Genomic DNA, 57,671 nt, shown 5'->3' with positions numbered 1-57,671 from the left:
TGCTCGCGTTAGCAAGCGAGGTATAAATTGATAAATAAAAACCGATGCTTTATTTACTAACGTTAAATCCGCTTTACAGTCTTCCAAAAAACACCAGTTCACATCGTTTATCTCGTGCAAGAGATGATCCAAATTACCTTTGTTCAAAAATTTTCTTGAGGTAATAATCGTTTTAATTTGTGCAGACTTAACCGCGCAATTTAATCCCTTTTCACCAGCAGTATAGTTAAGCATCGCAGGCGTGCGATTTTTGAGAGATAGCGCCAAAATCACCGATACACTCACAACCGCATTTGGCAATAAAACCCCTACACGCTCGTTTTTTTGGGTCAATTTGTCAAAAATATATCCAAGACCCAATATTTGTTGTAGGAGCTTACGATAACTCAAATTTGTAGTCGTTGGATCTTGAATAATCGGTAGATTAGCGCCATAACGTACTTGTGATTCTAATAGCGCCTCGAAGAGAGTTAATTTAGGACGGCTTTCTATGCGCGCTTGCATCATAATTTGCTGGAGTTTTTCACCGGCAATATACCGCCTTTCGCTCGCTTTTTTAGCGATAGGCATCGCAATATGTTTGGGCTCGAGCACATGCATGGTAATACACGGAAATAATCGGCGGCGAAAGATCCCTTTCAAACGGCTGGTAAATGTCAATTCAGCGCCTTCAATCCAAACCGGTACGATTGTCGCGCCAGACTTTGCAGCCACAAATGCCGCTCCATCATAAATTTTTATTAATGAGCCAGTCAATGCAGCTTTCCCTTCTGGGAAAATAACCACTGCCCGATTTTTATCGATTTGTCGCACTAACTGTTTAATCGCCATCGGATTGGTTGGATTTATCGCGATAAAATCAACATAACGTTTTGCTAATTTAACAAACCAATGATCAATATAACCAGAATAAATAACAAACACCGGCCGAACAGGTAAAAACACGCCTAATAAAATACCATGCAAAAAGGAAACATGATTGGCCGTTATCATCAACTTTTGGTGATTAAAGTGATTAAGGTTACCTTTAACACTAACATGGAAGAGAACTTTTAGAATAATTTTTATAATCGTTAAGACCATGAGGTTATCTCAAAAATATGCGACATTGCATTGTGAAAATAATAGAGAGAAAAAAGATGTACGCAAGACATGAAATCAATCGATTGCTTAATAATTAAACAAAACGCAGTGATTAAATAGTGACTAAAAAACAATAACCATTTAATTTATAAAACTATTTTCTCATTATAGCAATTCAATATTGCGATCGCTTTGAAAGGTGATAATAAATACAATCAATGTGTATTTAATATGCAAAATAAAATGATCGAGATAAAAAAAGGGGTAATAATTACCCCTTTCTAAAAAGCTGACAGAATTAACGACGTAGACCTAATTTTTTGATTAATTGATTATAACGCTCAACATCAGTACGTTTTAAATAATCAAGTAATTTACGACGGCTAGAAACCATACGTAATAAACCACGACGGCTATGGTGATCTTTTTTATGTTCAGAAAAATGACCTTGTAAATCATTAATACGCGCAGTTAAAAGCGCAACTTGCACCTCTGTAGAACCCGTATCATTTGCACCACGACCATGTTCTGCAACGATTTGTGCAACGCTTTCTGTACTTAGAGACATAGTAACTCCTAAAAAATATTAAATTATCAACACCAAGAAAGGCCGATCTCTAATCCAGCGCTTTCCGTAAGAGGTTAAAGATTATAGCTGAATTTAACCAAATTGCAATAAATTGCCTTGATATTTATCAGCACACGATAGACTCGGTAGTAGAATTAGGTATCGTATTGTTCGCACTTAATGTTGAATAGAATTGATTAACTCATTACCTTAACTTCCCATCACCAAAAGAATACAAATTAAGCAATAATCATTATCGCCATAATAAGTTAACACTGTTAGAATATAACTTCATTTCACCTTACAATTGACCTTGAGGGTTTTACTGTGTCAGATAAAACATCTTTAAGTTATAAAGATGCTGGTGTTGATATCGATGCCGGCAATGAATTAGTCAATCGAATAAAACATGTCGTAAAAGAGACTCGCCGTAACGAAGTTCTTGGTGGTTTAGGGGGATTTGGTGCCTTATGTGCAATTCCTCAAAAATATCAAGAACCCATTCTTGTGTCGGGTACTGATGGCGTCGGAACCAAACTGCGTTTAGCCATCGATCTCAATTCGCACGATACCATCGGCATTGATTTAGTTGCGATGTGCGTGAATGATCTCATTGTACAAGGTGCTGAGCCGCTATTTTTCTTAGATTATTATGCAACAGGCAAGTTAAATGTTGATGTTGCCGCAACGGTTGTTACTGGCATTGCCGAAGGCTGTAAACAATCAGGCTGTGCTTTAGTCGGTGGTGAAACGGCTGAAATGCCCGGCATGTATCATGGTGATGATTATGATATCGCTGGTTTTTGTGTCGGCGTAGTCGAAAAAGCCAAAATTATTGATGGCAGCAAGGTTCAAGAGGGTGATGCCATTATCGCTTTAGCATCGAGTGGTCCCCACTCCAATGGTTATTCATTAGTCAGAAAAATTATTGAAGTTAGCGGTGTAAACCCAGACCAAGAACAATTAGATGGCAAGCCTCTTACAGCACACTTGTTGGCTCCAACAAAGATTTACGTACAATCGGTCTTACATCTTATTGAGCAAGTTGATGTTCATGCCATTGCTCATATTACCGGCGGCGGCTTCTGGGAAAATATTCCTCGTGTGTTACCAGAAAACACACAAGCTATTATTAATGAACAGAGCTGGCAATGGCCATCCGTCTTCAATTGGCTACAACGAGCAGGCCACGTTGCTAAGCATGAAATGTACCGCACTTTTAACTGTGGTGTCGGCTTAATTATTGTTATGCCAAAACAATCCGTAGAACATGCAATAAAAATACTCAATCAGCACGGTGAACAAGCTTGGTTATTAGGTGAGATAAAAGCATCCGATTCACCAGAACGTGTCGTGATAAAATAAATACGATAATAAGGCGAGCAATCGCCTTTTTTACCTCTATTTTTAATCAATGCAGAGTATAAATCGTCATGATAAAAAAAATTGTCGTCCTTGTTTCTGGCAGCGGTTCAAATCTACAAGCTATTATTGATGCCTGCCACACCAAACAGATCAATGGCCAGATTGTTGCAGTAATCAGTAACAAAGCAGATGTTTATGCACTTGAGCGCGCTAAACAAGCTCATATTGCAACTCACGTGATTAATCATCAGGATTATTCATCGCGGGAAGCATTCGATCAAATGGTCGCCAAGCAAATCGATCACTATCAGCCCGATTTAATTGTTTTAGCAGGCTATATGCGTATCTTATCGGCCGATTTTGTCCAGCGTTATATCGGTAAAATGCTAAACATTCATCCCTCACTGTTACCTAAGTACCCAGGACTACATACCCATCGCCGGGCCATTGAAGCGGGAGATGGCGATCACGGCACCACGGTACATTTTGTTACCGAAGAGTTGGATGGCGGACCAATTGTTTTACAAGCTAAAGTGCCCATATTTAGCAACGATGAAGAGTCAGACGTGATTGAGCGTGTGATTGCTCAGGAGCACCAGATCTACCCACTGGTGATAAAATGGTTTTGTGACAACAGACTGGAAATGCGCGATGGTAAAGCCTATTTAGATCATAAACCCATCCCCGACTCTGGTTACGGCAATGATTAAGCACAAATAATGATGCGATGATAACTCAGTGATATTTCCTATTTTTTGTAAATTTTCGGTTAAAGGTAACTGAGTTAAGAATAACGTATTGACCTTTTTAAAATAATTTGCCAATGTAGTCAGTAATGAATATTTTGATGGTATTTGTTAGTAAACAGAAAGGAGGTCACTTATGACTTTAAGTATTACCAGTAAACAAATGGATATCACCCCTGCAATCAGAAGCTACATAGAAGAAAAGTTTGCTAAACTTGATAAATGGCATGCGCAGCTTATTAATCCTCATTTTATTTTATCAAAAGAACCAGACGGATTTATTATTGATGCAACCATTGCCACGAAAGGAACTCCGTTAGTTGCCTCCGCAAAACACGATGATATGTACACTGCTGTCAATGAACTGATTAGTAAACTTGAAAAACAGTTAAATAAATTACAACACAAAGGTGAAGCAAGACGCGCCCATGAAAGTATAAAAGATTATACGCCAGAAGAGGTTTAATCTAGCAATCAAGGCACTAATCAGTGCCTTGTTCTTACCAATGACTTAATCAAAAATCTCGTCATCAGCAAAAAAATACGCAATTTCACGCTCAGCAGATTGGGGAGAATCAGAACCATGTACCGCATTTTCAGTAATGCTATCGGCAAAATCATAGCGCAAAGTTCCCGCTAACGCTTTTGCCAGATCGGTTGCCCCCATGACTTCACGGTAACGGCAAATAGCATTTTCACCAGTTAAGACTTGCACAACAACTGGACCGGATGTCATAAATCGCACCAGTCCATCAAAAAAGGGTTTACCTTGGTGCTCCGCATAAAAACCTTCAGCCTGCTCTTTCGTGAGATGAACCATTTTCATGGCAATAATATCTAACTTTGCTTGTACAAGCCGTTCTTCAATTTTACCAATCAACCGTTTTTTCACCGCATTGGGTTTAATAATTGATAATGTTCTTTCTGCACTCATACGGCTCTACCTTATTATTGAATATGAAAGTATATTCTATCAATTTGTCCGCTTTCGTCCAATAATAATAAATCATGCCGACCTTTATCATTAACATTTAAAGTGACAGTAAATGCCGTATTACTGATCGTTTCAGTCATTAAGTTACCATCTAAAAACCACCATCGAGTACCGTTGCCGCCTTGGCTGTTAAGTGTCATTGTAATTTGAGCTTGATTGGGTAGAGCACGCAATACTTCATTAGCGCGAATACCGGTAATTAAAAGGGGAAATGATTGGTTATCGCCGAGTGCCGGACACGATAAATCGGTCGGTGGAATTAAGGTTTGTCGGGTTTCTTTTGCCAAAATCCAGCCTTCTAATTCGATAGGCCAAAGCGCAATCTCTTTTTTAGTTGCCCCTACACAATCAGCATTAACTCTTAATCCTCGTTTATTAATCCAAATCGTAATAGTACCTGAACGGTAGAGATTATTTTTTAACATGTGCAGCTGTTCTAGCGTTGGCGGAATCATGTCATTGACAATCCAAGCCCGTTTTTGCCGATGGCAATTTTCATCCGAGCTATCGAGCTCTTGGCCTGTCGGCCAACAAATATTGGCGACTCGTACCGATTCAGGTTTCGGATCGGTTGGTAAATCACGATTTAAGCTACGTTGCTTATTCAATAAAATCGAATTAACCTGCTGTAAAATGGGCACAGCGCTAAGGGTACCATATTGCCCAACAACTGGTGTACCATCTGGCCTTCCTACCCAAATACCGATAAGATAACGAGGATTGATACCAATTGCCCACGCATCACGATAACCATAGCTCGTACCGGTTTTCCATGCCAAAGGAACAATCGGATTATTTGATTGTTTTAACATAGGAACGGGCTGCAAAGCCAGGATCTGACGAATCACCCATGCACTTCCCTTATTTATCAATCTTTTATCTAATAACGGTTCATCAAGTGTAAAACGTAACGGTGCAACATTTCCTTGCCGAGCAAACGCGCCATATGCACTGACCAACTGATCCATCCTGACCGATACCCCGCCAAGAATATAGCTGATATTAGGCTGATTTTCTAGTGAAGACAGCTCCAAACCAATAGAATTAAGTTGGCTAGTAAAACGAGTTGCGCCGTAAAGCTCCATTAACTGCACTGCCGGTAAGTTTAGTGAGCGCTGCAACGCGTCACTCACGCTCACCGGACCATGATAGTCAGTATCAAAATTCTTAGGTCGGTACTGAGATGATATTCTCGGTACGTCTTGCAATAATGATTCAGAATGAATCATACCGTCATTAAGTGCTAAGCCATATAGAAAAGGTTTCAATGTTGATCCTGGCGAACGGTAAGATTTGATCATATCAACTTGACCAAGGCGACTTGCATCACGAAAATCAACCGAACCCACATAACCTTTTACGGTCATATCAGTATGATCAACCACTAAAATAGCTAATGAGCTTTTAGGCAATAACTGATTTTTCCAATTAAGTGCCATATCTTCAAGTGCATATTGGAGCGGTTCGTCAATGGTCGAACGGATAATTGATTTGGCAGGATAAGATTGACTTAATCGACGCGATAATAACGGCGCTAATCGGGGCGTCTTACGGGGATAAATCCATACTTCTTCTTGTTTAACTTGTGCTATCACTTCAGCAGACCAAACTTGATAGGTTTGTAATCTCGCGAGCACTTTATCCCGTGCTTTTTGTGCCTTATCAGGATATCTGTCGGGTCTAAGGCGACTGGGTGCTTGAGGTATAACGGCAAACAGAGCGGCCTCACTGCGCGTTAGCTCACTCGGTGCTTTACCTAAATATGACCAACTTGCAGCACCGATTCCTTCGATCATACCACCATAGGGAGCCCGATTAATATATAGCGTTAAAATTTCAGCTTTACTGTAATGCCATTCTAATTGTAATGCGCGAAATAATTGCCTAAATTTCCCTATAATTGTGCGCTGATGAGGATCAATAATGCGTGCAACTTGCATTGAGATAGTACTACCACCCGAGACAATTTTTCGATTCGTAATATTTTGATATGCAGCTCGTAATATTGCCAAAAAATCAATACCAGCATGCTGATAAAAATGACGATCTTCGTAAGTTAGCAAAGCTTGTAGATAATAATCAGGAACATCATCTAACGTAATTGGGTAGCGCCAAATACCATTACTGTCGGCAAATCGCCACATCGGCACGCCATTTTGAGCAAGAATCGTCTGCGTAGGCTTTAATTCAGTCATCGGTAAAGGTAATAATGCATCAGCAATAATAAATGCAACGAAAAAAAGAGCAGGTAGAGTCACGGCCGCAAAGAGTAATTTTTTTAGTTTCATGTTGTAATATTAATCGTAAAGATTATGTTGGCATAATGCCAAACACCAAGCACAATACTGCAAAATAAGAAATTATAACTATTTTCAGGTCATAAGCTAAATCACTAGCAAATAACCTGAAGCCGCTTATGTTTAATTAGGGCCGGTAATTGTCATAACACCAATCGTATTACCCACACCATTCCAAGCTGGTTTATACATTGACTCAACATATGGAGAGGGAACAATATACTCCCCTGCTGTAACAGCTCTGGCAAGATAGATAATCTTAGCACTATATCGATCTTTAGCCGTATTGGTATTAATATCAACTGCTGCGACATAACGATCATTGAGATACTCTTGATGTTTAATATTTGTCAAACTGCTTTGTTTAACAAGTTCTCTCAATTCAGGTAGGGCATGTATATCAATGCTGTTATTAGGTAAATTTGGGTTTTCAAGTACAAGTCCAGCGGGAATCATATCGACCACCATCGCATCATTAATCACTCGGCTAGCTGAAACATCTAACATGACTATAGCTAAATCACCAACTTTCAATTCGCTACCTGTTATCAATTTACCTTGAATATCATAATATTGCCTTGAAATAGTTAATATGCCGTCGCTTGCTGTCGGTTTTGGCATTTTCTTAGTATATCCCGATAACAAAAATTGGACATAAAGCGGCGCTGCATTATAAGGATTATGCACACTAATACCTGCGGACAATTCTTTCGGCCCAAGAGTTCGATAGATTGTCTCATTTGATTTTATTTTCTCTTTATTATTTAATAAAACACTAAATACTTCTTGTTGTTGAGGTGGTAAGCTATTCCAACTTACCATAAATAACGTACTTAGTTCTTGAGTAGACAAATACAACTCTGTTTTTAGACTATTTGATAAATCTAATAAATAGTCAGCTTGCATATCAGTAGCTAATTCATATTGAGTCATCAAATTATAGATTTGCGCTTTATCACGAATCACACTACCATAATCCCCCAACCAATAATACTGTGTATCGCGAGGCGTCGATATGGCGATATCGAATAAATCTTGGGTACTGCGATAATTTCCGGTCAACTTAGAAGCAATCGCGAGTTGCATAATAGGTAAAGGTGATAATAATGCACCGTTTGCATTACTTTTTACTTGTTGATATAGCCGTTTAAGCTCGTTACGCATTGCCGGCGTAATTTTCTTTTGCTGTGCTAAAATTAACGCGGCATATGCTTTAGTTGAGAATTCAATATAATCCTCAGCATCAGGATTATAATAACCCGTTAGATTATAAAATGCTGAAGGTTCATACAAATATTGTTCAATCCTTTCCAATGCTTTTGCCAGACCTTGTTGATTAACTTGGTAACCATGTTCTTTCGCACGTAATAAAAATTCTGTCGCGTAAACGGTTAACCAATACTCCTCATTATTCTCTTGGCTCCATAAACCAAAACTGCCATTAGTTCGCTGCATGCCAAACAGATGATCAATTTTCATTTGTACCATGTCACGGCGCTGTTGATCTGAGCCAATATTAATGCCGAGTTTGGCTAGTTGTTCTTCATTAACATATAACAAAGGATATAAACGGCTGATCGTCTGTTCTAAACAATTATATTGGTAATCATATAAGGATTTAATATACCTAGCGAGGTTAAAAGGTAAGTTGTGTGATAGCACAATCTCAGCTTCAACGGTATTATCAATCAAATCGGTTAACACGGACGGAGATAAACTCCAGCCTTCACCGCCGTTGAGAGCAGCTGATGAGATACGTGAGGTAGCTGAATAAGGAGGTCTTACGCCTATGTTCCATGACCGAGCAAGTTGGTAAGTCTGCCCATCAATTAGCTTAATATTACCAATCTCAACGTTAATCTGCCCCTGACCAAATCCATAATGAGCCTCGGTGGTAATTGGCATAACTTTGTGCTCTTGTGGCGCGAGCTGTACTTGGGTTGGAACGTGTTTATTAAGTATAGAAATAGGCCCTTGTGAATGTAAAGTAAGGCTAATATCTTGAACTAAATCAGTCAAGTTTCGCAGCTCGAATGCCAATATTGTTTTATCGCCACCCGCCAAAAAACTTGGCGTTGAGAGTTCAGCAACAATCGGTGCACTGACAGTTATATTTTTTTCGGCATAGCCAAAACGATCTTTATCCCAAGCTTGTGCCATGATACGCAATTCACCATTAAAATCGGGAATAGCCAGATCGATTTCTGCTTCACCACGTGAGTTTAAAGTAATCGTTTTAAGTTGCTGAGCCACTATATTTATAATCGTCAGTGGCTTTTTACCACCAACCGCCATACTATTATTATAACGGTTATCACTATCGCCCCCAAAGCCTATCCCTACTCGTGATCCCGCGCCTTCAATTAGTTTGCCATATACATCAAACTGCTCAACATTGTAGCGTTTACGTCCAAGGAAAGCAGAATAGGGGTCTGGGGTCATAAAATGAGTAATATTAAGCACGCCACTATCGACCGCCGAAAGTAACACCGTAATTTGACGATCTTTAATCGTATTATTACTGACTTTAACCTTCACCTTAACTACTTTTTCTGGATTAACTTTTGGTGGTACATCCAAGGTAACGGCAAGCTGCCTATCTGAAGTATCCATCGGTAAATATAACAGCCCTACTGCCCGTTTGATGGTCTCGAGCGTTGAGTCTGTACTTGGTCTAATAACAATGGCGCTAACATAAATATCGTGTCTTCCCCAATTTTTAATTGGAATCTCAACATCAATGCCCCCTTTTCCCACATTGACTTTTTTCATCCAAAGATTGCCATCATTAGTTTCTAATGAAATATAACCCGACCCACTGACTGGCGCATCCATGTGGACTTTAGCTGTGTCACCAGGGCGATAAGATGACTTATCAAGCGTTAATTTAACTTGGTCTGGGCGGACCTCAGCGCGATGATCGGCGTTATCACCCCAGCTATAGCCACTCCAAAATCGAACGCTACTCATTAGAGCGCTTTTGGGATCAATAACTTCAATACGATATGATCCAGAATCATCGGGTAAAAAACTCACTTTACCAATACCATTCTCAGCAATTTTAAGATTATCGTCTAAAACAATAAACTCTTTCGAATCATATTTTGACTGCCATCCTTCACTATCAGACCAACTCCAATAGTAATCTCGTCTTTCTTTAACGATTCTGACAATCAGTTTGTTTGCTGCCAACTTATTACCATCTTGATCGACATAAGCCACTTCAAAATTCGCATTCTCACCAAGTCCAAGTACCGGTGCGCTGACATACTGACCAAGTGACCAATCATAGTACTGACTTTGACCAAACAGTGGTCGAATGGCCGGCATACGTTCAGCAGGCCAGACAGATTGTGTTGCTTTTCGAATAATCGGCCGACCGCCAACATCAAGTATGCTGGCTTGCAACGTAATATTAATTGGCGATTTAATATCACTCCAATTTTGCTTATCAATGGTCATATTTGCGAAACCTTGGCTATTTAGTGTTTGCTCAATATGATTGATCTGTCGAACTAAATTGGCCTCAGTGACAGAGCCAATTTGAAAATCAGTAAGTTGCGGAACTTGCCGCTCTTGTGCAGTGGCAATAATCGCTTGAAGTTCATTACCAGATGCCGGGGCACCATATAAATACCAACCTTTTACAGTGAATGACGCATTTTGACTAGTCAAAATCGGTCTGACTGATTCTGACTTTAAGGTTATTGCCATTCTTTCTGGTAAAAAATCTTCCACTGAAAAATAATGATAACGATAAATATCATCGCCCAAATTGAACTTAAATAGCCATTTACCGGTTGCAGCATTGGCTGGAATGATAAATTCTGTTTGATAAAAGCCACTGTTGGCATTTACACTTTTCCATACAAAATCTTTAATTATTTGTCCCGTAGGGCTAATAATTTGTGTTTTTATCGGTTGTTCCGGCAGTAATTGACCATCAGCATCACGCAATAGCGCATTTAAATGGACGATTTCATTAGGATGATACAGATCACGAGGTCCAAAAGTAAAAATTTGTTTTTGATAAAAAGGAGCGCCTAAAACATTAAATTCACTGAGATCTAAGGCGTGATGCTCAATGTCAACAAACGACATCTGATGACCATCACTTGCAGTCACTAAACGATATTGCACATTAGCATTTAATTTTAATTGTGCATAACCTTGCTGATTGGTTCTAACTGTCACCGGACTGCATTGCTTATCTTTTTTTGAACATAATGCAGTTAATGTTATATCCGCCAATGCACTACCATCGTCGAGACGGTGTGCAAATGCTGATAATTTCCCTTTTTCATACTCATGCACAACAATGCCAATATTGCTAATTGAGAATATTGTCATCGGGTTAGAATAGTTATATTTACCTGACTGATTTAGTATCGCAATATAGGTTCCTTCCGCCTTAAGTGCCTCAATATGGCCTAAATCTATAATCTTATTTTCTTGAATATTCAATCGCGGAGTCAGTTCAAATCGTGCAGAGTAAACGAGATCTGCATAAGATAGTGTGCTCTCAGCATCCCATACCGATAACTGCTTTGCTGAGCTATAATTTTGCATAAAATCATGAATCTGATCTGACTTAATGCGGAAAAAATTGACATCAATTTGATTCACATTCAACGTCGTAATAGGCAGCCCCGTCATCGATTTACTCGGTAATAACGACCCATTACTAGTAAATCCAACCATCGGACTGCGATGACGCGTTACTAGTGTTTTTTTATACTGCATTTTGAGTTGTTTGCTATTAATCGCTGTCAGTGATTTATCAATGCTTAATGTTAATTTTGTACTCGGAGCTAAATAGCGATGGCGTAGTTCTCGTCCATTACTTGATAATTCCCAGTGACCATCAACATCACCTTTCCCCTCTTCAACTAAACGTAGTAAACGATTAAAATCTTGCTTCGAATCGAGTGGGATTGAAAAGGTAATAACCAACGTACTTGCCCCATCGATAATCATTTCGGCGCTATCTAATACTGATAATGGTTTATTGCTGTAGTTTTTTTGTAATGTCTCATCTAGCACCAACTCTCCGTTTTCACTAACAGGAGTTGCAGATGAGATACTGTCGGAATAATCAATCGGACTATTATCAGATTCAATAATAATACTATACTCACCGTTATCGGTTGAGCTATTTACCGATTTATCTGTATTATCGCAGCCCCACAATAACAATGATATGCAGCACAATAATAAGTAGTTAATCGAGCACTTCATGACCTTAGATATTCCTTATTTCACAACACACTACATACTGAAACCCAAGCAATCTTACACTCAAAATAATGGGAATCACAATTGAACAATCGCCTACATCTCTATCATATCTAAAATTACCAGAGAACTCTATTCAAAATTCGCTACCTCGCCTTTAATCGTATCGAATAACCATTATAGATAATCAGATAAGATTAGTAAAAATAACGTGTATAGCAATAAAAATCTAATTTAACGGCAAAATTTTGTTAGAATGCTTTTTTTGATTACATTGTTTATTGGAAAATAGCATGTTCACCCGAATTATTGTTCTACTAAGTTTAATGTGTGTATTATCTAGTCCGGTTTATGCTGCAGGCTTTGATGCAACAACATTATCGTTAGGCTGGGGAATTCCGTTTCTCGCCATTTTATTATCAATTGCGCTTTGCCCGTTACTATTACCAACTATTTGGCATCATCATTATGGTAAAATTGTTGCCATTTGGACACTGTTGTTTATTATTCCTTTCACCATAACATTCGGCTTTGATAGTGTGATTGCAGTTGTTGCCCATGCAATATTGGAGGAATACATTCCTTTCATTTTATTGTTATTAGCCCTGTTTACTGTCTCAGGTGGTATATTAATCAAAGGTAATTTACAAGGCACACCAAAATTCAACGTTATTTTACTCACTATCGGCACAGTACTGGCCTCACTTATGGGCACAACAGGCGCGGCAATGTTGATGATAAGACCGATTATTCGAGCCAATGATAATCGTAAACATCGAGTACATGTCATTATCTTTTTTATCTTTTTAGTAGCTAATATTGGAGGAGGACTAACACCACTTGGTGATCCACCGCTCTTTATCGGTTTTTTGAAAGGCGTTGACTTTTTTTGGACAGTGAAACATATGTTTCTTCCTGTTTTATTGACTGCGATCTTATTGCTAATCATGTTTTACTTTATTGATAATTATTATTATAAGCAGCAAAATGAAAAACTTGATAAAGATCCAACACCTGATAAAGCAATCAAAATTTATGGTAAACAAAATTTTATTCTTTTAGCCGCCGTAATCGGTACAGTGTTACTTTCAGGTATTTGGCAATCGAACATGACTATCACCATTTTAGGTACACCACTTGCGTTACAAAATATTGTTCGTGATTTATTATTTGTAGCGATCTCTTTGGTATCGATCGCCATAACACCAAAGCAAATTCGCTCTGCTAATCAATTTAACTGGGAACCAATTTTAGAAGTAGCGAAACTATTTATCGGTATTTTTATTACCATTGTGCCAGTTATTGCCATTTTACGTGTCGGATATGATGGTCAACTATCATCGGTAGTTTCACTCGTTACCGATGATAATGGTGGGCCAATTAATACAATGTATTTTTGGTTAAGTGGTATTTTATCAGGCTTTTTAGATAATGCTCCAACCTATTTAGTGTTCTTTAATTTAGCATCCGGTGATGCAAATACCTTAATGGGGCCACTTGAAGCAACATTACTTGCGATATCAATGGGCTCGGTGTTTATGGGCGCCTTAACCTACATAGGTAACGCCCCTAATTTTATGGTGAAGAGTATTGCCTGCCAAAACAAAATCAATATGCCCAGTTTTTTTGGCTATATGAAGTGGTCAGTAGGAATTTTAATTCCCGTATTTATTGTCAATACACTCGTGTTCTTTATTGTTTAACTAACTGATCTAACTGTTTAATTAAGGAGAGAAGCACGAGTGCTTCATCTTCTTCTTTTAACGCTTCCTCAAAATAAGGATGTAATACAAAATTGCGAGGTAGCGTTGCATCCGCATCAATTAGCGCACGCATTCTTGGTAAAAAAATCCACTGCAACCATTCATAACATGACATCATATCGAGTGCAAAGGGCTGCTCACTCAAAAAAGCCTCTGGTTTGGGCGGTAAGCTTTGCCACAACGTCTTTTGTTGCATAGCCGTTTCAATTTCATTAAGTAGTTGTAATACAGATTGATTAAAGGTTATTGACATAAAATAATTCACCAAACGAGTTTAAGATTAAACCAAAAACATATCTTTGCTATGTAATGAGTGAACGATAAAGCGGCCAATCAAAAAACGGACCGGGATCGGTTTTGCGACTAGGCGCAATATCACTATGGCCAACAACATGTTTAATGGGATAATATTGCTTTAACAGTTGAGTTATTTCAACTAATGTTGAATATTGGCTAAGCGTAAATGGCTCAAAATCACATCCCTCAAGTTCAATACCAATCGAGTAATTATTACAATTATCATGGCCATCAAACTGAGACTGACCGGCATGCCACGCTCGCTTATCAAAAGAGACAAATTGCGTCACATGACCATTACGGCGAATAAATAAATGCGATGAAACTTGTAACTGATAAATTGTTTGAAAGTACTCATGTTCACTAGGATCTAGTCTACCCGTAAAGAGCTGTTCGACATAATCACCACCAAATTGATTGGGCGGTAAGCTAATGTTATGAATAACAAGTAACGAGATCATTTCACCAATCGGACGATCATTAAAATAAGGAGAGGGAACAAATTTCACACCTGCTAAAAATCCCTGTTGAATCTTTGAGTACATATTCACCTTTAAAAACAATAATCTTGCTAACTTGATCGCACAATTATATCACTCATAGCCAAGATTCAAAAATCTTTGCAATAAACATTCAATGAATATGGATAAACATTATCATTTATTACTCAATAGTCCCAATATTTAAATATCAATATCCGATCACTCTAAAAAGGATCTCTCATGCCAATATCGGCTAACCATGTCCCATCTCAAGGTGGTTTTACCTTATTTGAATTAATGATTGCTATTGCTGTGATTGCAATTCTAACTGCAATTGGCGTACCCGCCTATCAAGGATATGTTCAAAAAGCAGCCATGACCGATATGCTGCAAACCATGGTGCCTTATAAAACTTCAATTGAAATTTGTGCGCTGCAACAAGGTCATTTAGCTGATTGCGATAGTGGTAACAATGGTATTCCACTAACTAAAACCACCTATTACGTCGCCGCCATCAGTGTCTCTGCTGGCGTGATAACCTTGGTTGGTCAAGGTGCTTTAACGGGTCTAACCACAACACTAAAGCCAACAATTAATACGGTTCATGGTCACTTAGATTGGCAGAAAAACTGCATCACGACACCGATTAATACCAGTCTTAATGATGCATGCAATGCTGTTTTTAGATTTGAATAAATATGTTAACACTCACTAGCAAATACAATGAAAATGAGGTTGTTGATCTTGTTGAACAGCTTTTACATTACGGCTTAAAGCAACGCGCGTCAGATATTCATTTTGAACCTTACCAAAATGAATATCGAATTAGAATGCGTATCGATGGTGTATTACAAACCATTCGCAACTTACCCGTTTTGCTTGCCAAGTCGATAACGGTCAGGTTGAAGATTATGGCAAAACTCAATATCGCAGAGCAGCGCTTACCACAAGATGGTCAATTCACTATCATGGATAAAACGATGCGCTTATCTTGTATTCCAGTCTTGTACGGCGAAAAAATTGTATTACGTGTGATGGATAATCATCAGTTTATATTATCGATTCAACAACTAGGATTATCGTCACAAGAATTAAACGATTATCAAACAGCACTCCGCCATCCCCAAGGCTTGATTTTAGTCACCGGGCCAACAGGAAGCGGTAAGACAATTACACTTTATAGTGGCTTAAAAGAAATTAATCATGACACACACAACATTTGTAGTGTAGAAGATCCTATTGAAATGCCTATTGATGGCATGAATCAAACCCAAATTAATACCAAGGTCGGTCTTAATTTCACCCATACTTTACGCTCTTTTTTAAGACAAGATCCTGATATCATTATGATTGGTGAGATTAGAGATCACGAAACAGCTGAAATTGCAGTCCAAGCGGCTCAAACTGGTCATTTAGTTTTATCAACATTACATACTAATTCTAGTGCAGAGGCAATGATTCGACTCAATCAAATGGGCATAAAAAATTATGCTATTGCCTCTAGTTTAAAACTTATCATTGCACAGCGATTAGTCAGAAAACTCTGTCAGCACTGTAAAAGACAATCAGACACTCCATTTGTTATTGATAAACAAAATTATATTCATTTTGTTGCTCAAAGCTGCCCACAGTGCATCGGCGGTTATCATGGCCGCACTGGAGTCTATGAATTTTTACCTATCAAACCGCAGATTCAAGCTTTACTACTTTCTGAGCACAATATCTCATTACAAATTTTGCGGCAAGCAATGCAAACAAGTGGAGTAAAAACATTGTCTTGGTCAGGATTAGATTTAATCAAACAAGGCGTGACGTCATTAGCTGAGATTCAACGCGTATTGGGAGGATTATATGATTAATCGCCTTGGAATCAAAAAACTGTACACTTGGTGTGATCAAATTGGTAATAAACACGTGTTAGCTGCAACATCATTAAGCGACGCAAAACTGATATTATTACGACAAGAAAAACCCTTTTTTAAATTAACTCATCACGGATACTTAACCCGCTACAGCTTCAAAAAAAACGAACTTGCTATTATCACCCAGCAGTTATCAACAATGCTCAGCGCAGGTCTACCGATTATAGAAAGTTTAACACTATTAGCCGAGCAACATCATCTAGCACAATGGCAATGGCTACTCAATGAGCTTAAACACCATATCATGATAGGCGAGCAAATATCTCAAACACTTAGTTACTATCCAGAGATATTTTCAGCGCTTTATCAACAAATCATCGCGACAGGTGAACTGACTGGGCAGCTAGAACAGTGTTTTGAAGTGCTGGCAATACAACTTGATAATAGCTTAGAACGACATAATAAAGTCAAAAAAGCAATGCGTTATCCGTTATTTTTATTCAGCGTATCATTGATTATCAGCATGGTTATGTTGATGATGGTATTACCAAAGTTTACTGAAATTTACCAAAGTTTTGATGCACAATTACCTGCATTTACTCAGCTGATGATGGACGTATCAAATCTCATCCAAAACCACTTTATCTCAATTGTCTTATTGGGTATCATCGCTTTAATGTTTTATTTTGGTTATATAGCCAAACACTACAAACCCTATATTGATCAGTTTTCCCTTAAACTCCCAATCTTTGGCCAAATCATTACCTGCGCGAATCTAGCGCAAATATTCCAAACATTATTTATGACTCAATGCTCTGGAATTGCGCTGCTTACAGGGCTTAGTGCCGCGCAAAAAACAGCGTTGAATGGGCAGTTTGAACGAAGCTTAAAACGTATCATTGAGATGATTGAACAAGGACAATCATTTAGCCAGGCACTCTGTCATCACAGCATTTTTCCTAGTTTCTGTGTCCAACTCATCCGGATTGGAGAAGAATCTGGTACATTAGAAATCATGCTATCTCGTTTGGCAGAAAATTATCAGCAAAAAAGTTTTGAATTAACGGATAATTTGTCGAAAAAAATTGAACCGATAATGATGTCGTTAATGGCAATTATTATTGGCAGTTTAGTGATTGCTATGTATTTACCCGTTTTTCAACTCGGTAGCGTGATTCACTAATGTCACTATTAATACTATGTTTAATCGGTTTATTCGGTCTTTGTCTGGGCAGCTTTACTCACCTTGCAGTTAGCCGTTTTTCTCCCGATAAAACGTTCGGTAGTTATCTTTATCATATTACATTTAGCCATTCAAAGTGTCCTGTTTGTGACCATCATTTATCGACGTTATCACTCATTCCTATTTTTTCATGGTTAATACAACGCGGGTATTGCCGTTACTGTCAATGCAAAATTGCCAGCCACTATCTGATAGCTGAAATTATCGTATCAGGATACAGTTTACTCATTACATCGCTTTATGGTGTAACACTATATTCAATTATGTTTATACTACTTGGTATCTATTTTACGATTATGGCAATTATTGATTACCAATATTTATTACTGCCAGATTGTTTTACTTATCCCTTACTCATATTCGGTGTAATTTTTAGTTATTGGCAATTAAACTTTATGACTTATTATGAAGCACTTTTAAGCATGATACTGGGATATTGTTTATTATGGCTACCTGCTAAACTATATTATTATTTGAGGAAAAAAGAAGGTTTAGGCTATGGGGATATTAAGCTTTTATCCGCATTAGGCACATGGATACCCTATTGTCAGATGCCAACACTACTGATGTATGCATCGATTATAGGAATCGGTTATATTGCCATCTTATCGATAACAAAAAAAACACCGGTAGATAGCTTATTAATTCCATTTGGCCCGTGTTTATTACTGTCAGCTTATGCAATATTATGGTTAAATTACTTTGGGCACACCTTTGACTTATAAATAAGCTCGGTTGCATAGAACTTGAACTTGCTCACGAGTGTGATAAGCTTAACTATCATTACTTTTAATGTATTAGTGTCTATGCCTTATATAGTTGCTTTAAGCGGCGGAATTGCAAGTGGGAAAACCACCGTTACACAGTTATTTGCACAATTTGGCGTGCCAATCATCGATGCTGACCTTATAGCCCGACAAGTCGTTGAAAAAGGCACTCCGACACTCGCCTTAATTGTGCAGCGATTTGGTGCTGACATATTACTACCAACAGGGGACTTAGATCGCGCTAAACTGCGGCATATTATTTTTAATAACAGGCAACAGCGTATCTGGTTGAACCAATGCTTACATCCTATTATACAAATTGAAACAGAAAAACAATTCCGACAAAGCTATGCTCATTATGTAATTTGGGTGGTGCCACTATTAATTGAAAATAATCTGCATAAACGAGCTGATCGTATATTAATCATTGATACCCCTGCAAAAGCACAAATTGAAAGGTTAAAAAAACGTGATAATATTAATGAAAATTTAGCAAAAAACATGTTATCATCCCAATTAAGTAATGCAGAAAGAATCAGATATGCCGATGATATTATTATAAATAATAATCAAAAATCATCGTTATTTTCGCAAGTGAAGCAATTACATAATAAATATTTACAACTCTCTCAAAATTCTAATTAAAAAGTTGATCGAATATGGATAAGCATAAAGTGATTTTTGAACATCCACTTAATGAAAAAATGCGAACTTGGTTACGTATTGAATTTCTCATTAAACAACTTGAATATAATAAAACGGTTAATGCATCAAATGCTCTGCTATTTTTTCATTCGCTTTCTGAATTACTTGAAATTGTTGAACGTAATGATGTTCGTGGCGATCTCAATAAAGATATTGAGGAACAAAAACAAAAACTATCAACTTGGCTTAATGTGCCAGGTGTAGATACCCACTTACTCAACGAATTATTAGATAAACTCAATGCCATTTTGGCTCAATTAAGTACACAGCCTAAAATGGGACAAAGTTTAAAAGAAGATCGCTTTGTCTCGTCAGTACGTAAGCGTTTAACAATTCCAGGCGGCTGCTGTAGTTTTGATTTACCTTCATTCCATTTATGGTTACAACAACCGCAAGACTACCGAGATACGCAAATTACCGCTTGGCGCAATAGCTTTTTAACTTTATACCAAGCGATCTCGATTTATATGCAGCTTACACGTCAAACGGGCGTTTTTAAATCACTGGCATGTTCAAATAACTTTTACCAAAATACCAATGAAGTTACAAGTTTGTTAAGAATCCGAGTGCGCCTTTCTCAAGGTGTTTATCCTCAAGTATCAGGTAACGCAACGCGATATGCGATTCGTTTTGTCAATTTTGAATCATCAATTATGAGTAAAATAGACGCAAGCTGTGTTGAATTTGAATTAGCGAGCTGTTAAGGTACTGCAGTTTAAGCCCTATAAGATATTAAATTGATATATACACTACATGAAAAAAGAAACCCTAATTGTGCTCTGCCCGACTTGTCAAAAGTCAATTGAATGGGATGAAAAAAATCCCTATCGTCCTTTTTGTAGTAAGCGCTGTCAACTCATTGATCTCGGTGAGTGGGCTAATGAAACGCATCGTATCCCCCTTGATGAAACTAGTGAACAAGATTTATGGGGTGATGATGCCCCCCTAAGCGATAAAGATAATTAAGTATGAAAATTCTTGGTATTGAAACATCCTGTGACGAAACAGGTATTGCTATTTATGATGATAAAGCGGGTTTGCTTGCCAACCAGCTCTATTCACAAATCGATTTACATGCTGATTATGGTGGCGTTGTCCCTGAGCTTGCCTCGCGCGATCATATTCGCAAAACCATTCCGTTGATTCAAGCCGCGTTAAAAGAAGCTAATTTGACCAGTGGCGACATTGATGGTATTGCGTATACCGCGGGCCCAGGCCTAGTTGGTGCTTTGCTAGTTGGCGCATCAATTGGCCGTTCACTCGCTTACGCTTGGAATGTGCCGGCCATTGCCGTGCACCATATGGAAGGCCACCTTTTAGCGCCTATGCTAGAAGACAATCCGCCACAATTTCCCTTTATCGCGTTACTGGTCTCCGGTGGCCATTCTCAGCTCATTAAAGTGACAGCAATGGGTCAATATCAACTGCTTGGTGAATCAATTGACGATGCAGCAGGTGAAGCCTTTGATAAGACGGCCAAATTACTCGATCTAGATTATCCTGGTGGTGCAAAGCTATCTAAACTTGCTCAGCTTGGTGATAGCCATCGCTTTCATTTCCCAAGACCAATGACAGATAGGCCCGGACTCGATTTTAGTTTTTCTGGCTTAAAAACATTTGCCGCCAATACTGTTCATCAAAATCAGCCGCTAGATGAACAGACTAAAGCAGACATTGCTAGAGCATTTGAAGATGCAGTTGTCGATACCTTGGTTATCAAGGCAAAGCGCGCACTTGAACAAACTGGTTATAATAGACTAGTGATTGCAGGTGGCGTTAGCGCTAACCAAACATTACGCCAAAAGCTTGCTGAGTTAATGCAAAAAAGACATGGTCACGTCTATTATCCTAGAGTCGAATTTTGTACGGATAATGGTGCCATGATTGCTTATGCCGGTATGGTGCATTTTAAAAATCACCTCACCACCGATCTTTCGATTACCGTCAAACCGCGTTGGCCACTAAGTGAACTCTCCACTGATAATAACCCGATTATTTAGCACAAATGAGACATAATATGAAAACCTATATTCCAGGTAAAGATGCCGCCCTCGAAGACTCAATTAACCATTTTCACATGTTATTAACACAATACGATTTAGAAGCGAAAGAAGCGTCTTGGCTTAATCCCGTGCCCAACGTCTGGTCTGTTCATATTCAAAATAAAGCTTGCCCAATGTGCTTCACCAATGGCAAGGGTGCTAGCAAAAAAGCCGCATTAGCCTCAGCACTTGGTGAATATTTTGAACGTTTATCAACTAATTACTTTTTTTCTGATTTTTACTTAGGTAAACAGGCGGCTAACGCAGAATTTGTTCATTATCCGAATGAGAAATGGTTCCCCATTATAGATAACAACATTCTGCCAAAAGGGATTTTGACAAGTAAGCTACTCGAATTTTATAACCCAAATGAAGAGCTTTGCGCGAGGGATTTAATTGATCTTCAATCAAGTAATGCTGAACGTGGTATTTGCTGCTTACCGTTTGAGCAACAATCAGATAAACAAACTGTTTATGTCCCCGTTAATTTAATTGCTAATCTTTATGCGTCAAATGGTATGTCTGCTGGTAATAGTCAGAATGAAGCAAGAGTGCAAGGATTATCGGAAGTATTTGAACGTTACGTTAAAAATCGTATTATTAGTGAAGCAATTAGCCTACCCGCCATACCTGACTCAATTTTACAGCGATATCCAAACACGCTAGAATCAATTAATATGCTTGAGCAAGAAGGCTTTCCTTTACTTTGTTACGACGCCTCACTAGGCGGAAAATATCCGGTCATTTGTGTCGTTTTATTTAATCCAACAAATGGCACTTGCTATGCCTCATTCGGTGCTCACCCTAATTTTGGAGTTGCTCTTGAACGCACCGTTACCGAACTACTGCAAGGCAGAAGTTTAAAAGATTTAAATGTGTTCTCCCCACCCTCATTTGATAACGATGATGTCGCCGATCTCAGTAACTTAGAAACTCACTTTATAGATTCGAGTGGTTTAATCTCATGGGATCTGTTTAAACACACTGCCGATTATCCTTTTGTGGATTGGTCCTTTACCAATAGCCATAATGGCAGTAGCTCGACAGAGCAAGAGTTTAGCGATCTAATGGCAATTATCCATCAGCAAGATATCGAAGTACTGATTATGGATTATCATCACCTAGGGGTTTATGCCTGTCGCATTTTAGCCGTTGGTATGTCTGAAATTTATCCACCAGAAGATCTGATTATTGCCAATAATAATATGGCGATTAGCTGGCGAGAAACTCTCTTATCGTTACCAAGTAGTCAACTAAAACCCAAACAGTATCTTGAACTTATTGAGCAGCTCGACGATGATGGTTTAGATGATTTTGCGCGTGTGCGTGAACTACTCGGATTAGCAACTGGTAAAGATAATGCGTGGTTTTCATTGCGAGTGGGCGAATTAAAAGCCATGTTAGCCTTAGCAGGAAAAGATCTTGAACAGGCTAAACTCTGGATAGATTGGACAATTGAAATGAATAATTCTATCTTTAGCCCAGAACGTAATCATGCCTATCGATGCCTACAGACATTAATTGATTTTATACTGATGCGAGGTAAAGAACAATTTTCCGACTATCAAGTCGCGTTTAATAAAATGTATGGTGAAATGTGCGTTAACGAGATGTGGCAATATGCCAATGCACAAAAACGCTTTTTTGGGCTATTTGATGTCGATGATAATCTCACACAATTCACAGCGCACCAACAATTGCTTGCTGTCTATCATAAACTACATCTGGCAATGAATTAATTTCAACCGATGCCGACTCCATTCGGCATCATGCCATGTTATTGACTAATTTTGGCAGATTTCCTACCAATGCCACAATACAGTGCTAAAGTCCATCACGTTGAAATTAAAATCATCATCACTCGATGAATTCGTATATACTGACAGTAATGTTATTAGATTTAGAGATTAAAATGTTAAGTTATCGACACAGTTATCATGCCGGCAACCATGCCGATGTATTAAAACATATCGTGCTAACCCTATGTTTAGAGTCACTCAAAGAAAAAGATAAACCGTTTTTATATCTTGATACTCATTCTGGTGCAGGACGATATTTACTACAAAGCGAACATGCTGAAAAAACAGGGGAATATCTATCCGGTATTGCCAAATTATGGGAGCAACCCGAGATTATTGATCTTTTGCAGCCCTATTTTTCAGTTTTGAAATACTATAATCGCAATCCTGCACTAAAATATTACCCAGGTTCGCCACTAATTGCCAAACAGTTATTACGCCCACAAGATAAGCTTGTTTTAACTGAAATTCATTCGTCGGATTATCCGCTCTTGAGACAAGAGTTTAGTAAAGATCATCGTGCACAAGTCACTAAGCAAGACGGATTTTTACAATTAAAATCAAAACTTCCACCTGAGTCACGCCGTGGTCTGATTCTAATCGATCCATCTTATGAGATAAAAGATGATTATCAAAAAATTGCGCATGCATTATTAGAAGGTTATAAGCGTTTTTCTACAGGAATTTACTTAATATGGTATCCGGTTGTTAGCCGAAAGCAAACTCAACATATGATTGATGATATCATTAAAACCGGTATTAAACGTATTGTGCAGATAGAGCTTGCTATACGGCCAGACAATAACCAAAAAGGTATGACTGCATCAGGCATGATTGTGGTTAATCCACCTTGGAAACTAAAACAGCAAATGCACACGATTTTACCTTGGTTACAGGAAATACTCGATCCGCACCACATGGGGAAAATTACAGTTAATGAATTAGTGCCAGAATCATAACCAGATATCATTAATTTTTTTCAATAGGTTATAACGATAATAATATTGTCATATTATGACTTTTTTTAAATTTGGTTTTATGGCAAGCTGCAACAATATTATGATTAAGAGGTTTAGAAAATGACGATTGAACATTATGATTACATTGCAATTGGTGGCGGAAGTGGGGGAATTGCTTCAGTTAATAGAGCTGCATCTTACGGTAAAAAATGCGCCATAATTGAAGCAAAAGCTTTAGGTGGGACGTGCGTCAATGTTGGCTGTGTTCCCAAAAAAGTCATGTGGTATGGTGCACAAATTGCAGAGGCCATTAAGCACTATGGCCCAGATTATGGCTTTGATACCACCGTTAATCAATTTAGTTGGCCAAAATTAGTTGCAAGTAGAACAGCGTATATCGATAGAATTCATCAATCATATGATCGAGTATTAACTAATAATAAAGTTGATGTTATTCATGGTTATGCTAAATTCATTAATCAAAAAACACTTGAAGTAAATGGTAAACAATATAGTGCTGATCATATTCTAATTGCCGTTGGTGGTGAAGCCCTTATTCCCAATATTCCTGGTGCTGAGTATGGTATTACCTCTGATGGTTTTTTTGCACTCACCGAGCAACCTAAGCGTGTTGCCGTTGTTGGTGCAGGTTATATTGCCTGCGAGATTGCCAGTGTTCTTCATTCTTTAGGCAGCGAAGTTCATCAATTCATCCGTAAAGAGACGCCGTTACGCGCTTTTGATCCATTACTGATTGATACATTGATGGAGGTGATCAAACTTGAAGGGCAAACACTGCATCCAAATTCAATTCCAAAAACTGTAACAAAAAATAGTGATGGATCATTGTGTTTAACACTCGAAAATAGCGAACAATATCATGTTGATTGCCTGATTTGGGCAATTGGCCGTAAACCGGCTATCGACAAACTCAACTTATCCGTCACTGGTGTACATATCTGTTCATCAGGTTTTATTGCTGTTGATAAATACCAAAATACTAATATTGCTGGCATATACTCTGTCGGTGATGATACTGAAGCGGTTGCTTTAACGCCTGTTGCGGTTGCAGCGGGTCGCCGCTTATCAGAGCGATTATTCAATAATAAACCAGATGAACATTTAGACTTTACCAATATTCCTACGGTGATTTTTACCCATCCACCAATTGGGACTGTTGGCCTAACTGAACCTGAGGCAATCAAAGCCCATGGCGCAGCCGAAGTTAAAGTGTATCAATCTTCCTTTACCGCTATGTACACCGCAGTAACGCAGCACCGACAACCGTGCAAAATGAAATTAGTTTGTGTTGGTAAAGACGAAAAAATTGTTGGTATTCATGGCATTGGATATGGTATGGATGAAATTTTACAAGGTTTTGCCGTCGCATTAAAAATGGGGGCGACTAAAAAAGACTTTGATAATACGATAGCTATTCATCCAACCGCAGCCGAAGAATTTGTCACTATGCGCTGAGCATAAAAAAACCATCCCAATTACTGGGATGGTTAACTAAAAACAAATCAGTTAGCAAAAAATAACCCGCTACTTATAGCTATAACCATATTGATAGTAACTCCCTTTTTTACGCACAACACCATTGAAAATGACACCCTTGATATTAATATTATTTTGCTCAAAGCGTTGTCGGCCTAACTCAATTTCTTTAACTGTATTTTTACCATAACCAACAACTAACATGACCGTTCCTGCATACTGACTCACAATACAGGCATCAGTTACAGCAAGAACAGGCGGAGTATCAATTAAAACAATATCATACTCTTTACTTGCCCAATCTAACAAATCATTCAGTCTTGGATGCATCAGTAGTTCAGAGGGGTTAGGCGGAACCATGCCCCGCGCAATAAAATCCAAATTGTCATGCAGTGGTGTTGTACAAATTATAGAATCAATCTCTTGTTGACCAGATAAATACTCTGACAGGCCTTGTTTCATTTGAAGATTCATCATTTCATGTAAATAACCTTTGCGCATATCAGAATCAATAAGTAAGACTTTTTTACCTAAATCAGCAATCACAACAGCTAAATTGGTTGAAATAAAGGTTTTACCAATTTCAGGGCTGCACCCCGAGATGGATAAAATATTGTTCTTAGCCTCTAACATGGCAAAGTGAAGACTAGTTCGCAAACTACGTAATGCTTCAACCGAAAGATCATTTGGTGCCCCAATTGAGACTAATTGTTTTGCACGAACATTTTTTTGTTGCTTCGCACTCAGGCGCTGCTTTAAATTTTTGTTTTGTTGACGTTGCCAATCTGAAAGTGGCACACTAGCATAAACATTCAAGCCAATATCTTCAAGTTGTTGAACCGTTTCAATTGTTCTTCTCAACGCAATAAATAAAATGATTATCCCTGAGGAAAGAATTAAACCAAGTAAAAACGAAATACTAATAATCAGTATTTTTTTGGGTTTAATAGGTTTAATTTGCACTAGCGCCTGATCAATAATTCTAACATTGCCTACCGTACTCGCTTGAGAAATACTTAATTCTTGCTGCTTATTAAGCAGCTGCATATATACCTCATTATTCGCTTTCACATCACGAGTTAAGCGTAAAATTTCTTGCTGAGTTTGTGGCAGAAAAGTAATCTTACCACCTAGCCTATCACGCTCATCTAATAAGACTTGTCGTTTCTCTAACAATGACCGATATGCAGGATGTTCTTTGGTATACAGTTTTGATACTTCCGCTTCTTTGAAAGTCAATTCATTTAACTGTGCTTCTAATTGTACAGAAGTATCTAAAACCGATTTTGCTTCTAAAGATAGATCTACAGAATCATTTTGCTGACGAAATTTATTTAATTTATTTTCGGAATCTTCAAGCTCAGCTTTAATACGAGGTAACTGGCTTTTTAAAAATTCAAGGCTTTTTCCGGCTTCAGCCGAGCCTCTTTCAACATTTTGCGCTAAATAATTTTTAGTAATTTGGTCAAGAATATTTTGAACCAATAAAGGATCTTCCCCTTGCAAATTCAGCTGCAATATCCCGGTATCTTTACCTTTATCAGCAATTGATAAGTTATTTAATATACTGTTAATCACATCAATTTGAGAGCGTTTAGTTATCAAAAACACCGTTCCTTTGGCTGCATCAATTTGACTCACTAATATTGAAATGCCATTATTGGAACTGTATTCTCCAACAGTACCAGATAAAATCTCACTGCCGTCTTTAGTCAGGATATAATGATTGTCATCAACAATTTTCAATTCTAATGGCTGATCGTACCAGCGACGAGGCACGTCATAACGAGACAAAGCAATTTCATTATGATGTTGACCTGTTAAGCGAGCAAAGCCTCTACCAAAAATTGGAAAAAATGACTCATTAACTTCAACATCTAATGCTAAATCTTTCACCGTTTTACCAATAATCATGCGAGAACGAATTAACTCAATCTCTGCCGTGGACATTGGTTTTGTACCTGTAATCGCACTAGTAAAGTCATTTAATAATCCACTAGCCGATTTTTGTTCAACCTGAATCAAAGCATCTGCATTATAAACAGGTGTGGCGAAAAAGGCATACATCATCCCTAAAATAGTAGTGATGCAAGTAAATACGACGATAATTTTCCATTTATCCAATAGTGCATAAAATAAACCAACTAAATCAATCTCATCAGTTTCTTTAGCCACATTTTTTTTTTCTTTTATAACCATAAACTAACTGACCCTTATTATATCTACTTTAATTTATTCACCCATGCTTGGGCGGATTTATCTAATAGATCATACGTTCTTTCAAAAAAAGCCAGATCATGTCCATAAGGATCGGCAATATCGGCCTCATTAATCCAGTGGCCATAAAGCATAACTTTTCCTCTCACTTCCGGTGCGATGTTACAAACAGCATCAATATGACCTTTTTCCATCACTAAAATGAGGTCTTGCTCAAGACAGATTGATTTGGTTAACTGCCGAGCAATATGACCATCAAGCGATAAGCTACGCTCGGCAGCAACAAACACCGATTTTGAATAAGCGGGTTTACCAACTTCAGCAGCAATCCCTGCGGATGTAACGTGCTTATTTGGCAGTGCTTGTTGTAACAAGCGTTCGCCAATTGGCGAACGACAAATATTACCCACACAAACCACACAAATTGATTTAAACATACTCTCAATAATACTCTCTATTAATTAGGCCAATTACGAATCCAACGGACAGTTTCAGTCAAGCTATTGGCACTTTGTATAGTCGGTAAAATATGCATAATGGTACGATTCCACTTTTCAATTGGTGCGGTCGTCACATAAACCACATCATAAGGTTCTAATTGGAAATTGGTTGCAAGTACCATCGCAGTTGCATCTTTTAAATTGAGTTGATAAACATTGGCAATTTTACCTTCTCCATCTGCGACATCGCTATCTTTCACCGAGCGGATAACAAAAATACCCGACGCATCGCTGGTGCTTTGGTTTATTCCAGCCGCATTACCTAACGCTTCGGCTAATGTCATCCCTGATTTATCCATCACCAAAGTTGATTGTTTTTCAACTTCGCCCATTACAAAAACCTTTAAGGTATCATTTGTCGGCACATAAAAAATATCATCGCCAGATAGCAACCGATTTTGTGTCAAATCACCATATTGAATTAGCGATTGTAATGAAATTTGTTCTTTCTTTCCATTATGCGTTAAAACCGCGTTTTGCCAATCGGCTTTATCAGTTAATCCACCCGCATTATTAATCGCTTCTAATAACGTTAACGGTACGTTACTAATAGCTTGTTTACCAGATTTAGTAACCTCGCCCGTTACATACGTTTTTTGTGAATTAAATGCCGAAATACTGACATCAACTTGTGGGCTCTCGATATAAGTAGCTAATTTGTTAGAAAGTGTGTTACGGACTTCTTCTAATGTTTTACCTTCAACTTTAAGCTTACCAACATATGGATAATAAATAGTACCATCAGCATGTACCCAGTTACCCGCCTCACTTGCACTACGATAGGATCCAGCTGGAATTGTTAACTCAGGATGATCCCAGACGGTAACATTCAAAATATCACCAACACCAATATGGTATTGATAGCGTTTAATCTGAGCATCTAACTCTGGGTTGTTTTTGGCGACAACGGGCGGCTGATATAACTGACGAATTAGCATAGGCGTAACAGGATAGATATCAACTAATTTATTAATATCGAAATTATGATCATCTTGCTTAATTATATTTTTGTTATAAGTCGATATATCAGCACCCGTCAAAGTGCAACCACTTATAATAAAAATAAGGCTCAAAGACAACGTGATTTTATTAAATCGATTTCCCAACATATTATTTTTCATTATTTATCGTAACCATAAATTTTAATGTCAAAATTTGGCGCTATCATAACATTCATTGAATGCCTACGGAATAAAAAAATGATTGTATATAATTAATAGAAAGAATATGAATTGGTGCACCCGAAGGGATTCGAACCCCTGACCGCTCGGTTCGAAGCCGAGTGCTCTATCCAGCTGAGCTACGGATGCAGGTAGAAAAGGAAAATGGTGCATCCGAAGGGATTCGAACCCCTGACCGCCCGGTTCGTAGCCGGGTACTCTATCCAGCTGAGCTACGGATGCACTGAAAATATGAAAATGGTGCATCCGAAGGGATTCGAACCCCTGACCGCCCGGTTCGTAGCCGGGTACTCTATCCAGCTGAGCTACGGATGCACAAATATATAAAATGGCGGTGAGAGAGGGATTCGAACCCTCGATAGAGCTTTTGACCCTATACTCCCTTAGCAGGGGAGCGCCTTCAGCCTCTCGGCCATCTCACCGTTTTTATAAAACACAAGCCATAAATGCATAATGTGTGGCGCACATAATACGGTTTACAGAAAATAAGTCAAATATTTTTTTCATATATCCGTATCAATTGTGTATTTACTACTCAATTAGGGGGTTTGAGCTTCAGTCATAGGCTCATCACCTTCATCTGCAGCTTGCAGATGGATTTGATTATAAATCTCCTCACGGTGAATAGAGATATCTTTAGGTGCGTTAATTCCGATTCTGACTTGATTTCCCTTAACACCTAAAACAGTAATGACAATATCATCACCAATGATTAGCGTTTCACCTACTCTCCGAGTTAAAATTAACATTATACCCCCATTTTTATGTGAACTTGCTTATATTGCACTCAACTTTTGGGCTAGCGATTGTTTAACAGTTAATAAAGCGTCGGCTAATGCGGAAATGTTGGTTCCACCAGCTTGGGCAAAATCAGGACGCCCGCCACCTTTACCACCAACCATTTCAGCTAATTGAGAGACTAACACACCAGCTTTTAACTGATCAGTTAAATCTTGAGTGACACCAACAGCTAAACTAATCTTATCATCATTTATAGTCGCTAGAACGATTACTCCAGACTTTAACTGATTTTTTAAATCATCAATCATCGTTCTTAACACTTTAGCTTCAGCATTGTTAACTTTAGCAACTAAGATATTTCTACCGTTAATACGCTCTACTTGATTAATTAATTGTGCACTTTCATGTACAGCTTGCGCAGATTTTAACTGTTCAACAAGTTTCTCCAACTGCTTAGTTTGTTCAAGCACTTGAGATAAACGAGTAACGACACTAGCTTTATCAACTTTCAATAAGCTTGTCAGCTCAGCAAAACGCCTGTCATCACGATGAATTAAATCAACTGCCATCTGCCCGGTGGTTGCTTCAATACGCCGAACACCAGAAGCAATACTTGATTCAGAAATAATTTTGAATAATCCAATATCGCCAGTGCGCTCAACATGCGTCCCTCCGCATAATTCGATCGAGAAGTCCCCCATTGTCAATACACGTACAATATCATCATATTTCTCACCAAAAAGTGCCATTGCACCTTTATTCTTTGCCTGTTCAATTGGCATTAATTCAATTGAAACAGCTAAATTATGACGAATTTGTTGATTGACTAAATTCTCAATTTCTTCAATCTGTTCAGCACTAATTGACTGTAAATGAGAGAAATCGAAACGCAAATAATGTTCATTAACTAGTGAGCCTTTTTGCGCAACATGTTCACCTAAAATACGTTGTAATGCCGCTTGTAGTAAATGCGTTGCAGAGTGATTACGGCGAATACGCTCACGCAGCTCTGCATCTATCGCTGCAGTTATTCTATCACCAACACAAATTGAGCCTTTAGATAAGGTCCCAACATGACCAATACTTTGACCATATTTCTGACTATCTTTGACATCAAAAACACTAGTAGGATTACTGAGGAGTCCTTTATCACCGACTTGGCCACCTGACTCACCATAAAATGGCGTTCTGTCCAACACAATAACCGCTTCATCACCCGCTTGTATTATTGAAACTTGCTTGCCATCTTGGAAAATAGCAACAACAGTGGCAACGGTTTCTATCGTATCATAACCTAAAAACTCGGTTTTACTATCAAGTTTAATTGTGCTGCTATAATCAATTTTAAAACTATCTGACTCACGAGAACGTTTACGCTGTAACTCCATACACTGATTAAAGCCGGCTTCGTCTATCGTGATATTTTTTTCTCGACACACGTCAGCAGTTAAATCTAATGGGAAACCATAAGTATCATAAAGTTTAAAAGCGACTTCGCCAGATAATTGATTATTGCTCACTTGCGCTAATTCTTGATCAAGGAGTAATAGCCCCCGTTCAAGCGTTTTGAGAAACTGTTCTTCTTCAGCCTTTAAAGTTGCTTCAACTAATTTTTGACTCTGAGCTAAATGACTTGCGGCACTTGCCATTACTTGAATTAAAGAAGGCACAAGTTTATAAAAAAAGATCGATTTTGCACCAAGCATATTGCCATGCCTGACTGCCCGGCGAATGATGCGTCGTAATACATAACCACGACCTTCATTCGATGGTACAACGCCATCAGCAATCAAGAATGCACATGATCGAATATGATCAGCGATCACTCTTAATGATTTATTTTCAAGATCATTTACGCCGATAATTTGTGCAGCATCTTGAATCAATTTTTTGAATAGATCGATATCGTAATTGGAGTTAACGTGTTGCAATACTGCTGAGATTCGTTCTAATCCCATTCCGGTATCAACAGAGGGTTTTGGTAATGGATCCATTGTCCCGTCGGCTAAACGGTTAAATTGCATGAAGACAATATTCCAAATTTCGATAAAGCGATCACCATCTTCTTCCGGGCTACCTGGAGGTCCTCCCCAAATATGATCACCGTGATCATAAAAAATTTCACTACATGGCCCACATGGTCCGGTATCACCCATCTGCCAGAAATTATCTGATGCATAAGGCGCCCCCTTATTATCACCAATACGAATAATACGATCTTCAGGCACACCAATTTCATTGGCCCAAATAGCAAATGCTTCATCATCCGACGCATAAACCGTGACTAATAACTTTTCTTTTGGTAAATTAAGCCAACCTTCACCCGTCAGTAGTTCCCAAGCAAAATGAATCGCATCGCGCTTAAAGTAATCACCAAAACTAAAGTTGCCTAACATTTCAAAAAAGGTATGATGACGTGCCGTATAGCCTACATTATCAAGATCATTGTGTTTACCACCCGCACGCACGCAGCGCTGTGCTGTTGTGGCACGTGAATAAGATCGCTTATCTATCCCAAGAAAAACATCTTTAAATTGGTTCATCCCTGCATTAGTAAATAATAGCGTAGGATCATTATGTGGAACGAGTGAACTACTCTCGATAATTTCATGGCCTTTGCTATGAAAAAAATCAAGAAACATTTGACGAACTTCTGCAGTACTCTTCATGTCTACTTCCAATAAATAGTTATTAATACTTTATTTGATTAATATACTGTTATCGTTCAACGACTTCAAGGATAACTTCATGGTAAACGAGATAAAATATTTACAGCGGTTATGAAAGTGCGCAATTTAATGTTTAAAGATTACAAAGTGTCATAAATAAGGCGAATCTCTTCCTGTGCAAAGCCTTTATACGACAAATATTGAAAGATTTTGTTTTTTTGTTGCAAACTATGTTTATCCATTGCACGATATTTTTTACTGACTTGAGCAATCCCGATATCAATCCAATCAATGTCTTGTTGATTAATCAGCTTCCAAGCAATGATCTCCTCAATGCCCCGCTGTTTTAATTCCAATACAATACGATTTTTGCCATATCCTTTACGCGATCGCATCAACACATATTGTTCAATATATGCCAATTCATTGAGCCATTTTTGATTAATACAGTAATCAACAACCGCTTGAATTTTTGATGGTAAATCAATTATCTCATCAGGAGAATTAGCGTACTTCTTGTGGTAAAATTGAGATAATTTTCGCTTAATTTCAAGCGAGGTGTGATTACGCTGTGCAAGTAATTGCACAGCTTTATTTAATAAAATATTGTATAAAGAATTAGAGTCCATCATCACTAGCAGTAGTGTCATCTTCAGCGCTAAAACTTGCTGGATTACTCAGTAATAGTTCTCTTAATTTAGTTTCTAGTTCAGATGAAATTTCAGTATGTTCTTGTAAGAATTTAATCGAGTTTGCTTTACCTTGACCAATTTTCTCACCATTGTAGCTATACCATGCACCAGCTTTATCAACTAATTTATGTTTAACACCTAAATCAATCAATTCACCTTCTTTAGAAATACCGAAACCATATAAAATTTGGAACTCTGCTTGTCTAAATGGTGCCGCTACCTTGTTTTTTACTACTTTAACGCGGGTATCGCTACCGATGACATCTTCGCCTTCTTTCACCGCACCAATTCGACGAATATCAAGGCGGACAGAAGCATAGAATTTAAGTGCATTACCACCGGTTGTCGTTTCTGGGTTACCAAACATAACCCCTATTTTCATACGAATTTGGTTAATAAATACAACTAAGCAATTCGCATTTTTAATATTAGCCGTTAATTTTCTCAAGGCCTGTGACATCAGACGAGCTTGCAGCCCCATATGAGAATCACCCATTTCACCTTCAATTTCAGCGCGAGGGGTTAAGGCCGCAACGGAGTCAACAATCACAACATCGACTGCACCAGAACGAACAAGTGCATCGCAAATTTCCAAGGCCTGTTCGCCGGTATCGGGTTGCGACACTAATAAATCATCAACCTGAACACCAAGTTTTGCCGCATAAATAGGATCAAGCGCATGCTCTGCATCAATAAAAGCACATGTTTTGCCTTCTTTTTGCGCTTGAGCAATAACTGATAGCGTTAACGTCGTTTTCCCTGATGATTCAGGTCCAAAAATTTCGACAATTCTGCCCATTGGCAAACCGCCAATACCTAATGCAATATCGAGCCCTAATGAACCAGTAGAGATTGCATCAACATCCAAAGTTTGCGTATCCCCTAAACGCATAATAGACCCTTTACCAAATTGTTTTTCAATCTGACTTAAAGCAGCAGTTAAGGCACGTTGTTTATTCTCATTCATATAATCGGATTCCAATAATTTATTAGTAATATAATAGTTATTATACTGTATTATTATACAGTATCAAGCGATTTTTATATCATATAAGAAAAATAACGATAATATCACTCGTTTTATATTTTATCCGATAAATATCACATTAATAAAGAAAATCAGGTTTAGCTTGAAAAGCTTATGTAGGTTAAACGGCAATATATTCTTGTTAAGAATCAATTATTTTTGGATGGATATAAGCTATAGAACAATAGAAACAACTTTAGAAGTTGGCTCCTCCAACTGGACTCGAACCAGTGACATACGGATTAACAGTCCGCCGTTCTACCGACTGAACTATGGAGGAACCGAAATGTAGCGCGCATATTATAGATTTATTACGCAGCTGTCAATAACTAAATTAGCTTAAAAATGGATTATGTTGGCGTTCTTCGCCAAAGGTCGACATTTCACCGTGACCTGGCACAAACGCAATATCATCACCTAACGGCAATAATTTATGTTTAATTGATGATATGAGATCCTGATAGTTGCCTTTAGGGAAATCAGTACGGCCAATACTCTTTTTAAAGAGGACATCACCAACAAAAGCTAGCTTAGCCTCTTGATTAATAAAGACAATGTGGCCTGGTGTATGACCTGGGCAATGTAAAACGCCAAAACGCATATCACCGATTTTAATAACATCACCCTCGTTTAACCACACATCAGGCTCAAATGCTTCGTGAAATGGAAAACCAAATTGCACACATTGATGCGGTAAATTGTCTAACAAAAATCGATCTTCTTGCTGAGGGCCATAAATTGGCACTTGATAAATATTAGCGACCTCTTTTGCGGCTCCCACATGATCAAGATGACCGTGTGTTAACAAAACTTTTGTCACCTTAATACCTAGCTTCTCGACCGCTTTTTGTAATAATGCGGCTTCACCGCCGGGATCAATAATTGCAGCCTCTTTGGTTAACTCACACCAGACAATAGAACAATTTTGTTGAAATGGTGTCACTGGAATAATTTGATATTGCATTACGCTTTTCCTTTCGTTGTCGTTTGTCTTGCATTTTTGATCGTTAAGTTTTTACCATCTTCAGGATGTAATCGATGGAATATAAAACTCGATAAAAAAGTCACCATGCCAAGCACAATAAAACTCATTCTAAAAGCATGTGTTACATCCGCATTTGCAACTGAGATATCATAGCTAAATAGACGTACTAGCACCGCTCCGATAGCAATGCCAAAACTGATTGCTAATTGTTGATTAACCGCCATAAAGCTGTTACCACTGCTCGTTAAATTAGGGGGTAAATCAGCTAATGTGATACTGTTCATAGAGGTAAATTGTAATGAATTGGCTGCGCCTAAACAAAATAATAATAGACACACAAATATAATTGGCGTATTTGGTGATAACAATGATATTGCCATGATAATAAAGCTAACAATGACGGTATTGATCATTAATATTTTACGATAACCAAACCGTCTTAAAAGTGACTCGACTAGCGTTTTAGTTAAGAGAGAGCCTAGAGCCATTGGCATTAAAATTAAACCGGCATCAATGGCTGAGTATCCAAATGCGACCTGTAATAATAGTGGTACTAAAAATGGCGCTGCCGAAATTCCCAGCCGACTCATTAAGTTACCACTAATCCCAATCGCAAAAGTACGAATATGAAACAAACTCAGCGGGAAAATAGGATGAGCTGAAGTCTTGGCATGTAAAATGTATAAATTCAGCAACACAATGCCCATCACAAACAATCCTAATGAATAATAGAAATTAAATTCTGCATTCACAAATTCTAAGCCAAGGGTAATACTAATGACCGAGAAGGCAACAAAGAAAATACCAACGGCATCAAAATGCAATTCTTCGCCTTTCAGATTGGGTAATAATTTCCAACCCGCAATAATACCGATAACGCCAATAGGAATATTAATCAAAAAAATCCAATGCCAAGAAGCCATTTCAACTAAATATCCACCAACAACAGGGCCAATAACCGGGCCAATAAGACCCGGTATCGTTGACGCATTCAACGCAGCTAAAAATTCACTGCGTTTAAATGACTTAATCAAGGCGAGACGTGAAACAGGCACCATCATTGAACCGCCAATCCCCTGAATCACGCGCGCCGTATCGAGCATTACAAGTGACTGAGAAAGCGCACACATTAATGAACCCGCTGAAAATAAAAATACAGCGAAGACAAAAATATTTCGCGTACCAAATCGATCGGCTAAAAAACCACTTACTGGAATGAACAGTGCAACCGTTAATGCATAACTAATCACGGCAGATTGCATATTAAGTGGTGATTCATTCAAGTCTTGTGCCATGGCAGGCAGAGCGGTATTTAAAATAGAAGAGTCAAGAGACTGCATAAAAAATGCGATGGCAGCTATCCATGGCATCATTTTATACATCAAAGGCGATATGGCTTGATTATTGCTCATTATTTAGCATCAATATAATTCTGAAATTATCCTTATTATATTTTGTTTCTGCCTAAAATAAAGTAATTGATTTTTATCAATCCCAATTCGGCTAAACAAATAGCATAAATAGCCAAGAATAATCGACTATTTATGCGCGTTAAGTACATTATTAACGTCAGCGGTAAACCACTGATTATTTACTGCTTGGTAATTTTTTACTTTTTACTGGCTTACCCTGCCAGTAGCCAGCAAGTAATGAACCAGATACATTATGCCACACCGAGAATACAGCTGCGGGTAAGGCTGACAAACTCGAAAAATAAGTTGTGCCTAGTGTTGCCGCTAAAGCTGAATTTTGCATGCCCACTTCTAATGACATTGTTCGGCAAGTCGCTTCATCAAAGCCCAATAATCGACCGCCCCAATAACCACCAAGTAAACCAATACCATTATGTAATACTACCGCTAAAATCACCATAAAACCAACCTGAGTGATTTGATCGCGACTGCCGGCAACGACTATACTAATGATAATCAAAATACAGATCATTGACATGAGAGGTAGAAAACGCTCTAACTTGCGCACGATACCATACAAAAGATGATGCACAATAACTCCTGCCACAATTGGTATAAAGACAATTTTTACAATTGACATGAACATACTCCAAAATGGCACTTCGACACTCGTTCCGACTAAAGCCAATGTTAATAATGGCGTAACGACAACGCCAACAAGCGTTGAAACAGATGAGATTGTCACCGATAAAGCAACATCACCTTTCGCTAAATAGATCATCACATTTGACGCCGTGCCACTTGCGACGCTGCCAACTAGCACCATACCCACTAATAGCTCTGGGCGCATATTAAATAATTTGGCTAAAATTAAAGCCGTTAATGGCATCACAATATAATGCAGCAATGTACACACAATAACCGCTTTAGGTTTGACGATAACACGTTTAAAATCATCGACACTTAACGTGACACCCATCGTAAACATAACAAACATCAATAATTCAGATGTATAAGATTTAATCGGTAAAAATAGATTTGGCATCATATATGCCAATACAGCACATAAAATAGCCCAAATTGGAAACATCCGCGTTAACGAAACAATTGTTTTTATCAATATTTGGCTGGCACGATTAGCCATGATCACTCTCTCTTATCATCATAGTAAATTAAAAATTTTAGCATAGTATAGAAAATAGTATAAAAACACTCATCAAAAATGATAGTGTTAAGCGATTTTAATCAAAAAATAAATAAAGTGCAAAAATTGATATATGATCATCTTGCTAAACGTGGGAAAAAATAGAGCGAATTTTCTAAAATCGTTTCAGTAATCACAGAGAGTGGTTCACTGCGTAAGCAGGCTAAATGCGCTAAAACTAACACAGAATTTTCGGGTCGATTAGCTTGACCTTGTTGCCCATAAAGTGGCATATCTGGTGCATCTGTTTCCAATACAATCGATGATAAGGGTATGCGGCTTATTGCATCACGCGTCTTGTTCGCTCTTTGGTAACTAATCACACCACCAACCCCGATAGCGAATCCTAACCGAATAAACTGCATCGCTTGTTCATAACTGCCAGAAAAGCCATGGATAACGCCAAGGCTCGGTAATTGCGCCATTTTTAATGCGGTATATAATAAAGCATGTGTTTTACGTGAGTGTAAAATAACCGGCAAATGATATTGCTTCGCTAAATCAAATTGACTGGCTAAAAATAGTTTTTGCACATCAAGATCAGCATGCTCAATGTAGCCATCAAGTCCAATTTCACCAACCGCAACAAGCTTAGCATGAGACTTATCTATCGCTGCAGCTAGTAAGTCCAAATCCGTTTGATGATGAGAATAGATAGGATGTAGCCCTAACGCATAATAGATAGATGGATATTGATGGGCTAATGATTCAACAATGGCAAAACGATCACTTGAGACTGCCGGGACAATTATTTTAGCAACCCCTGCTTGTTGGTATTGTTCTATCGACTGAACTAGCGCATCAATAAAAGGCGGAAAATCAAAATGGCAGTGCGTGTCAATCAGCATCATCTATCTCCCTATATACCATGAGTGGTAATAAATAAATCATCGCATTTTGTATCGCCTCATTGATTAATTCATCGGTTAACTCAGGATAGAGGCGAATATAGTAGTCATCGCACTCCCCCCTGATCGCAAGATGACCTTGCCATTGCGTTATAAACTGAGTTTTAGCTTTCAATAATACAGCGCTATCTTTACTAATATGTTGCGTAGTCGCATCATAAGCCGTCTCTAGCCACCGCCATGTACTTTGTAACGGCATGAACATTGGCTGATTAAGTCCGGTTAGATAAGCACCAAGTAGTTGTGATAATAAAACCTGTGCTTGCTGTGACAATAAGGTACGAAAACACCACGTGGTCTCTTCTCGGCCATAAATACGATTACGTAATAAATGTGAATCGGGCTGCAAAATACACATAACAAGGTGCTCAATCCAAAGTACTATCCCATCTTTAACCGTTAATTTAGTACTGCGCCATTGCAATATTCCATCACACTGAATTCGCTGAATTCGGCCAATGATGCGCAGATCATCAACCATGATATCGACATCTAACGATGAACAACTCTCTTGCTTTTCTTTATTTATCCGGCTAATTAGTGGCTCGATTAATTTTTGCTGTTCACGATACAGAATCTGTCCAAAAGCCCCATATGGCAATTGATTACTATGCAACATTTTCTGGTACAGTTTGTCAGCTAATTGCTCACCAGTCAGATTATTTGACAATAACACATCAAGAATCTGATTATTGAGATGATAGCGTTCTAGGTTGTTAAGATTAAAATTCTCCGTGCTTGGTAACTGCTCATCAATATAATTAATGACATAACCAAAACGGTATTTAGCTAGTTCCCGAATGGGATGTAGATAAAACTGTTTGAGTTTATCAAGGTTGATATCCTCAATCAGCTCTTGCGATAGTGGTGTGATAAAATTAGAAAATTGACCAGCGTCTTTTGCCGCCGCTAACCATTCATCAGCATAACTGACAATTTTGGTATCACCCGGTAAATAATTCTGCCGACTAAATGGCATGCGAGTATGCACGTGAATCAAATGATTGACCAAACCAGCTGCGCTGCTTTCGCCATCTAAATGCTGATCGCCATTCAATACATAGCACTGCTTTAAGTATTCAATCAACTCATCAACCAAAATTGATGGATACCTTAATTCATTAGTTTGTATATCATAACCAATATAACTAATGTAGAGTTGTTGCTGCGCTGATAATAAGGCTTCTAAAAAGAGATAACGATCATCATTACGGCGACTACGATCACCAATTCGGGAATGATGATAGATCAGATCAAATCCTAGCGGTGAAATTCCCCTTGGATACACCCCATCATTCATTCCCAATAAACAGACAACTTTGAAGGGAACTGAACGCATCGGCATCATCGTACAAAAATTAATCTTACCGATTAAGAATCGGTGAGAAATCGCATTATGCTGGAACTTCGATTGTAATAATTCTCGTAAAACAGTAATACTCAGTTCATCACAATAATTCGCCGCCAATGCCTGTTCGATGATATTTTGCCACTGTTCTTCAATCATCATCAATAATGCTTCACTATCCGAATCGAACAGAAAAAACTCATCAAGTAACGGTGCACACAAACTTTGCCACTGAGTAATGGAATGAGGTTCACTCAATAAACGATGCCATTTAGCAATAGCGGCAATAAAATCAGCTAAAAAGCCAACTAATTCAGCGTCAAGCCCTGTGGTACCGTCATAAGGAAAGATATCTTGCCAACTATCGAGTTGGCTCTCCATAATGTACCCAAGTAGCATTCGCTGAATGCCAACTAGCCAGCTATGAGGTTCGTCAGTATTTGAATCCAAACCAAAACGAATACCTGCATCCACTATCCAGTGTCGTAGCTGAACGAGATTCTCAGCATTAAGATTAAAGTGTCGCGCAATAGGCGGGATTTCAAGTAAATCAAAAATATACTCAATTTCTAGACGGCTTTTTGGCAATTCCAATAGCAAGAAAAAACCTTGCACAATCGGTTCAATATAACGAAATGTTTGATCGGAGATCGTATAAGGTAGATAACGGTTTTTGGGCGCATTATCAAACACCGCTTGAATATAAGGCGCATAGTGTTCAATATCGGCAACCATCACTACACAATCATTTAAATCAATCGATTGATGACGATCGAGTGTTGCAAGTAAGTAATCATAAAGCACTTCGACCTCCCGCTGCTCACTATGGCAAGCATGAATGGTCAGTGAATCATCATTACGAAGAATTTCTTGCTTATGTTCACTTGAACTCAACAAATACGAATTTGCTGCTAGTTCGGGCTCACTGTGCAGATCCAAAATAGATTGCTGCACACTGGCTAATAATGTCCGTTCGTCATAATCAAAAAAAGCATCGATATCTTGTTTTTGAAAATCTTGTAATAAAACTAAGTGCTCACGCCCTAGTTTTCCCCATGATGCTAACAAGGGATGAGACTGTTGTAACATCATATTCGCAACGTGTTCATCATCAATATATTTATTCACAAAAGAACGATCAACAATATCACCCCAATATTGTCGGCACGGGTTCATAAACATAATATGCACATCAAGGTGCAAACTTAATGCATTAAAAAGCGCTAAATATAATGGCGGTAACGAGACAATACCAAATATAAAAATACGCTTAGGTAGGGATTTTTTTTGAGTTCGTGTTAGTTTTTTTTGCTTAAGAGCAGCAATTACAGTGTGATGGATATCAGCTCGATGCAAAGGTTTACTTGATAAACGTTGGCTATAGGCGATCATTTCTCGCCATAAGATAGCCTGCCATTGCTGCTCATCTTGACTGAGCTCAGCAACTAATTCCCCCGCTTCCCAAGCTTTAATCCAGTCTGGACGATACACTAAATACTGATCAAATAAATCAGCTAGGCAACTAGCTAACTGATAATATTTTTGTTGGTTCTCTTGTTCAAAATAACGTTGTAAAGCAGAAAAACTCGGTGTTTTAGCTAAATCAGGTAAAATTGCCAGTAAAACCCAAAGCATAAAATCAGCATCAAACGCATTCTTTTGTGGTAATTCAGGATAAAAAATACGATAAATATCCCAGACAAATTGAGTTGGAAATGGATAATGAATATTGGCTGCTATTCCGAGCTCTTGTGCTAACTGAATTTGTAACCACTGCCCCATTCCCTGACTTTGGACTAAGATCACTTCTTTTTCAAATACAGCATTGAGTGGCTGGCGCTTGATCAACTGCGCAGTCAATGATTTTAGTAAGTCGAGTTGATTAGAGTGATAAATGGTAAGCATAGATAACCAAATAAAAATACTTTGGCTAAATTATAGAGGATTAACGTCAAAAAGCCTATCGACGATATTCAATCATTACATGAAAAAATAGGCTATTTTACATAAAATTAATTTATCTTATATTTATTGGGCAAATCATACAGCCAAAAATTAATGATAATGATTATCAATATTATTTGTAGACAAATATAGTTAATTAACTAATAATTATTATGATTAGTTAGAATGAGGATAGGATTAATGAAAAGAAAACTGATTTTAAGTAGCATTGCCGCAATTATTTTAGGATTAGCAGCCTGTAAATCAACAGAAACTATGAGCGTGGAACATAATGACCAAATCGTTGTGATACCTAAATTACCACAGAGAATTGTCGTCATGAATTACGGCGCATTAGATACGCTCGATGCACTTGGAAAAAGAGACTTGGTTGTTGGCACATCATTAACAGCAATACCGCATTATTTAACACAATATAACAATGCTCATGTGATTAATACTGGCAATATGAAAGAACCTAATTTGGATCTGATTAAAAACCAGCACCCTGATCTTATTATTATCGGTGGTCGACAAGCAAAACGGTTAGATCAATTATCGCAAATCGCACCAGTCATAAACTTAGAAACAAATCCTGCGAATTACGTTGAATCAACTAAAAGCAATATCACTCTACTTGGGCAAATAACCGGTACACAGGATATTGCACGCAAATCCATTCAAGCACTCGAAGCACATATACAACAAGCACAACAAATTGCACAAGCAAGTCATAAAAATGCTATTGTTGCGCTGCATAATGATGGCAAAGTAATTTTAACCAATGCAGGCGCTAGACCAGCGCTAATTTATGATGTATTAAAAATAAAACGTGCCATACCTTCAAGTAAACATGTATCTAATTTCACTGAAAAACCTACAATGATCCTAATTGATAACGACTATATTGCAACTCATAAGCCTAATATCATTTTTATTGTTGATAGAAGTCAGGCAATAGGTCAAAAAGCGCTAGACACCAACCATTTTGATAATAATATACTGGCTAAAGCGGGCACAAAAATTGTTTATCTCACCGCTGATCTTTGGTATTTGTCCGGTGGCGGTATCGAAAGCTTGACTCAACAAATTAACGAAGTGATTGAACAATTAAAATAATGATTATGAATTGTGAGTTCTACTATCGAGAAATTAGCGTATGGATAACCAATATACTAGACCGGTAAGTCTAGAGGAAAAATATTCCGCTGAAACCAACGGAATATCAATCGGGAAAAAAGCGATTAGACTTTCTTAAATAATACAGAACCATTCGTTCCGCCAAAACCAAATGAGTTACAAAGAGCGTACTCCATGTTTTTGACCTGACGAGCCGTATGAGGAACATAATCTAAGTCACATCCTTCATCTGGATTATCTAAGTTAATTGTTGGTGGAATCGCTTGATCACGTAATGCAAGAATAGTGAAAATTGATTCAACAGCACCCGCTGCACCCAATAAATGACCAATCATCGATTTAGTCGAGCTCACCATAACTTTATGGCTGTTCTCTTTAAAAATCGATTTCACTGCTTGTGTTTCAGCTTTATCGCCTGCAGGGGTAGATGTGCCGTGAGCATTGATATAGCCAACTTGCTCAGGTGTAATACCTGCGTCACGAATCGCACACGCCATCGCTAATGCAGCTCCGCTACCATCTTCTGGTGGTGATGTCATATGATAAGCGTCACCGCTCATCCCAAATCCAACCACTTCAGCATAAATCTTAGCACCACGTTTTTTAGCATGTTCATACTCTTCAAGGAACATGATACCGGCACCATCACCCAGAACGAAACCATCACGATCTTTATCCCAAGGACGACTTGCACCTGTAGGATTATCATTGTTAGTCGATAAAGCTCGCGCTGCACCAAAGCCACCAATACCTAATGGTGTACTGGCTTTCTCACCGCCACCTGCTAACATCGCATCAGCATCACCATACGCAATCATACGTGCTGCATGGCCGATATTATGAACACCAGATGAACAAGCGGTTGCAATGGTAATGCTCGGTCCTCGTAATCCATAAATAATTGATAAGTGCCCTGCAATCATATTTACAATGGTTGATGGCACAAAAAATGGACTGATTTTGCGTGGACCACCATTCATTAATGCGCTATGGTTTTCTTCAATTAAACCAAGCCCACCAATACCAGAACCAATGGCACAACCAATACGCGTTGCATTTTGTTCGGTTATTTCAATACCCGCATCTTGCATCGCTTGTATACCTGCTGCGATACCATATTGGATAAAATAATCCATTTTACGAGCATCTTTACGTGTAATATTATAATCTTCGCCATTGAAGTTTTTTACCGTAGCGGCGAAACGTGTTGCGAAAGGGGTTGTATCAAAGTGTTCAATGAATTCTACACCGCTTTGACCAGCTAACAATGCTTGCCATGTAGATTCGACTGTATTACCAACTGGAGATATTAGCCCCATTCCAGTCACAACAACTCTGCGTTTAGACACGTTGTTCCTCCTGAAAAGGATAATAAAAAAAAGAACTGCACTTATTTTGCATAATAAGCCAACGATGACATTTATTTTCAAACAAAAATGAGGCGACCACAAGATCGCCTTTTTAAAATTCTGCCAACCTTATTGATTTGCTGTCACATAATCAATTGCTGCTTGAACAGTTGTGATTTTTTCAGCTTCTTCGTCAGGAATTTCTGTATCAAATTCTTCTTCTAAAGCCATAACTAATTCAACTGTATCAAGTGAGTCAGCACCGAGATCTTCGATAAAAGAAGATTCATTTTTCACTTCTTCTTCTTTAACACCAAGTTGCTCAACAATAATTTTTTTAACTCGCTCTTCAATAGTACTCATACTCTTTTTTTCCTATAAATATCGCCAAAATCGGCGGTGATTGTAAGTTTATAAAATGTTGAAAAAGTTGCAACTAAATTTTTCAACCCAATTGATTACTTTTTATTCATTTCAGCAAAAATTCGACCTATTTTACACTATTCTAACAAATTAAACCATATACATGCCACCATTGACATGTAAAGTTTCACCCGTTATATATGCCGCTTCATCAGAAACTAAAAACGCCACAGCATTGGCTATCTCGCCCGCTTCACCCAAACGATTTGCAGGAACTTGTGATAAAATCGCAGTACGTTGATCATCCGTCAGTGCTTTGGTCATATCAGTTTCAATAAACCCTGGCGCGACCACATTCACCGTGATTCCACGTGAAGCAACTTCACGAGCAAGTGATTTACTAAATCCAATTAATCCCGCTTTAGCCGCTGCATAGTTTGCTTGCCCGGCGTTACCCATAGTACCAACTACAGAACCAATAGTCACAATTCGGCCATAGCGTTTTTTCATCATCGTGCGCATCAATGCTTTAGATAAACGAAACACTGATGTTAAGTTAGTATCAATAATATCTTGCCATTCATCATCTTTCATACGCATCAATAAATTATCACGCGTAATACCGGCATTATTCACTAAGATATCAATATCACCATACTGTGATTTAATCGCATCAATGACTGCTGTTATTGAGCTTTCATCTATCACGTTCAAGGCAAAACCCTTACCATGCTCCCCTAAATATTGGCTAATCGCTTGAGCACCATTTTCCGTTGTAGCAGTGCCAATAACTGTCGCACCTTTTGCAACGAGTTTCTCAGCAATTGCTCGGCCAATCCCTCTGCTTGCACCAGTTACTAGGGCAATTTTTCCTGATAAATTCATGTCAGCTCCTTTTACTATTTAACACTTTCTAACGCAGAAGTTAATGATGTAGAGTCATTAACAGCATAAGCTGAAAGTGAATCAACAATCCGCTTAGTTAATCCAGTTAATACTTTACCAGGACCTATTTCAATTAAGATAGAAGCACCATTATTAGCCATATACTCAACAATTTCAGTCCAACGCACAGGACTATATAATTGTGCAATTAACGCTTGTTTAATTGCTTGTGCATCATTTTCAATTTTCGCATTAACATTATTAATCACCGGATGTGCTGGTTGATTGAAAGTAATCGATTCCAATGTTATTGCTAATTTATCTGCTGCAGGTTTCATCAAAGCACAGTGAGATGGTACACTTACCGCTAATGGTAAAGCGCGCTTAGCGCCGGCTTCTTTACATAAAGCACCTGCGCGTTCAACGGCTTCTTTATTACCAGCGATAACCACTTGACCTGGTGAATTAAAATTAACAGGAGCAACCACTTGACCTTGAGCAGCCTCTTCACAGGCTTTAACAATTAAATCATTATCTAAACCAATAATGGCATACATCGCTCCAGTACCTGCTGGAACAGCGTCCTGCATCAACTTACCTCGTAATTCAACGAGTTTGATTGCATCTTTAAAATCAATCACGCCAGCACAGACTAACGCTGAATATTCACCTAAACTATGGCCAGCGAGATACTCCGGCGCTAAACCATTTTCCTGTTGCCAAACACGGAAAGTAGCCACTGATGCAGCTAAAAGGGCAGGTTGCGTAATCCAAGTTTTATTCAATTCTTCAGCAGAGCCAGCTTGAACGAGTTGCCAAAGATCATACCCTAATACAGATGAAGCCTCGTCAAATACGGCTTTTACCGTTGAATATTTTTCGCCAAGTTCATTAAGCATTCCGATACTCTGAGAACCCTGACCAGGGAATACCATCGCAAATTTAGTCATTCAATTACCTTTTACCTTTTAAACTTTCCGAGATTAATCAATGCTAAGTAGATTAATCAGGTCTACCGCCAATATTTAAACAATATTAGAATCGAACTAAAGCCGATCCCCAAACAAAACCACCACCAAATGCTTCTAGTAACAGCAAGTGGCCACGCTTAATTCGACCATCTCGAACACCCGTATCTAATGCACAAGGTACCGATGCAGCGGAAGTATTACCTTGTTTATCCAATGTCACAATCACTTTACTCATATCCATGTCTAAGCGTTTTGCTGTAGCAGAAATAATACGTAAATTCGCTTGATGAGGAACTAACCAATCTAATTCAGATTTATCAATATTATTTTCCGTTAGCATTTCATCTACCAAATTAGATAACTCCCTAACGGCTACTTTGAACACATCATTCCCTTGCATTACCATATAAGCCGGTTCGCTTAGTGCAGCGCGATCAACATAAGGATATTTAAGTAAATCACCATAACGACCATCTGCATGTAAATGTGTCGCAATAATACCCTGTTCTTGCGATGCACCAATCACCACTGCGCCAGCACCATCACCAAATAGAATGATCGTCCCTCTATCCTCTGGATCAATGCCTCGTGTAAGCATATCTGCCCCAACAACTAAAGCATATTTAACTGTGCCAGTCTTAATATATTTATCGGCAATATCTAACGCATAAACAAAACCAGAGCAAGCAGCAGAAACATCAAAAGCAATTAAGTCAGGCAAATCAAGTTTGGCCTGTAATTCGGTTGCAGAACTTGGAAATGCGTTGGCAGATGTTGCTGTCGCAACAATAATTAAACCGATATCATTTTTATCAATATTAGCCATTTCAATGGCATTAATCGCCGCACCATACGCCATCGAAGTAACCGTTTCTGTCGGTTCGGCAATCCGTCGTTCTTTGATACCTGTACGAGTTGTGATCCATTCATCACTAGTATCAACCATTTTCTCAAGATCAGCATTCGTTCTGATCTGTTTTGGAAGATAACTTCCTGTGCCTAAAATTTTTGTATACATCAATTATTTTCACTCTTAGGTAATGCAGAAGAAAGGCTTGTCGCAATTCTTTCAGGTATATTATGTTTAATTGCCAATATCGCTTGCTCAATCGCTGCAAAAAATGATTTTTGATTTGCACTACCATGACTTTTAATCACAATACTTTGTAAACCAAGCAAACACGCACCATTATAATGGTTAGGATCTAAATGACCAAAATGTTTTGTCATCTTTTTTTGCAACCAATGACCCACTAACTTCATTAATAAAGAGTGACGTTTAGTCATAAGTTGCGTTGACGATAAAAAAATTTTAATAAGGCCTTCGACCGTTTTTAATGTGACATTGCCGACAAAACCATCGCAAACTAACACATCGGTTTTGCCCGTCAAGATTTCATTGCCTTCTAAATAGCCAATAAAATTAATATTTTTATCCGCTTTTAGTATGCTCGCTGCAGCACGAATACTATCGAGACCTTTGATGTCTTCTTCACCAATATTCAACAAAGCAACCCGAGGATTATCAATGTTTAAGCTAGTACGCGCTAAAATAGCGCCCATTAACGCAAATTGTACGAGCATATCACTATTACATTCAGCATTTGCGCCTAAGTCTAATACCACAGTATTTCGCTGGTTCAAGGCGGGTAAAATAGCAACTAATGCCGGGCGCTCAATACCATCAATAGCATGTAATAATAATTTTGATAACCCCATCAATGCCCCAGTATTTCCAGCACTCACGCATGCTTGAGCTTGATTATTTTTAACCAACTCTAGCGCAATCCGCATTGAAGAACCCTGACTGTGTCGAATAGCAAGCGAAGGCTTCATATCATTAGCGATAACAGAAGAAGACTCAACAATAGTTAAACGTTGATAATGTTTAGGTAATAAAGGCGTTATTTCAGCTGACGGACCAACTAAAATAAGATGAAGGTTTGGATAGTGATTTAATGCTTGTAATGCAGCAGGAACGACAACGCGAGGACCGAAGTCCCCGCTCATAACATCTAACGCAATGGTTAGACTGTCCAAAATATCACCCAAATATCAAGAAACTACTTATTGATAACTTTACGTCCACGATAATAACCATCAGCGGTTACATGATGACGTAAATGGGTTTTACCTGATTCATCAACTGAGATATTTGCGACAGTTAATGCATCATGAGCGCGACGCATACCACGTTTTGCTCGAGTTTTTCGATTCTGTTGAACGGCCATGGACTAACTCCTCTCTTTAGGGCTTATTTTTCAAACTGGCTAAAATTGCAAATGGATTTGGCTTGTCATCCTCGGTTGGAATCTGACCAAATACAAAATCTGCTTCCGACACTTTGCAGTGTTCACTATCATGTACCGGTACAATCGGTAAAGAAAGGATAATCTCTTCCTCTACCAATGAAAGCATATCAATTTCCCCAAACTCATTAACAAGAGCGGGTTCATAATGCTCCGGTAGGGCCTCTGCTTGAGCATCGCTCTTAACAGGGCTAAACTTATTTTTAACATGAATTAACTTATCATAAGCTTGTTGACAACGCTGACATTCCAGCTTTACAGTAACTTTAGCGTCAATTGAGATCACACAAAGTCGCTGCTCATCAAAACCAAATGATAAACTGCATTCAATATCACTATTTACATTTTCAACTAACTCACTTAAGCGGTTGGCATTTTTAGCTAGATAATTTCCGGCATAATCCAATCTCTTTTGAGCGGCTTTAGTTGGGTCAATTGTTAAAGGCAATCTATTTTGCATAAGGCGCGCATCTTACCGTTAAATGTCGTTTTCGTCAATGGAATTATCACGATTTATTCGATTTGGCTCGATAGCAACACGAATAAACAACAATATGGTAATCATTAGATTATCCCAATATTGTTTCGTTAAATAAACCATAATTATTTTATGTGCACAATTTTAACATAATCACGAATTTAAATTCAACTCTAGTCCTGCACAATCCCATATTACTAACTCTATATTAGCAGCGCAATATGGGCGTCGTTAATGAGAACTAATTACTATAAGTATAAATAGTGGTAACGAGTTTGACACTCGCAACTTTACTTGCCACATCCGATGCCGTACGGCCTATCTCTGGCGTTACAATCCCAATTAAAAAAACTTCGCCATCTTCAGTTATCACTTTAATATCACGAGCCTTGGTATCGTTATTTCCGATCAATGCAGATTTAACTTTTGTTGTAATCCATGCGTCATTAGTCATAGTAATTGCGTTAACCATAGGACCAATACGAACTTGATTATAGATTTTCTTAACGCCCTCAACACTTTCAGCTAGCTCTACCGCGCGATTAATGACAGCTTGCGATTTTGCCTGACCAATTAAGAGCACATTACCATCATAAGTTGATGGTACAATTCGTGATCCTTTAAAGTAATCGCCTTCATCTTTAAATTTCATACCGATTTTAGAATCAAGTGTTGTATCATCCACTTGAGTTCCTGTTGTTCTTGGATCCGTTGCAACTTTAGCCGTTCCAGCACCAACTCCCACAAGCGCAGCAACGCAGCCTTGTAGCATCATGCTACCAGACACTAATGCGGCAACCAACACAAATTTTTTCATGGATTCATCCCCTTTTCCAGTCTACTTATTTATATAAGTATTGTATGTTAATTAATTTCTTTATGTATAAAAAGTGTATTTTCAATGAGTTGACAAAGGCAATTTAAAACGATTAATTGCATTTCACTAATTGTTCTTTCTTTGTACGATGGTATGCGTATATCAATATCATTTTGCCCTAGCAATCCAATAACTGCACCACCATCGCCACCGGTTAATGTAATGATAGACAAATCTTTAATCACAGCATCTTGTACCGCTTGGATTATTGATTTTTCATTACCATTTGGCGATAAAACAACTAGGACATCACCCTGATTGCCCAATGCTTGAATTTGCTTGGCATAAATATCATGTAATTGATTATAGTGATTAGCAATTGAACTAATTAAAATATTATCCGCCACTAATGCAATCGCTGGCAAATTAGGACGTTCAATATCAATACCGCTCACCAACTGAGCTGTGAACATTTGTGCACTTGCAGCTGATAGGCTATTACCACAAGTTAATACTTTATTACCATTAAGTAAGGCATTAATTATGGTGCTTGCGGCTTGCTCAATCGGACCACTTAGTGCTTCCGTCATCACAATTTGAGCTTGAATACTTTCCGTAAAATAATTTTTTATTACACTTTGCATCTCTAAATCCTAACTGTGCCACTGGAATCTTGTTCACGATATTTAAGCGCTAAAAGCATTCTTTATCCAGTGTAATTTACGCCCTGTTATGGCAATAACATCAAAACGAAACTCGCTCGTTTCTATATCTATGTCGTGCTTTTGCATCCAGCTATATGCAGCGTTGATGACTTTATGTTGTTTAACGACCGTAATGCTCGATTGTGCGTCACCATATACATCATTTTTACGATAACGAACCTCAACAAATATCAAGCACATACCGTCTTGCATAATCAAATCAACTTCACCCAATCGAGAAATGCTATTTTTTCCAACCAACCGCATTCCTTGCTGACACAAAAACTGGCATGCTTGTTCTTCGTAATATTTACCTAACTGCTGTTTATTTTCCATTAAGGGACAATAACATCGCTACCATTCATATATTGATGCCAAGGTAGCGCTCTGTTGATTTCACATCCCTGAGTGGTTGACAATTTACCCGTCATACCATCAAGAACATCTATTTGGTAAGATTGTAGCTGGTTAAAACGGTTTGCTAACTGCCAAGCATCAAGCCCCATCGCATATAAACGTGCTAATGAATAATCATTTTTAATATAACTCGGTAATTTTTCGATTAATTGGTTTTGATTTAAAATCATCGGAATATCACTAAATTGAACGCGATCCATATCATAACGATAATCTTGCGTTGTATCCTCGATGTTACTTCTTGAACTGGTATAAATCGCAGGAATTATTTTTGCCACTTCAATGGGCTTACCTTTTTTATCTAATAAAACTTTACCATTCTCATCTAATTGTGTTTTATTCGATTTCATATCCAACATTGACTTTATCAGTACCAACTCATTGTGTGAAGCATAGATATAAATCGCATCATACGGCCCTGAATTATTAACGGAAGATATGACATCAACAGCACTCTCATCAGATGGTAATAGATTATTTACCATATCCTGTTGATTTTTAAGTGGTGATGAACTGGTCAACAATGAGCCTTCTAGCTCAATACCCACTCCTGCATTCATTTTATTGCTTAGCGCTTTTTCTGATTCAAAGTACTGTACGTGGATGCCATTTGATGATGCATCATTTAAATGCCATTGCTCTGCAAAACTATTTGCCACTCGCTCACCTAAATCATTTTTAGGTACAAGCAAGAGTGGATTCTTTTTATTCTGAGTATAAATATGATTAGCGGCATCAATCGCTTCATCTTCCGGTGATAGTGCAAAAAAACAAATTGGTGTCGAAGTTTTCGCTGAAACGTCCGACTTATCCATTTTATTTAGCGCTAAAACAGGTATAGATGGCGAAAGGGTCAGTATAGTTAATACATCTTGCTTGAGTAATGGCCCAACGATTAATTCCGCGCCTTGTTGCTGTGCTTGCTTAACTAAAGAATCCAACGATGCGCTGTTAGTATCATAAAGCGTAATATTTTGTTGGGCTTCTTGAGTGTATAATTGATTAGCATCGGAATACCCCAGATAAATTGCATTACCAAATATCTTAGAAGAACCGCTCATAGGTAGGAATAAAGCAACATTTTTCTTGGTGGTATCATCAGGTAAGCGGTATTTATTACCATAAATATTTCTTGGCAGATATAATGCTGCTGGGTGGTTTGAATATTGAATTTGCCATTCATTAACAGCATTTTTTAATAAATTAAACTGAGCATCTTCTTTATTCGCAATGGTATCTGGATCATCATTGTCATCAATAGTATACGTGTTTATATTATTTCTATAGGTATAAATTAAATCAATCCAACCCTGTAATATTGATTCATTAGCATAAACTAAAACACTATTGATATCGGTCTGGTTTAAATATAAAAGAAAAGTCCACGTATCATTGATTACGCGATGCTGTTGTTCTGGCGAACCATATTTTTGTAATTCAATATAATCTCGAATTTGCCCATTAACATCGTGTTTTTGTCCATCCAAACCAAGCTTGATATTATAATAACGGATTTTTTCAGCATCAGTTAACGCAGATAAAGACAGCTTATTCAGATCAAAAGACTGGCCATTAATTACCGCCAATTCACCTTGTAATAACAGTGCCTCTTGTCGTTGCGCTTTATTTAAATCAGTAGGTAATTGCTGAAATAATTGCTCCGCTTTTATTGCGTTTCCTTCAATAATATAAGCACGAATAGCCATCAACTGCCAATCCACTTTTTCATTGCCTGAAGTAGACGAATATTGCGATAAATAATATTGAGACCCCTTGGTTTCATCAAAACTCAATTGTTTTGATACATAAGCGGGACAGCCGACCAAAAGTCCTAATAGTATAGATATAAAAGCAATTTTAAAAAATTTCTTCCCAAAATCAGCTAGACAATCTAAAGAGTGTAGTCTAATCATTATCTTATATGCTCTCATCGATTTTATAAACATCAATAATCAATCGCAGTTAGATTGATTATAATTTTAATCACTTTTAATTCGTTATCCCCAGATTCTTTGCACATGAACCGTGACTTCTTCACGATCATGGTAAAGGTGTTTAGCTTGAATCTGGACATTTATTTGGTTTGCCTTCAATTCATCTTCAAGCAACTGAAGATTGTGTTTTACTTCTTCATAACGTTTTTTCATTGGCAATTTTAAATTAAATATCGTTTCTCGACACCAGCCCTGAATCAACCAATCAGAAATTAATTTCGTCACTTTGAGCGGTTTCTCCACCATATCACACACTAACCAATAAATGTTATTCTTTTTGGGCTGAAATTTGAATCCATCTTCTCGGTAATGTTTAACCTGACCACTTTCCATCAATTTTTCATCCATAGCCCCATTATCAACGGCGTAAACCATCATACTACGTTTGACTAATTGATACGTCCAGCCACCTGGGCTAGCACCAATATCAACAGCATTTAAGCCACCTTTCAATCTTTCATCCCACTCTTCATAGGGAATTAAAACATGAAATGCTTCTTCAAGTTTTAGCGTGGAACGGCTTGGCGCATCAGCAGGAAATTTCAAACGAGGGATACCCATGTAAAAAGGTGAATTATTATTACTATAGGAATAACCAACAAAGCAACTGTGACTATTAATAAATAATAAATGCATCACTGGTTTAAGCGGATTTTCAACTTTTAATAAAAGGCGTTTATCACGTAATGCTTGTCTTAAAGGCACAGTAAATTTGCGACAAAAGTTAGTAAGCTCTTTTCCTTCATTGGTGTCAGCAACTTCGACTCGCAAAGATCCCATTTTAATCACACACTCATCAAGTGCCGCAATAATAGGACTAATACGATCGTTAACAGGAAGGTCAGTCAATAAACTACCAGCAACAAACATTTGTCTGGCAAAAATTAAGGTTCGAAAATTCAGTGAAGTCAGTAGCTTTTCAGCTTCCCCCTCTTGATAGCACTCAAATTCGATAAAACCAGTTTGTTCCTTAACTTTTGCAAAACCAAAAATTGAAAACTCAGCCGCTTTATCCGTGATTTCAGCAGCACACTCTTTTTCAAAACCAGAACGACAATATAAGATAATACGATTAAGTTTTTGCATTGATTACATAATATAAGTTATTTAGACGGAGCTAAGTATATAGGATAAACCTATATACTTAAATAGGGGATATTAAATTGCGACCGGTGCTTTTATTGCCGGATGAGGATCATAACCTTCGATCTCAAAATCCTCAAAAACATAGTCAAAAATCGTTGGCGGTTTTCGTTTAATGATCAATTTAGGCAGTGCTTTAGGTTCACGGCTTAATTGTAAATGTGTTTGTTCCATATGATTACAATACAAGTGCGTATCACCGCCAGTCCAAACAAAATCGCCAACTTCTAAGTCGCACTGCTGAGCAATCATATGAACTAAAAGCGAGTAGCTAGCAATATTAAACGGTAATCCCAAGAAGACATCACATGAACGCTGGTAAAGCTGGCAAGACAATTTGCCATCAGCAACGTAAAATTGGAAAAAAGCATGACAAGGTGCTAATGCCATCTGATCCAATTCACCAACATTCCACGCTGAAACAATCATACGACGAGAATCTGGATCATGTTTAACTTGTTCGATCAGTTGGCTAATTTGATCAATATGGCGCCCATCTGCAGCCTGCCAAGAACGCCATTGCTTGCCATAAACAGGACCAAGATCGCCATTAGCATCAGCCCATTCGTCCCAAATGGAGACTTTATTATCCTTCAAGTATTGAATATTTGTATCACCTTTTAAAAACCAAAGCAGTTCATGAATAATCGATCTTAAATGGCATTTCTTAGTGGTCACCAATGGAAAACCATCTTGTAAATTGAAACGCATCTGATGTCCAAAAATAGATAACGTACCGGTTCCAGTACGATCTGACTTTGCCGTGCCGTCATCTAAAATTTTTTGCATAAGCGCTAAATACTGTTTCATTATGTCATCCTATCAACACATATTTAAAGACTGTAAGTACCAATTTGAATTTTTAGGCCACCTGGATACTTATAAGAATAATAAATAAAAATGGCACCAAATATAATCATAGGCAGACATAAAATCTGACCCATGCTAATAAAATTAAAAAATAATCCTAATTGTTCGTCAGGTTGTCTGAAAAACTCAATCGCAAATCGGAAACACCCATATAGCAGCAGGAATAATCCTGATACGCTACCAATAGGCCTTGGTTTACGAATGAAGATATTTAAAATAATAAACAAAACAATCCCTTCAAAAAGCATTTCATAGAGTTGTGAGGGATGACGCGGTAATAAATTACCGGTTGAATTAAATAGTGCTAACCATTCGGGGTGTGATTTAACATAAAGGGCATCGGCAGCCCAAGAGCTCGGAAATAGCATACCAATAGAAGAATCGGTTACTCGTCCCCACAGTTCACCATTAATAAAATTACCCAAGCGACCAAACATCAAGCCAATAGGGATAAGAGGAGCAACAAAATCAGATACTTGAAAAAAAGACTTATGATTTTTTATCGCAAATATGCCGATTACGACTAAAGCACCAATTAGTCCACCATGAAATGACATTCCGCCTTCCCATACCCGGAATAATACCAATGGATCAGTAAAAAATACTTGGCTGTTATAGAATAATGTATAGCCTACACGTCCGCCGATAAATAGGCCTAAAAATCCCCAAAAAAGTAAGTTCTCAACCTGTGCTCTTGTCCAGCCACTATTTGGTTTTTTAATGCGCCAATTTGCTAAGAAAAATGCACCCAACACACCAAACAAATACATTGCACCATACCAATGCAGTGAAATAGGGCCAATTGAAAATAAAATTGGATCAAAATTAGGAAAGGTTAGATATTGCTTCATTTTTTAACCCGTTGTCTATTTTTACGCTTATGAGCAAAAAAGTTAAACCGTTTTTTTGCTCCCGATTTATTGGATACCACATGAGCTTCATGGCTGACAGGGGTAGATAAGTCTCTATCATTTTGCAGAGAAAATGTCACTAAAGAAAACTCTTTCATCGCTTTACGATACACATCGCGTTTAAAAGCAATCACCTGACGCACTGGATACCAATAACTTACCCATTTCCAGTCATCAAACTCTGGCGTAGATGTAAGAGATAAATTAATCGCTGAAGCATCAGAAATCAATTCTAATAAAAACCATTTCTGCTTTTGCCCGATACACACAGGTTCATTATCCCAACGCACCATCCTTTTAGGTAATTTATAACGCAACCAGCCATTAGTTACTGAAAGAATTTTTACATCTTTAGGTAATAATCCAACTTCTTCATTTAACTCCCTAAACATTGCTTGTTCTGGAGTCTCATTATTATTAATTCCGCCCTGAGGAAACTGCCAAGAATTTTGCCCAAAACGACGAGCCCACAATACCTGGCTCTGCCGATTGCAAATAATAATTCCGACGTTTGGACGGTAGCCATCATTATCGATCACTGACTACCTCAAAAAAACTTTTACTTATCTAAGATTGTTACATATAAAGGGATCAAGGTAAACACGTTGATAAAGAAAAATTAAATAAATAACAGGATAAAATGGCAGGCAATTAACAAAAAAAAACGCCCCATCTGAACGATAGGGCGCTTCTCATATTTAATAGTCTGGCGGTGACCTACTCTCACATGGGGGAACCCCCACACTACCATCGGCTCCACGGCGTTTCACTTCTGAGTTCGGCATGGG

51 protein-coding genes, 5 tRNA genes and 1 rRNA gene (1 of these 57 running past the window's edge) are annotated in these 57,671 nt (G+C 38.1%); 16 read left to right on the top strand and 41 right to left on the bottom strand.

Annotated features, from left to right (window positions below; genetic code table 11):
• Together aas and rpsO are read right to left on the bottom strand one after the other, a co-directional pair.
• A protein-coding gene (gene aas / locus DES39_RS00285; RefSeq protein WP_121143780.1) for a bifunctional acyl-ACP--phospholipid O-acyltransferase/long-chain-fatty-acid--ACP ligase crosses the window boundary here: on the bottom strand, nt 1-1,083 show its 5' portion. The gene continues 1,062 nt to the left of window position 1, outside the view; only the first 1,083 of its 2,145 coding nucleotides appear in the window; it begins with the start codon at nt 1,081-1,083; the stop codon falls past the left edge of the window.
• A 298-nt stretch (nt 1,084-1,381) separates the two neighbouring features.
• A complete protein-coding gene (gene rpsO, locus DES39_RS00280; protein ID WP_121143779.1) occupies nt 1,382-1,651 on the bottom strand; it encodes a 30S ribosomal protein S15 in 270 nt (89 codons plus the stop codon).
• Nucleotides 1,652-1,978: 327 nt separating this feature from the next.
• On the opposite strand from rpsO, the gene purM reads away from it, so the two are divergent.
• The 3 genes from purM (at nt 1,979) to raiA (ending at nt 4,228) form a co-directional block, all read left to right on the top strand.
• A complete protein-coding gene (purM, locus tag DES39_RS00275; protein ID WP_121143778.1) occupies nt 1,979-3,016 on the top strand; it encodes a phosphoribosylformylglycinamidine cyclo-ligase in 1,038 nt (345 codons plus the stop codon).
• Nucleotides 3,017-3,087: 71 nt separating this feature from the next.
• On the top strand, nt 3,088-3,726 hold the full coding sequence (gene purN, locus DES39_RS00270; RefSeq protein WP_121144738.1) for a phosphoribosylglycinamide formyltransferase: 639 nt from the start codon (nt 3,088-3,090) through the stop codon (nt 3,724-3,726).
• Nucleotides 3,727-3,898: 172 nt separating this feature from the next.
• Nucleotides 3,899-4,228: a ribosome-associated translation inhibitor RaiA gene (gene raiA, locus DES39_RS00265; protein ID WP_121143777.1), complete on the top strand. Its 330-nt coding sequence runs from the start codon at nt 3,899-3,901 to the stop codon at nt 4,226-4,228.
• A gap of 45 nt (nt 4,229-4,273) precedes the next feature.
• On the opposite strand, the gene ndk is transcribed toward raiA, so the two are convergent.
• The 3 genes from ndk to DES39_RS00250 form a co-directional block, all read right to left on the bottom strand.
• Complete coding sequence (gene ndk / locus DES39_RS00260) at nt 4,274-4,696, bottom strand: nucleoside-diphosphate kinase (protein ID WP_121143776.1); 423 nt, start codon at nt 4,694-4,696, stop codon at nt 4,274-4,276.
• Between the two features lie 14 nt (nt 4,697-4,710).
• A complete protein-coding gene (gene pbpC / locus DES39_RS00255) occupies nt 4,711-7,044 on the bottom strand; it encodes a penicillin-binding protein 1C (RefSeq protein WP_121143775.1) in 2,334 nt (777 codons plus the stop codon).
• A gap of 132 nt (nt 7,045-7,176) precedes the next feature.
• Nucleotides 7,177-12,291 (bottom strand): alpha-2-macroglobulin family protein, encoded by a 5,115-nt coding sequence (locus DES39_RS00250; protein ID WP_121143774.1) that lies wholly within the window; start codon nt 12,289-12,291, stop codon nt 7,177-7,179.
• Nucleotides 12,292-12,581: 290 nt separating this feature from the next.
• Between DES39_RS00250 and DES39_RS00245 the strand changes: the two genes are divergently transcribed.
• Nucleotides 12,582-13,991 (top strand): sodium:proton antiporter, encoded by a 1,410-nt coding sequence (locus DES39_RS00245; RefSeq protein ID WP_121143773.1) that lies wholly within the window; start codon nt 12,582-12,584, stop codon nt 13,989-13,991.
• Here DES39_RS00245 and DES39_RS00240 read toward each other — a convergent pair.
• Nucleotides 13,981-14,304, bottom strand: a complete 324-nt coding sequence (locus DES39_RS00240) for a YqcC family protein (protein ID WP_121143772.1) — start codon at nt 14,302-14,304, stop codon at nt 13,981-13,983. The two genes, DES39_RS00245 and DES39_RS00240, sit on opposite strands and share 11 nt — an antisense overlap.
• A 49-nt stretch (nt 14,305-14,353) precedes the next feature.
• Complete coding sequence (gene ampD / locus DES39_RS00235) at nt 14,354-14,893, bottom strand: 1,6-anhydro-N-acetylmuramyl-L-alanine amidase AmpD (RefSeq protein WP_121143771.1); 540 nt, start codon at nt 14,891-14,893, stop codon at nt 14,354-14,356.
• 177 nt (nt 14,894-15,070) lie between these two features.
• Between ampD and ppdD the strand changes: the two genes are divergently transcribed.
• The 11 genes from ppdD to gorA all read left to right on the top strand — a co-directional run bounded on the left by ppdD (nt 15,071) and on the right by gorA (nt 25,683).
• Complete coding sequence (ppdD, locus tag DES39_RS00230; RefSeq protein ID WP_121143770.1) at nt 15,071-15,526, top strand: prepilin peptidase-dependent pilin; 456 nt, start codon at nt 15,071-15,073, stop codon at nt 15,524-15,526.
• Nucleotides 15,527-15,528: 2 nt separating this feature from the next.
• Complete coding sequence (locus DES39_RS00225; RefSeq protein ID WP_121143769.1) at nt 15,529-16,689, top strand: GspE/PulE family protein; 1,161 nt, start codon at nt 15,529-15,531, stop codon at nt 16,687-16,689.
• Nucleotides 16,682-17,875 carry a type II secretion system F family protein gene (locus DES39_RS00220; RefSeq protein ID WP_121143768.1) on the top strand — a complete coding sequence of 398 codons (1,194 nt, stop codon included), beginning with the start codon at nt 16,682-16,684 and terminating at the stop codon, nt 17,873-17,875. Before DES39_RS00225 ends, DES39_RS00220 begins: the two co-directional genes overlap by 8 nt.
• A complete protein-coding gene (locus DES39_RS00215) occupies nt 17,875-18,660 on the top strand; it encodes a prepilin peptidase (RefSeq protein WP_121143767.1) in 786 nt (261 codons plus the stop codon). The genes DES39_RS00220 and DES39_RS00215 overlap by 1 nt, the downstream gene beginning before the upstream one ends.
• Nucleotides 18,661-18,741: 81 nt before the next feature.
• The gene (gene coaE, locus DES39_RS00210; RefSeq protein WP_121143766.1) at nt 18,742-19,347 is read left to right on the top strand and encodes a dephospho-CoA kinase; all 606 of its coding nucleotides are present in this window, start codon (nt 18,742-18,744) and stop codon (nt 19,345-19,347) included.
• Nucleotides 19,348-19,361: 14 nt separating this feature from the next.
• On the top strand, nt 19,362-20,111 hold the full coding sequence (gene zapD / locus DES39_RS00205; protein ID WP_121143765.1) for a cell division protein ZapD: 750 nt from the start codon (nt 19,362-19,364) through the stop codon (nt 20,109-20,111).
• 49 nt (nt 20,112-20,160) lie between these two features.
• A complete protein-coding gene (gene yacG, locus DES39_RS00200) occupies nt 20,161-20,373 on the top strand; it encodes a DNA gyrase inhibitor YacG (protein WP_121143764.1) in 213 nt (70 codons plus the stop codon).
• 2 nt (nt 20,374-20,375) lie between these two features.
• On the top strand, nt 20,376-21,407 hold the full coding sequence (tsaD, locus tag DES39_RS00195) for a tRNA (adenosine(37)-N6)-threonylcarbamoyltransferase complex transferase subunit TsaD (protein ID WP_121143763.1): 1,032 nt from the start codon (nt 20,376-20,378) through the stop codon (nt 21,405-21,407).
• Nucleotides 21,408-21,424: 17 nt separating this feature from the next.
• Complete coding sequence (gene ycaO / locus DES39_RS00190) at nt 21,425-23,188, top strand: 30S ribosomal protein S12 methylthiotransferase accessory factor YcaO (protein WP_211324567.1); 1,764 nt, start codon at nt 21,425-21,427, stop codon at nt 23,186-23,188.
• A 173-nt stretch (nt 23,189-23,361) separates the two neighbouring features.
• Nucleotides 23,362-24,207 carry a 23S rRNA (adenine(2030)-N(6))-methyltransferase RlmJ gene (locus DES39_RS00185; RefSeq protein WP_121144737.1) on the top strand — a complete coding sequence of 282 codons (846 nt, stop codon included), beginning with the start codon at nt 23,362-23,364 and terminating at the stop codon, nt 24,205-24,207.
• 120 nt (nt 24,208-24,327) lie between these two features.
• Nucleotides 24,328-25,683: a glutathione-disulfide reductase gene (gorA, locus tag DES39_RS00180; RefSeq protein ID WP_121143761.1), complete on the top strand. Its 1,356-nt coding sequence runs from the start codon at nt 24,328-24,330 to the stop codon at nt 25,681-25,683.
• A gap of 69 nt (nt 25,684-25,752) precedes the next feature.
• Here gorA and DES39_RS00175 read toward each other — a convergent pair whose 3' ends face one another.
• The 17 genes from DES39_RS00175 to recC form a co-directional block, all read right to left on the bottom strand.
• Nucleotides 25,753-27,903 carry a polysaccharide biosynthesis tyrosine autokinase gene (locus DES39_RS00175; protein WP_121143760.1) on the bottom strand — a complete coding sequence of 717 codons (2,151 nt, stop codon included), beginning with the start codon at nt 27,901-27,903 and terminating at the stop codon, nt 25,753-25,755.
• 23 nt (nt 27,904-27,926) lie between these two features.
• Nucleotides 27,927-28,358, bottom strand: coding sequence for an arsenate reductase/protein-tyrosine-phosphatase family protein (locus DES39_RS00170; RefSeq protein ID WP_121143759.1), 432 nt, complete (start codon nt 28,356-28,358; stop codon nt 27,927-27,929).
• A 20-nt stretch (nt 28,359-28,378) separates the two neighbouring features.
• Complete coding sequence (locus tag DES39_RS00165) at nt 28,379-29,542, bottom strand: polysaccharide export protein (RefSeq protein WP_121143758.1); 1,164 nt, start codon at nt 29,540-29,542, stop codon at nt 28,379-28,381.
• A 112-nt stretch (nt 29,543-29,654) separates the two neighbouring features.
• Nucleotides 29,655-29,731, bottom strand: a tRNA-Arg gene (locus DES39_RS00160).
• A gap of 16 nt (nt 29,732-29,747) precedes the next feature.
• Nucleotides 29,748-29,824 (bottom strand) — tRNA-Arg (locus tag DES39_RS00155).
• 16 nt (nt 29,825-29,840) lie between these two features.
• Nucleotides 29,841-29,917 (bottom strand) — tRNA-Arg (locus tag DES39_RS00150).
• Between the two features lie 14 nt (nt 29,918-29,931).
• Nucleotides 29,932-30,024: transfer RNA gene (locus tag DES39_RS00145), tRNA-Ser, on the bottom strand.
• 117 nt (nt 30,025-30,141) lie between these two features.
• Entirely contained in the window at nt 30,142-30,351 is a 210-nt protein-coding gene (gene csrA, locus DES39_RS00140) for a carbon storage regulator CsrA (protein ID WP_121143757.1), read from the bottom strand.
• Nucleotides 30,352-30,378: 27 nt separating this feature from the next.
• Complete coding sequence (alaS, locus tag DES39_RS00135; protein ID WP_121143756.1) at nt 30,379-33,012, bottom strand: alanine--tRNA ligase; 2,634 nt, start codon at nt 33,010-33,012, stop codon at nt 30,379-30,381.
• 140 nt (nt 33,013-33,152) lie between these two features.
• Nucleotides 33,153-33,662 (bottom strand): regulatory protein RecX, encoded by a 510-nt coding sequence (locus DES39_RS00130; protein WP_121143755.1) that lies wholly within the window; start codon nt 33,660-33,662, stop codon nt 33,153-33,155.
• The gene (recA, locus tag DES39_RS00125) at nt 33,631-34,671 is read right to left on the bottom strand and encodes a recombinase RecA (RefSeq protein ID WP_121143754.1); all 1,041 of its coding nucleotides are present in this window, start codon (nt 34,669-34,671) and stop codon (nt 33,631-33,633) included. Before recA ends, DES39_RS00130 begins: the two co-directional genes overlap by 32 nt.
• A gap of 264 nt (nt 34,672-34,935) precedes the next feature.
• A tRNA-Asn gene (locus tag DES39_RS00120) sits at nt 34,936-35,011 on the bottom strand.
• 54 nt (nt 35,012-35,065) lie between these two features.
• Nucleotides 35,066-35,695: an MBL fold metallo-hydrolase gene (locus DES39_RS00115; protein WP_121143753.1), complete on the bottom strand. Its 630-nt coding sequence runs from the start codon at nt 35,693-35,695 to the stop codon at nt 35,066-35,068.
• Nucleotides 35,695-37,128, bottom strand: coding sequence for a multidrug transporter subunit MdtD (gene mdtD / locus DES39_RS00110; RefSeq protein ID WP_211324566.1), 1,434 nt, complete (start codon nt 37,126-37,128; stop codon nt 35,695-35,697). The genes DES39_RS00115 and mdtD overlap by 1 nt, the downstream gene beginning before the upstream one ends.
• A gap of 175 nt (nt 37,129-37,303) precedes the next feature.
• Nucleotides 37,304-38,272 (bottom strand): ketopantoate/pantoate/pantothenate transporter PanS, encoded by a 969-nt coding sequence (panS, locus tag DES39_RS00105; protein WP_121143752.1) that lies wholly within the window; start codon nt 38,270-38,272, stop codon nt 37,304-37,306.
• 137 nt (nt 38,273-38,409) lie between these two features.
• Entirely contained in the window at nt 38,410-39,183 is a 774-nt protein-coding gene (locus DES39_RS00100; protein WP_121143751.1) for a TatD family hydrolase, read from the bottom strand.
• Nucleotides 39,170-42,493 carry an exodeoxyribonuclease V subunit gamma gene (gene recC, locus DES39_RS00095; RefSeq protein WP_121143750.1) on the bottom strand — a complete coding sequence of 1,108 codons (3,324 nt, stop codon included), beginning with the start codon at nt 42,491-42,493 and terminating at the stop codon, nt 39,170-39,172. The genes DES39_RS00100 and recC overlap by 14 nt, the downstream gene beginning before the upstream one ends.
• Nucleotides 42,494-42,733: 240 nt before the next feature.
• Between recC and DES39_RS00090 the strand changes: the two genes are divergently transcribed.
• On the top strand, nt 42,734-43,651 hold the full coding sequence (locus DES39_RS00090; protein ID WP_170143292.1) for a siderophore ABC transporter substrate-binding protein: 918 nt from the start codon (nt 42,734-42,736) through the stop codon (nt 43,649-43,651).
• Between the two features lie 125 nt (nt 43,652-43,776).
• On the opposite strand, the gene fabF is transcribed toward DES39_RS00090, so the two are convergent.
• The 17 genes from fabF to rrf all read right to left on the bottom strand — a co-directional run.
• Nucleotides 43,777-45,021, bottom strand: a complete 1,245-nt coding sequence (gene fabF / locus DES39_RS00085; RefSeq protein WP_121143748.1) for a beta-ketoacyl-ACP synthase II — start codon at nt 45,019-45,021, stop codon at nt 43,777-43,779.
• Between the two features lie 129 nt (nt 45,022-45,150).
• Nucleotides 45,151-45,384: an acyl carrier protein gene (acpP, locus tag DES39_RS00080; RefSeq protein WP_121143747.1), complete on the bottom strand. Its 234-nt coding sequence runs from the start codon at nt 45,382-45,384 to the stop codon at nt 45,151-45,153.
• A 150-nt stretch (nt 45,385-45,534) separates the two neighbouring features.
• Complete coding sequence (gene fabG, locus DES39_RS00075) at nt 45,535-46,269, bottom strand: 3-oxoacyl-ACP reductase FabG (RefSeq protein WP_121143746.1); 735 nt, start codon at nt 46,267-46,269, stop codon at nt 45,535-45,537.
• Between the two features lie 14 nt (nt 46,270-46,283).
• On the bottom strand, nt 46,284-47,219 hold the full coding sequence (fabD, locus tag DES39_RS00070; protein ID WP_121143745.1) for an ACP S-malonyltransferase: 936 nt from the start codon (nt 47,217-47,219) through the stop codon (nt 46,284-46,286).
• A gap of 85 nt (nt 47,220-47,304) precedes the next feature.
• A complete protein-coding gene (locus DES39_RS00065) occupies nt 47,305-48,258 on the bottom strand; it encodes a beta-ketoacyl-ACP synthase III (protein ID WP_121143744.1) in 954 nt (317 codons plus the stop codon).
• Nucleotides 48,258-49,280 (bottom strand): phosphate acyltransferase PlsX, encoded by a 1,023-nt coding sequence (gene plsX, locus DES39_RS00060; RefSeq protein WP_121144735.1) that lies wholly within the window; start codon nt 49,278-49,280, stop codon nt 48,258-48,260. Before plsX ends, DES39_RS00065 begins: the two co-directional genes overlap by 1 nt.
• Before the next feature lie 23 nt (nt 49,281-49,303).
• Nucleotides 49,304-49,471: a 50S ribosomal protein L32 gene (rpmF, locus tag DES39_RS00055; protein WP_121143743.1), complete on the bottom strand. Its 168-nt coding sequence runs from the start codon at nt 49,469-49,471 to the stop codon at nt 49,304-49,306.
• 16 nt (nt 49,472-49,487) lie between these two features.
• Nucleotides 49,488-50,009: a 23S rRNA accumulation protein YceD gene (gene yceD, locus DES39_RS00050; protein ID WP_121143742.1), complete on the bottom strand. Its 522-nt coding sequence runs from the start codon at nt 50,007-50,009 to the stop codon at nt 49,488-49,490.
• A gap of 259 nt (nt 50,010-50,268) precedes the next feature.
• On the bottom strand, nt 50,269-50,844 hold the full coding sequence (gene dolP / locus DES39_RS00045; RefSeq protein ID WP_121143741.1) for a division/outer membrane stress-associated lipid-binding lipoprotein: 576 nt from the start codon (nt 50,842-50,844) through the stop codon (nt 50,269-50,271).
• Nucleotides 50,845-50,891: 47 nt separating this feature from the next.
• Entirely contained in the window at nt 50,892-51,488 is a 597-nt protein-coding gene (locus DES39_RS00040; RefSeq protein ID WP_121143740.1) for an SIS domain-containing protein, read from the bottom strand.
• A gap of 42 nt (nt 51,489-51,530) precedes the next feature.
• Nucleotides 51,531-51,884, bottom strand: a complete 354-nt coding sequence (locus DES39_RS00035) for a YraN family protein (RefSeq protein ID WP_121143739.1) — start codon at nt 51,882-51,884, stop codon at nt 51,531-51,533.
• A complete protein-coding gene (locus DES39_RS00030; RefSeq protein WP_170143291.1) occupies nt 51,884-53,878 on the bottom strand; it encodes a penicillin-binding protein activator in 1,995 nt (664 codons plus the stop codon). Before DES39_RS00030 ends, DES39_RS00035 begins: the two co-directional genes overlap by 1 nt.
• An 84-nt stretch (nt 53,879-53,962) precedes the next feature.
• The gene (gene rlmM / locus DES39_RS00025; protein WP_121143737.1) at nt 53,963-55,045 is read right to left on the bottom strand and encodes a 23S rRNA (cytidine(2498)-2'-O)-methyltransferase RlmM; all 1,083 of its coding nucleotides are present in this window, start codon (nt 55,043-55,045) and stop codon (nt 53,963-53,965) included.
• 72 nt (nt 55,046-55,117) lie between these two features.
• On the bottom strand, nt 55,118-55,912 hold the full coding sequence (gene thyA, locus DES39_RS00020; RefSeq protein WP_121143736.1) for a thymidylate synthase: 795 nt from the start codon (nt 55,910-55,912) through the stop codon (nt 55,118-55,120).
• 23 nt (nt 55,913-55,935) lie between these two features.
• Nucleotides 55,936-56,823 (bottom strand): prolipoprotein diacylglyceryl transferase, encoded by an 888-nt coding sequence (gene lgt, locus DES39_RS00015; protein ID WP_121143735.1) that lies wholly within the window; start codon nt 56,821-56,823, stop codon nt 55,936-55,938.
• Nucleotides 56,820-57,422: an RNA pyrophosphohydrolase gene (rppH, locus tag DES39_RS00010; RefSeq protein WP_121143734.1), complete on the bottom strand. Its 603-nt coding sequence runs from the start codon at nt 57,420-57,422 to the stop codon at nt 56,820-56,822. The genes lgt and rppH overlap by 4 nt, the downstream gene beginning before the upstream one ends.
• A 165-nt stretch (nt 57,423-57,587) precedes the next feature.
• Nucleotides 57,588-57,671, bottom strand: a 5S ribosomal RNA gene (gene rrf, locus DES39_RS00005); the annotation flags it as partial.

It is taken from the genome of Orbus hercynius (assembly GCF_003634275.1).
GTDB lineage: Bacteria > Pseudomonadota > Gammaproteobacteria > Enterobacterales > Orbaceae > Orbus > Orbus hercynius.
The sequence above is the reverse complement of the archived record's forward strand: the minus strand, read 5'-3'. Positions and strand labels throughout refer to the sequence as shown.

Excerpts from the sequence above, each read along its gene's own strand:
- lgt (WP_121143735.1), bottom strand. The coding sequence starts at position 56,823 with ATGAAGCAATATCTAACCTTTCCTAATTTTGATCCAATTTTATTTTCA.
- fabD (WP_121143745.1), bottom strand. The coding sequence starts at position 47,219 with ATGACTAAATTTGCGATGGTATTCCCTGGTCAGGGTTCTCAGAGTATC.
- DES39_RS00035 (WP_121143739.1), bottom strand. The coding sequence starts at position 51,884 with ATGGAAAATAAACAGCAGTTAGGTAAATATTACGAAGAACAAGCATGC.
- ndk (WP_121143776.1), bottom strand. The coding sequence starts at position 4,696 with ATGAGTGCAGAAAGAACATTATCAATTATTAAACCCAATGCGGTGAAA.
- DES39_RS00240 (WP_121143772.1), bottom strand. The coding sequence starts at position 14,304 with ATGTCAATAACCTTTAATCAATCTGTATTACAACTACTTAATGAAATT.
- DES39_RS00065 (WP_121143744.1), bottom strand. The coding sequence starts at position 48,258 with ATGTATACAAAAATTTTAGGCACAGGAAGTTATCTTCCAAAACAGATC.
- DES39_RS00245 (WP_121143773.1), top strand. The coding sequence starts at position 12,582 with ATGTTCACCCGAATTATTGTTCTACTAAGTTTAATGTGTGTATTATCT.
- DES39_RS00215 (WP_121143767.1), top strand. The coding sequence starts at position 17,875 with ATGTCACTATTAATACTATGTTTAATCGGTTTATTCGGTCTTTGTCTG.
- dolP (WP_121143741.1), bottom strand. The coding sequence starts at position 50,844 with ATGAAAAAATTTGTGTTGGTTGCCGCATTAGTGTCTGGTAGCATGATG.
- mdtD (WP_211324566.1), bottom strand. The coding sequence starts at position 37,128 with ATGAGCAATAATCAAGCCATATCGCCTTTGATGTATAAAATGATGCCA.
- raiA (WP_121143777.1), top strand. The coding sequence starts at position 3,899 with ATGACTTTAAGTATTACCAGTAAACAAATGGATATCACCCCTGCAATC.
- DES39_RS00130 (WP_121143755.1), bottom strand. The coding sequence starts at position 33,662 with ATGACACTACTGCTAGTGATGATGGACTCTAATTCTTTATACAATATT.
- zapD (WP_121143765.1), top strand. The coding sequence starts at position 19,362 with ATGGATAAGCATAAAGTGATTTTTGAACATCCACTTAATGAAAAAATG.
- DES39_RS00225 (WP_121143769.1), top strand. The coding sequence starts at position 15,529 with ATGTTAACACTCACTAGCAAATACAATGAAAATGAGGTTGTTGATCTT.
- fabG (WP_121143746.1), bottom strand. The coding sequence starts at position 46,269 with ATGAATTTATCAGGAAAAATTGCCCTAGTAACTGGTGCAAGCAGAGGG.
- yacG (WP_121143764.1), top strand. The coding sequence starts at position 20,161 with ATGAAAAAAGAAACCCTAATTGTGCTCTGCCCGACTTGTCAAAAGTCA.
- DES39_RS00170 (WP_121143759.1), bottom strand. The coding sequence starts at position 28,358 with ATGTTTAAATCAATTTGTGTGGTTTGTGTGGGTAATATTTGTCGTTCG.
- recC (WP_121143750.1), bottom strand. The coding sequence starts at position 42,493 with ATGCTTACCATTTATCACTCTAATCAACTCGACTTACTAAAATCATTG.
- DES39_RS00175 (WP_121143760.1), bottom strand. The coding sequence starts at position 27,903 with ATGGTTATAAAAGAAAAAAAAAATGTGGCTAAAGAAACTGATGAGATT.
- ampD (WP_121143771.1), bottom strand. The coding sequence starts at position 14,893 with ATGTACTCAAAGATTCAACAGGGATTTTTAGCAGGTGTGAAATTTGTT.
- DES39_RS00040 (WP_121143740.1), bottom strand. The coding sequence starts at position 51,488 with ATGCAAAGTGTAATAAAAAATTATTTTACGGAAAGTATTCAAGCTCAA.
- gorA (WP_121143761.1), top strand. The coding sequence starts at position 24,328 with ATGACGATTGAACATTATGATTACATTGCAATTGGTGGCGGAAGTGGG.
- DES39_RS00100 (WP_121143751.1), bottom strand. The coding sequence starts at position 39,183 with ATGATGCTGATTGACACGCACTGCCATTTTGATTTTCCGCCTTTTATT.
- rpsO (WP_121143779.1), bottom strand. The coding sequence starts at position 1,651 with ATGTCTCTAAGTACAGAAAGCGTTGCACAAATCGTTGCAGAACATGGT.
- rpmF (WP_121143743.1), bottom strand. The coding sequence starts at position 49,471 with ATGGCCGTTCAACAGAATCGAAAAACTCGAGCAAAACGTGGTATGCGT.
- DES39_RS00115 (WP_121143753.1), bottom strand. The coding sequence starts at position 35,695 with ATGCAATATCAAATTATTCCAGTGACACCATTTCAACAAAATTGTTCT.
- pbpC (WP_121143775.1), bottom strand. The coding sequence starts at position 7,044 with ATGAAACTAAAAAAATTACTCTTTGCGGCCGTGACTCTACCTGCTCTT.
- ycaO (WP_211324567.1), top strand. The coding sequence starts at position 21,425 with ATGAAAACCTATATTCCAGGTAAAGATGCCGCCCTCGAAGACTCAATT.
- DES39_RS00185 (WP_121144737.1), top strand. The coding sequence starts at position 23,362 with ATGTTAAGTTATCGACACAGTTATCATGCCGGCAACCATGCCGATGTA.
- coaE (WP_121143766.1), top strand. The coding sequence starts at position 18,742 with ATGCCTTATATAGTTGCTTTAAGCGGCGGAATTGCAAGTGGGAAAACC.
- ppdD (WP_121143770.1), top strand. The coding sequence starts at position 15,071 with ATGCCAATATCGGCTAACCATGTCCCATCTCAAGGTGGTTTTACCTTA.
- DES39_RS00250 (WP_121143774.1), bottom strand. The coding sequence starts at position 12,291 with ATGAAGTGCTCGATTAACTACTTATTATTGTGCTGCATATCATTGTTA.
- acpP (WP_121143747.1), bottom strand. The coding sequence starts at position 45,384 with ATGAGTACTATTGAAGAGCGAGTTAAAAAAATTATTGTTGAGCAACTT.
- alaS (WP_121143756.1), bottom strand. The coding sequence starts at position 33,012 with ATGAAGAGTACTGCAGAAGTTCGTCAAATGTTTCTTGATTTTTTTCAT.
- DES39_RS00030 (WP_170143291.1), bottom strand. The coding sequence starts at position 53,878 with ATGATTAGACTACACTCTTTAGATTGTCTAGCTGATTTTGGGAAGAAA.
- DES39_RS00220 (WP_121143768.1), top strand. The coding sequence starts at position 16,682 with ATGATTAATCGCCTTGGAATCAAAAAACTGTACACTTGGTGTGATCAA.
- panS (WP_121143752.1), bottom strand. The coding sequence starts at position 38,272 with ATGGCTAATCGTGCCAGCCAAATATTGATAAAAACAATTGTTTCGTTA.
- yceD (WP_121143742.1), bottom strand. The coding sequence starts at position 50,009 with ATGCAAAATAGATTGCCTTTAACAATTGACCCAACTAAAGCCGCTCAA.
- thyA (WP_121143736.1), bottom strand. The coding sequence starts at position 55,912 with ATGAAACAGTATTTAGCGCTTATGCAAAAAATTTTAGATGACGGCACG.
- recA (WP_121143754.1), bottom strand. The coding sequence starts at position 34,671 with ATGAATGAGAATAAACAACGTGCCTTAACTGCTGCTTTAAGTCAGATT.
- rlmM (WP_121143737.1), bottom strand. The coding sequence starts at position 55,045 with ATGCAAAAACTTAATCGTATTATCTTATATTGTCGTTCTGGTTTTGAA.
- DES39_RS00090 (WP_170143292.1), top strand. The coding sequence starts at position 42,734 with ATGAAAAGAAAACTGATTTTAAGTAGCATTGCCGCAATTATTTTAGGA.
- DES39_RS00165 (WP_121143758.1), bottom strand. The coding sequence starts at position 29,542 with ATGAAAAATAATATGTTGGGAAATCGATTTAATAAAATCACGTTGTCT.
- csrA (WP_121143757.1), bottom strand. The coding sequence starts at position 30,351 with ATGTTAATTTTAACTCGGAGAGTAGGTGAAACGCTAATCATTGGTGAT.
- tsaD (WP_121143763.1), top strand. The coding sequence starts at position 20,376 with ATGAAAATTCTTGGTATTGAAACATCCTGTGACGAAACAGGTATTGCT.